Annotated in this window: 51 protein-coding genes and 1 pseudogene (1 of these 52 running past the window's edge); 29 read left to right on the top strand and 23 right to left on the bottom strand. The window is 47.8% G+C overall.

Features of this window, described 5'->3' with window-relative positions:
* The 7 genes from HK11_RS08115 to HK11_RS08085 form a co-directional block, all read right to left on the bottom strand.
* Nucleotides 1-2187 carry the 5' portion of an efflux RND transporter permease subunit gene (locus tag HK11_RS08115; RefSeq protein WP_086554856.1) on the bottom strand. It extends 891 nt beyond the left edge of the window, so 2187 of the gene's 3078 nt are visible here — the first part of the coding sequence; the start codon lies at nucleotides 2185-2187; its stop codon lies beyond the left edge, outside the window.
* Nucleotides 2188-2194: 7 nt separating this feature from the next.
* A complete protein-coding gene (locus tag HK11_RS08110) occupies nucleotides 2195-3352 on the bottom strand; it encodes an efflux RND transporter periplasmic adaptor subunit (RefSeq protein WP_086554855.1) in 1158 nt (385 codons plus the stop codon).
* 26 nt (nucleotides 3353-3378) lie between these two features.
* Nucleotides 3379-4515 carry a TolC family protein gene (locus HK11_RS08105; RefSeq protein WP_233133389.1) on the bottom strand — a complete coding sequence of 379 codons (1137 nt, stop codon included), beginning with the start codon at nucleotides 4513-4515 and terminating at the stop codon, nucleotides 3379-3381.
* Nucleotides 4516-4796: 281 nt separating this feature from the next.
* Complete coding sequence (locus tag HK11_RS08100) at nucleotides 4797-6119, bottom strand: MFS transporter (protein ID WP_086554853.1); 1323 nt, start codon at nucleotides 6117-6119, stop codon at nucleotides 4797-4799.
* Between the two features lie 35 nt (nucleotides 6120-6154).
* Nucleotides 6155-7072 carry an N-carbamoyl-D-amino-acid hydrolase gene (locus tag HK11_RS08095; protein WP_086554852.1) on the bottom strand — a complete coding sequence of 306 codons (918 nt, stop codon included), beginning with the start codon at nucleotides 7070-7072 and terminating at the stop codon, nucleotides 6155-6157.
* A 30-nt stretch (nucleotides 7073-7102) separates the two neighbouring features.
* Nucleotides 7103-8323 carry a Zn-dependent hydrolase gene (locus HK11_RS08090; RefSeq protein ID WP_086554851.1) on the bottom strand — a complete coding sequence of 407 codons (1221 nt, stop codon included), beginning with the start codon at nucleotides 8321-8323 and terminating at the stop codon, nucleotides 7103-7105.
* Complete coding sequence (locus HK11_RS08085) at nucleotides 8316-9518, bottom strand: diaminopropionate ammonia-lyase (RefSeq protein WP_086554850.1); 1203 nt, start codon at nucleotides 9516-9518, stop codon at nucleotides 8316-8318. Before HK11_RS08085 ends, HK11_RS08090 begins: the two co-directional genes overlap by 8 nt.
* Before the next feature lie 140 nt (nucleotides 9519-9658).
* Between HK11_RS08085 and HK11_RS08080 the strand changes: the two genes are divergently transcribed.
* Nucleotides 9659-10519, top strand: coding sequence for a MurR/RpiR family transcriptional regulator (locus tag HK11_RS08080; RefSeq protein WP_158092807.1), 861 nt, complete (start codon nucleotides 9659-9661; stop codon nucleotides 10517-10519).
* 78 nt (nucleotides 10520-10597) lie between these two features.
* A complete protein-coding gene (locus HK11_RS08075) occupies nucleotides 10598-13018 on the top strand; it encodes a TonB-dependent receptor (RefSeq protein ID WP_143216372.1) in 2421 nt (806 codons plus the stop codon).
* 181 nt (nucleotides 13019-13199) lie between these two features.
* Here HK11_RS08075 and HK11_RS08070 read toward each other — a convergent pair whose 3' ends face one another.
* Complete coding sequence (locus tag HK11_RS08070) at nucleotides 13200-14873, bottom strand: porin (protein ID WP_086554877.1); 1674 nt, start codon at nucleotides 14871-14873, stop codon at nucleotides 13200-13202.
* 625 nt (nucleotides 14874-15498) lie between these two features.
* On the opposite strand from HK11_RS08070, the gene HK11_RS08065 reads away from it, so the two are divergent.
* From HK11_RS08065 to HK11_RS08020, 10 genes are all read left to right on the top strand, one after another.
* Nucleotides 15499-17766, top strand: coding sequence for a Hint domain-containing protein (locus HK11_RS08065; RefSeq protein ID WP_143216371.1), 2268 nt, complete (start codon nucleotides 15499-15501; stop codon nucleotides 17764-17766).
* Nucleotides 17767-18250: 484 nt separating this feature from the next.
* On the top strand, nucleotides 18251-18748 hold the full coding sequence (locus HK11_RS08060) for an RNA polymerase sigma factor (RefSeq protein WP_158092806.1): 498 nt from the start codon (nucleotides 18251-18253) through the stop codon (nucleotides 18746-18748).
* Nucleotides 18749-18829: 81 nt separating this feature from the next.
* Nucleotides 18830-19783, top strand: a complete 954-nt coding sequence (locus tag HK11_RS08055) for a FecR family protein (protein WP_086554846.1) — start codon at nucleotides 18830-18832, stop codon at nucleotides 19781-19783.
* A 169-nt stretch (nucleotides 19784-19952) separates the two neighbouring features.
* Nucleotides 19953-22454 carry a TonB-dependent receptor gene (locus HK11_RS08050; protein ID WP_086554845.1) on the top strand — a complete coding sequence of 834 codons (2502 nt, stop codon included), beginning with the start codon at nucleotides 19953-19955 and terminating at the stop codon, nucleotides 22452-22454.
* Nucleotides 22454-22738: a hypothetical protein gene (locus tag HK11_RS08045; RefSeq protein WP_086554844.1), complete on the top strand. Its 285-nt coding sequence runs from the start codon at nucleotides 22454-22456 to the stop codon at nucleotides 22736-22738. Before HK11_RS08050 ends, HK11_RS08045 begins: the two co-directional genes overlap by 1 nt.
* Nucleotide 22739: 1 nt before the next feature.
* Nucleotides 22740-24284, top strand: a complete 1545-nt coding sequence (locus HK11_RS08040) for a PepSY domain-containing protein (RefSeq protein WP_086554875.1) — start codon at nucleotides 22740-22742, stop codon at nucleotides 24282-24284.
* The gene (locus HK11_RS08035; RefSeq protein WP_086554843.1) at nucleotides 24284-24652 is read left to right on the top strand and encodes a DUF3325 domain-containing protein; all 369 of its coding nucleotides are present in this window, start codon (nucleotides 24284-24286) and stop codon (nucleotides 24650-24652) included. Before HK11_RS08040 ends, HK11_RS08035 begins: the two co-directional genes overlap by 1 nt.
* A gap of 19 nt (nucleotides 24653-24671) precedes the next feature.
* Nucleotides 24672-25391, top strand: coding sequence for a tonB-system energizer ExbB (gene exbB, locus HK11_RS08030; RefSeq protein WP_086554842.1), 720 nt, complete (start codon nucleotides 24672-24674; stop codon nucleotides 25389-25391).
* A 5-nt stretch (nucleotides 25392-25396) separates the two neighbouring features.
* Nucleotides 25397-25852, top strand: a complete 456-nt coding sequence (exbD, locus tag HK11_RS08025) for a TonB system transport protein ExbD (RefSeq protein WP_086554841.1) — start codon at nucleotides 25397-25399, stop codon at nucleotides 25850-25852.
* On the top strand, nucleotides 25852-26730 hold the full coding sequence (locus HK11_RS08020; protein WP_086554840.1) for an energy transducer TonB: 879 nt from the start codon (nucleotides 25852-25854) through the stop codon (nucleotides 26728-26730). The genes exbD and HK11_RS08020 overlap by 1 nt, the downstream gene beginning before the upstream one ends.
* A 28-nt stretch (nucleotides 26731-26758) precedes the next feature.
* Here HK11_RS08020 and HK11_RS08015 read toward each other — a convergent pair whose 3' ends face one another.
* From HK11_RS08015 to HK11_RS07955, 13 genes are all read right to left on the bottom strand, one after another.
* The gene (locus HK11_RS08015) at nucleotides 26759-27949 is read right to left on the bottom strand and encodes a hypothetical protein (protein ID WP_086554839.1); all 1191 of its coding nucleotides are present in this window, start codon (nucleotides 27947-27949) and stop codon (nucleotides 26759-26761) included.
* 119 nt (nucleotides 27950-28068) lie between these two features.
* Nucleotides 28069-28944 (bottom strand): hypothetical protein, encoded by an 876-nt coding sequence (locus HK11_RS08010; RefSeq protein ID WP_086554838.1) that lies wholly within the window; start codon nucleotides 28942-28944, stop codon nucleotides 28069-28071.
* Between the two features lie 88 nt (nucleotides 28945-29032).
* Nucleotides 29033-30076 carry an EscU/YscU/HrcU family type III secretion system export apparatus switch protein gene (locus tag HK11_RS08005; RefSeq protein ID WP_086554837.1) on the bottom strand — a complete coding sequence of 348 codons (1044 nt, stop codon included), beginning with the start codon at nucleotides 30074-30076 and terminating at the stop codon, nucleotides 29033-29035.
* On the bottom strand, nucleotides 30073-30873 hold the full coding sequence (gene sctT / locus HK11_RS08000; RefSeq protein WP_086554836.1) for a type III secretion system export apparatus subunit SctT: 801 nt from the start codon (nucleotides 30871-30873) through the stop codon (nucleotides 30073-30075). The genes HK11_RS08005 and sctT overlap by 4 nt, the downstream gene beginning before the upstream one ends.
* A gap of 3 nt (nucleotides 30874-30876) precedes the next feature.
* Nucleotides 30877-31149 carry an EscS/YscS/HrcS family type III secretion system export apparatus protein gene (locus HK11_RS07995; RefSeq protein WP_086554835.1) on the bottom strand — a complete coding sequence of 91 codons (273 nt, stop codon included), beginning with the start codon at nucleotides 31147-31149 and terminating at the stop codon, nucleotides 30877-30879.
* Between the two features lie 24 nt (nucleotides 31150-31173).
* Complete coding sequence (sctR, locus tag HK11_RS07990; RefSeq protein ID WP_086554834.1) at nucleotides 31174-31824, bottom strand: type III secretion system export apparatus subunit SctR; 651 nt, start codon at nucleotides 31822-31824, stop codon at nucleotides 31174-31176.
* Nucleotides 31821-32876 carry a FliM/FliN family flagellar motor switch protein gene (locus HK11_RS07985; RefSeq protein WP_086554833.1) on the bottom strand — a complete coding sequence of 352 codons (1056 nt, stop codon included), beginning with the start codon at nucleotides 32874-32876 and terminating at the stop codon, nucleotides 31821-31823. The genes sctR and HK11_RS07985 overlap by 4 nt, the downstream gene beginning before the upstream one ends.
* Nucleotides 32873-33421: a hypothetical protein gene (locus tag HK11_RS07980; protein WP_086554832.1), complete on the bottom strand. Its 549-nt coding sequence runs from the start codon at nucleotides 33419-33421 to the stop codon at nucleotides 32873-32875. Before HK11_RS07980 ends, HK11_RS07985 begins: the two co-directional genes overlap by 4 nt.
* The gene (locus tag HK11_RS07975) at nucleotides 33397-35100 is read right to left on the bottom strand and encodes a FliI/YscN family ATPase (RefSeq protein WP_086554831.1); all 1704 of its coding nucleotides are present in this window, start codon (nucleotides 35098-35100) and stop codon (nucleotides 33397-33399) included. Before HK11_RS07975 ends, HK11_RS07980 begins: the two co-directional genes overlap by 25 nt.
* 6 nt (nucleotides 35101-35106) lie before the next feature.
* Nucleotides 35107-35688 (bottom strand): type III secretion system stator protein SctL, encoded by a 582-nt coding sequence (gene sctL / locus HK11_RS07970; protein ID WP_086554830.1) that lies wholly within the window; start codon nucleotides 35686-35688, stop codon nucleotides 35107-35109.
* Nucleotides 35681-36253: a hypothetical protein gene (locus HK11_RS07965; RefSeq protein WP_143216370.1), complete on the bottom strand. Its 573-nt coding sequence runs from the start codon at nucleotides 36251-36253 to the stop codon at nucleotides 35681-35683. Before HK11_RS07965 ends, sctL begins: the two co-directional genes overlap by 8 nt.
* A gap of 44 nt (nucleotides 36254-36297) precedes the next feature.
* Complete coding sequence (sctJ, locus tag HK11_RS07960) at nucleotides 36298-37050, bottom strand: type III secretion system inner membrane ring lipoprotein SctJ (protein ID WP_086554828.1); 753 nt, start codon at nucleotides 37048-37050, stop codon at nucleotides 36298-36300.
* A gap of 4 nt (nucleotides 37051-37054) precedes the next feature.
* Nucleotides 37055-37588: a hypothetical protein gene (locus tag HK11_RS07955; protein ID WP_086554827.1), complete on the bottom strand. Its 534-nt coding sequence runs from the start codon at nucleotides 37586-37588 to the stop codon at nucleotides 37055-37057.
* Nucleotides 37589-37734: 146 nt separating this feature from the next.
* Between HK11_RS07955 and HK11_RS07950 the strand changes: the two genes are divergently transcribed.
* The 10 genes from HK11_RS07950 (at nucleotide 37735) to HK11_RS07905 (ending at nucleotide 46409) form a co-directional block, all read left to right on the top strand.
* Nucleotides 37735-38355 (top strand): hypothetical protein, encoded by a 621-nt coding sequence (locus tag HK11_RS07950; protein ID WP_143216369.1) that lies wholly within the window; start codon nucleotides 37735-37737, stop codon nucleotides 38353-38355.
* 204 nt (nucleotides 38356-38559) lie between these two features.
* Nucleotides 38560-39354: a hypothetical protein gene (locus tag HK11_RS07945; RefSeq protein ID WP_086554825.1), complete on the top strand. Its 795-nt coding sequence runs from the start codon at nucleotides 38560-38562 to the stop codon at nucleotides 39352-39354.
* Between the two features lie 82 nt (nucleotides 39355-39436).
* On the top strand, nucleotides 39437-39625 hold the full coding sequence (locus HK11_RS07940) for a hypothetical protein (RefSeq protein ID WP_086554824.1): 189 nt from the start codon (nucleotides 39437-39439) through the stop codon (nucleotides 39623-39625).
* Between the two features lie 109 nt (nucleotides 39626-39734).
* On the top strand, nucleotides 39735-40658 hold the full coding sequence (locus HK11_RS07935) for an EscD/YscD/HrpQ family type III secretion system periplasmic domain-containing protein (RefSeq protein ID WP_158092804.1): 924 nt from the start codon (nucleotides 39735-39737) through the stop codon (nucleotides 40656-40658).
* Between the two features lie 38 nt (nucleotides 40659-40696).
* A complete protein-coding gene (locus tag HK11_RS07930) occupies nucleotides 40697-41077 on the top strand; it encodes a hypothetical protein (protein ID WP_086554822.1) in 381 nt (126 codons plus the stop codon).
* A gap of 4 nt (nucleotides 41078-41081) precedes the next feature.
* Nucleotides 41082-41402, top strand: a complete 321-nt coding sequence (locus HK11_RS07925) for a lipopolysaccharide assembly protein LapB (protein ID WP_143216367.1) — start codon at nucleotides 41082-41084, stop codon at nucleotides 41400-41402.
* Nucleotides 41402-43537 carry a type III secretion system export apparatus subunit SctV gene (gene sctV / locus HK11_RS07920; protein WP_086554820.1) on the top strand — a complete coding sequence of 712 codons (2136 nt, stop codon included), beginning with the start codon at nucleotides 41402-41404 and terminating at the stop codon, nucleotides 43535-43537. Before HK11_RS07925 ends, sctV begins: the two co-directional genes overlap by 1 nt.
* Nucleotides 43538-43568: 31 nt before the next feature.
* Nucleotides 43569-44249 (top strand): response regulator transcription factor, encoded by a 681-nt coding sequence (locus HK11_RS07915; RefSeq protein ID WP_158092803.1) that lies wholly within the window; start codon nucleotides 43569-43571, stop codon nucleotides 44247-44249.
* A 37-nt stretch (nucleotides 44250-44286) separates the two neighbouring features.
* Complete coding sequence (locus tag HK11_RS07910) at nucleotides 44287-45675, top strand: type II and III secretion system protein family protein (protein ID WP_158092802.1); 1389 nt, start codon at nucleotides 44287-44289, stop codon at nucleotides 45673-45675.
* Nucleotides 45672-46409: a CpaD family pilus assembly lipoprotein gene (locus HK11_RS07905; RefSeq protein WP_086554817.1), complete on the top strand. Its 738-nt coding sequence runs from the start codon at nucleotides 45672-45674 to the stop codon at nucleotides 46407-46409. The genes HK11_RS07910 and HK11_RS07905 overlap by 4 nt, the downstream gene beginning before the upstream one ends.
* Here the strand turns inward: HK11_RS07905 and HK11_RS07900 are convergent.
* On the bottom strand, nucleotides 46367-47227 hold the full coding sequence (locus HK11_RS07900) for a tetratricopeptide repeat protein (RefSeq protein ID WP_158092801.1): 861 nt from the start codon (nucleotides 47225-47227) through the stop codon (nucleotides 46367-46369). The two genes, HK11_RS07905 and HK11_RS07900, sit on opposite strands and share 43 nt — an antisense overlap.
* Nucleotides 47228-47428: 201 nt before the next feature.
* Between HK11_RS07900 and HK11_RS07895 the strand changes: the two genes are divergently transcribed.
* The 4 genes from HK11_RS07895 (at nucleotide 47429) to HK11_RS07880 (ending at nucleotide 51294) form a co-directional block, all read left to right on the top strand.
* Complete coding sequence (locus HK11_RS07895) at nucleotides 47429-48496, top strand: cupin-like domain-containing protein (RefSeq protein ID WP_086554815.1); 1068 nt, start codon at nucleotides 47429-47431, stop codon at nucleotides 48494-48496.
* 44 nt (nucleotides 48497-48540) lie between these two features.
* Nucleotides 48541-48876: a hypothetical protein gene (locus HK11_RS07890; protein ID WP_086554814.1), complete on the top strand. Its 336-nt coding sequence runs from the start codon at nucleotides 48541-48543 to the stop codon at nucleotides 48874-48876.
* 240 nt (nucleotides 48877-49116) lie between these two features.
* A complete protein-coding gene (locus tag HK11_RS07885; RefSeq protein WP_086554813.1) occupies nucleotides 49117-49737 on the top strand; it encodes a hypothetical protein in 621 nt (206 codons plus the stop codon).
* Nucleotides 49738-49944: 207 nt separating this feature from the next.
* Nucleotides 49945-51294 carry an inorganic phosphate transporter gene (locus tag HK11_RS07880; protein WP_086554812.1) on the top strand — a complete coding sequence of 450 codons (1350 nt, stop codon included), beginning with the start codon at nucleotides 49945-49947 and terminating at the stop codon, nucleotides 51292-51294.
* A 69-nt stretch (nucleotides 51295-51363) separates the two neighbouring features.
* Here the strand turns inward: HK11_RS07880 and ppk2 are convergent, their stop codons facing one another.
* Nucleotides 51364-52275 (bottom strand): polyphosphate kinase 2, encoded by a 912-nt coding sequence (gene ppk2, locus HK11_RS07875; protein WP_086554811.1) that lies wholly within the window; start codon nucleotides 52273-52275, stop codon nucleotides 51364-51366.
* 424 nt (nucleotides 52276-52699) lie between these two features.
* On the opposite strand from ppk2, the gene HK11_RS12340 reads away from it, so the two are divergent.
* The 3 genes and pseudogenes from HK11_RS12340 to HK11_RS07865 all read left to right on the top strand — a co-directional run.
* On the top strand, nucleotides 52700-52870 hold the full coding sequence (locus tag HK11_RS12340) for a hypothetical protein (RefSeq protein WP_158092800.1): 171 nt from the start codon (nucleotides 52700-52702) through the stop codon (nucleotides 52868-52870).
* A 434-nt stretch (nucleotides 52871-53304) separates the two neighbouring features.
* The gene (locus HK11_RS07870) at nucleotides 53305-57099 is read left to right on the top strand and encodes a Hint domain-containing protein (RefSeq protein ID WP_086554810.1); all 3795 of its coding nucleotides are present in this window, start codon (nucleotides 53305-53307) and stop codon (nucleotides 57097-57099) included.
* Between the two features lie 128 nt (nucleotides 57100-57227).
* A pseudogene (locus HK11_RS07865) lies at nucleotides 57228-57621 on the top strand (transposase); the annotation flags it as partial.
* Nucleotides 57622-57671: the final 50 nt, after the last annotated feature.

The following is a 57671-nucleotide window of genomic DNA, read 5'->3' as shown; positions in this document are numbered from 1 at the left end:
ATTAAGGCGGGCTGCCTGACGGCGATCAATGTCTATATGAATAAAAGGCACAGTGCCTTCTCCCTGTGCAGCAACGTCAGCTGCTCCGGGAATAGCTTTTAAAATGCTGACAGTCCTGTCGCCGAGATGAGCCAGTGTATCGAGGTTATCTCCGTATATTGAAACAGCAATCTGGGTACGCACACCTGAGAGGAGGTCATCCATACGCATCTGCACAGGCTGACTCCATGAAAGTTCCATGCCGGGCAGTTCATTGTTGAGTGCTTTATTCATCGCTGTGACCAGTCCCTCCTGCGTGTGTGCTGTTGTCCACTGTGAAGGAGGTTTCAGAAAAATAAAGCTATCTGTTTCATTGAGGCCCATGGGGTCAGTCGGGATAGCTGATGTGCCTGTAGAGCTCACGACACTGGTCACCTCGGGAAAACGGCGCAGAATACGTTCTTCGATACTGACTTCTTTCAGTACTTCAGGCAATGAAATACTCGGCAGACGTGTTGCTGAAACAGTGAGCATGCCCTCGTCGAGAGAGGGAATAAACTCGCCACCAAGGTGAAGGGCAACCCAGACTGAGCAGGAGAAAATGACTGCCGTAAGAGAAAAGAGTAGCCCGGAGCGATTTTCACACCAGCTGAGGAGAGGTAGGTAAATGCGACGCATCCGGCTGACCAGGAGTGTGTCACGATGTGCGCCTTCAGCTTTCATGGTCATCGCGGCAATAACGGGTATCCCAACGATGCAGTAAAATAATGATGCCAGGAGAGCGAGAATGACCGTCTGTGCCATAGGACGAAACATTTTACCCTCGATCCCCTGTAACGTCAGGATGGGCAGGTAAACAATAATGATAATTAAAATACCAAAACTGACAGGTCTCAGCACCTCTGCCGCAGAGGATAGCGCCATGGCAGATAATGGTGTTTTCTGACCGTTTTTCTGATCACGGGCGCGGTGTGTCATCAGATTTTCAACAACAACCAGAGAGCTGTCCACGATCATACCAAAATCAATGGCACCCAGACTTAAAAGGTTAGCAGAAATGCCAAACCAGCGCATGCCTGTCATGGCACAGACGAGCGCAAACGGAATAACGGAGGCAATAACCAGCGAAGCACGCCATTCACCCGTCACAGCAATCAGGACACCCACAACCAGAAGAGCACCGGTTATAAGATTTTCTTTCACGGTGCTGATGGTGTCAGAAGTCAGAGCAGAGCGCACATAATAAGGTTCGAGCGTCACACCATGAGGGAGAGACTGACGAATAGCAGGTAAGGCAGCATGAATAGCAGCAAGCGTTGCGTTTGAGCTTGCTCCCTTTTGCATCATCACCACACCGGTAACAATCTCTCCCTGGCCATCACGTGTCATAGCGCCAAGGCGTGTTCTTGGTCCCATAGAAACCTGCCCGATATCACGCAGAAAAATAGCTGAACCATCAGCATTTGTCCGGACCGGAACTGAAGCAAAATCATCAAGAGAGCTGATCAGGCCGCGTCCTGCAATAATCTGCTGTTCTGCTCCATGTTCAATCCAGCCTCCGCCAGAGGCAGCATTATTGCCATCCACTGCACGAAAAACATCTCCGGCGGACACGCCAAGTGCCAGCAGGCGGGCCTGGTTAAGTGTGACCTGAAAAGTCTGTTCTGCGCCACCGCTTATATTCACATCGACAACGCCCGGCACCAGTTTAAGCTGAGGGGCAACAGTCCATGTCATCAGGCGGTTCAGGTCCATAAGCGAATATCCTTCGCCCTTAATCTGCAACTGCATAATCTCGCCAAGGCCAGTTGTCAGCGGACCGATATTAATGCTGATGCCAGGAACGGAGATAAGCTCTTTTGCCTGCTGAATACGCTCTTCCACACGGGTGCGGTCGAGGTTGATGTCTGTATTATCTGCAAACTGTACATAGACGACTGATACGCCAGAGCGGGAAACCGAACGAAGATCTGTGATGTCAGGAATACCGGCCATGCTAGCCTCAACCGGAAAGGTAATAAGCTGTTCAATTTCTTCGGTGGCGAGACCTGGCGCAACAACTGTGACAAGAACCTGTTGAGGGGAGATATCCGGCACAGCCTCGACCGGCAGGTCACGCACCATGAGGCAGCCTGCGATAAAAATCAGCAGTAAAAAGGTAGCCACAAGCCAGCGTCGCCCGTAGAGAGCGGATAAAAAAGCCATCATGAAGCTATTACTCTCCGTCGCCTGTATCAGACATCAGCATGACTGCTTTAAGAGCAAACGCGCCGTGGGTGACTATTTTCTCTCCGTCAGAAAGGCCGGAGACAATGACTTTCTGACCGTTACCTGATGCGCCGACCTGAACCGCCCGCGGGCTGAAATGATCAGCACCGGCTGGTATAAAGACGACGCTGGCCCCGTTAATATCCTGCACAGCATTTTCGGGCACAATGACCCCGGTTGTTGTTTTTCTGAGCGGTAAATATGTGTTGAGAAACATGCCCGGGCGCAGATGTCCGTCAGGGTTTGGTATACGACTGATAACCCTGACAAGACCTGTGGCCGGGTCTGCTATGTCACCTGCTGAGGTTATTTTTGAAGGCAGGAAAGTTGTTCCTGTTTCTGATGGCAGCTCGGTTGTTTGTATGCCATTTTCAGACACTCTTGCGGCATCATGCGGGAGGATGTCTGAGACGATCCAGACTGAGGACATGTCGGCCAGAGTGACCAGCATTGTTGCAGGAGAAATATCATCAGCCGCCCCGACAGCAACGGACTGTACTTCTGCCGCAGCGGGTGAAATAATCTGCGAAATTTCCGGTTCTTTTGGTTTGTTCGTCTCTGTGACTGAATTATAGTCTTCTTCAAGCTGATGATTGAGAGCTTCTACATCAGCCTGTCTGGCTGTTACGTCGTCTTTTGCGGCTTTAAGCGTGGCAAAACGTCGTGTTGTTTCCCCCACAGTGACCGTAGCGCCTTCAAGCTTTTTACCTCTGTTATAGGCAGCAGCGGCATTCTGATACGCTGCCTGAGCTGTTGTCAGGGCAGCCTGTGCCTTGATGATTTCAAGATGGAGTAAATGCAGAGAATGGTCCTGATATGTTAGCAGAACCTCTCCTTTCTTTACATGCTGACCCGGAACAACCAGAACGTCGAGTACTTTGCCTGAGCCGGCAGGATGAATGCGCACAACACGACCTGCTTCTGCCGTGACGGTGCCCATGGCCTCAAGCATATTGTTCAGAGTGCCGGTTTGTACAGCAGAAATGACCAGGTCTGCGTTGCGCTGTGCCCCGGCACTCATGGTAATTACGGTATCAGAAGCCGCTGCATATGCTGAACAGAGGCCTGTATTCAGAGCAATAAGCAACAGAAGAAAGCGCTTCATCCGGTTTATGTGCCTGTGCTGAGCTTTCATTCAAATTCTCCGGCTGCAATTATGGCTCTGATGATTGCGGCATGCCAGGAAACTTCCGCCTGGTTGCGCATTTGTAGTGCGGAGTATGCGGCAGTCTTTGCCCGTAAGAGCTCAATGAGGGAAACTTCGCCAGCCTGCCAGGCACGGGTCATGTCATTAGCCCGTTTATTCATGTTCTCAGAAGCCAGTAATGTATTTTTAAATGTGTTTTCGGTTGACCTCAGATGTGAGAAAACCTGTGTCAGCTCCTGTCTGACGCGACGGTGTATCTGCTCTTCCTGATTAATTGCAGTGGCGACTTTATTCCTGGCTTCAGTTTCGATCGGTACATTTCTGACCGTGCTGGGTAAGGGGATGGAGAGAGTTACACCTACCCGGTTATCCCACGGGCTGCCGTATTGTTTTTCGTGAATAGCACCGATGCCGACTTCGGGGTTAGGCATAAACGAGGCACGTGCCAGGCGCATGCCGGCATTGGCGGTTCTTACATTTTGTTCAGCTGTTTTTACCCGGGGGTCCATTTTTTCCAGAAGGCTCAGGGGGAGTGCCCGCGCATGAGCGACTGATATTTCATCGTAAGAAAGAAGGTCTGGAACACCAGGGCGCCCGAGTATAATCTCCAGAGCTGATGTCGCATTTTCGACCTGCTCGGTGGCCAGAGAGCATTCGCTTTGGGCATTGGCAACTTCAGCTATGACGGCCTGCTGGTCTGAGCTGGTCATTTCGCCTGCCTGCACACCACGACTGACTGAGAGCTGAAGCTTTTCAAGAGAAGACTGTAATGTTCTGGCAATAGCGAGGTGTCGTTTTGCGCTGATTACAGCCGCAGTACTATCGAGCACTTTAATAGCGACAGCCATACGTGCGACTTTTAGCCGTTCTTTTACAGTTAAAGCTTCTGCATTTGCAGTTTTAACTGTAGCCGTACCCTGGCCTGGCAGCCATAAGGGCACAGATATGCCACCCTGATAGGTGGTATATCCTTCATTGCTGCCTATAGCATGATCGTCAAAATACTGACCTGATATGGTTGGTCCGCCAGAAAACCACGAACCTGCAGCATGAGCACGCGCTGTAGCAGAATGATAATTAGTATTTAATTCATTATGATCGGGATCACTTTGCCAGGCCATCTGAACAGCCTGGGGAAATGTTATCTCCTGTGCCCGGGCTACTGAAAATATGACAGGAAGCAGGAGAAGGGTGAGTATAACACGAGGTAACTGTCCTGTCCTTTTTTTCGCTGCTTTCCGATAACAACCAGGCATGAGTTTAAACCGTGATCAATTTTCGCTGAATTATGTAACCTTTCGGTGGTTATATCAGTGAAAGCTGACAGTTTCCTGAACGAGTGTCAGATATATCGATGAGGCTGTCTGTCAGGGCCGTGTGATCATACCGTATGTCGGGCTCTTCAGGTGTTTTTTGTATTCTCTATGTTGCCTGCATAAAGAAGCAGGGCCCCAAGGCACATCAGAACGCCTGTCTGCATAAGACCATAATAGATGCTCCCGGTCAGATGTTCTGTCAGTGAGATAAGATAAGGGCTGAGAAAACCACCCATAAGCCCCATCATATTGATGATGGCATAGCCTGTGGCAGCGCCTTTTCCTTTTAGGATATCGGAGGGAATAGCGAGAAAAACAGTATAGGCAGCATAAAGTGTAACCGTTGAAAGAGTAATCAGACTGATAGCAAAGATCGTGTTGGTACTGCCCGCAAACCCGAAGGCCAGAAAAGTAAGAGAGGAGAGGGTTAACGGGTATAAAACACAGGGTATTCTCCGCCTGCATTTATCTGCTCTGGCAGACCAGAACAACATAAACGGTACTGCAAAAATATAAGGGATAGCCGAAAGAAGGCCGATAGTGAGGTTAGCAGAAACACCTGTTTGCCTGATAATATGAGGCAGCCAGAAGCCGATTGTGTATATGCCTGAAATGACAGATAAAAAAGACAGGCCGAGGAACCAGACACGACGGTCAGTCAGAACATCCTTAAAGCCATTATGACTGATATAATGGTTACCTGATGCATGCCGGGTAAGGTATTGTTTTTCATTATTGGTGAGCCACTTTGCCTCCTGTGGGCTTTCTGGCAGTGTCATGTAAATAATTACAGCCAGGGCAATGGAAGGAAGACCTTCAAGGAAGAACATCCATCTCCAGCCATCAATGCCGCCGGCGTAGTCCATTTTGTCCAGAATAAAACCTGAGAGAGGGCCGGCAATAATACCTGCGAACGGCCCCATACTCTGCTCAAGGGAGACAACTCTGGCCATACGTTTTTCAGGGTACCATAAAGAAAAGTAAAACAGGCAGGCTGGTGCAAAGCCAGCTTCAAATACACCCAGGAGAAACCGTAAAACGGAAAACTCAAAAGCAGTATGTACAAAACACATACTGGCTGAGGTCAGCCCCCATAAAAACGTAATACGGGCAAAAGTTCTTCTCGCCCCTGTACGTTCCATTAACCATATGGCGGGGATTTCAAATAATACATACCCTGCAAAAAAAATGCCGGCGATAAATCCATAATCCTGCAAAGAGAGGTGAATTCGCTCTGAAATCTGGTGTTGTGCATAGCCAATATTCAGCCTGTCCAGGCTGTCCATCAGATATGTCAGAGCCATAAGCAGCAGCACGCGTAACCCCACCCGGCGATACAGCCCTGTAGCTTCATGTTCAGATAAAAGTGTCTGCGGTGTGGAACGCTCAAAAGAGGGTGAGGTATTCACGGTCCTGAAGCTCCATACAGGGTATTTTTAACAGTTCAGCTTGTCCGGGAAAGCAGAGGATACATTTCTGGTCTTCTGTGATGTTTGAAATTAAAAACATTTTCACGAATTTCTTTGACACGATCAATATCGCATAGTGCCAGAATGACTTCGTCATCAGTTGAGCTGGCCTGAGCTGCAATTTCTCCTGTAGGAGCAATAATACAGGTTTGCCCAAGAAGCTGACAGCCTTCTTCCAGGCCTGCTTTGGCAACTCCGATAACCCATAGACCATTTTGGTATGCACCAGCCTGCATACATAAATGGTTATGAAAAGACTGAAGGTGGTCATGTGAAGGCATAGGGGCATAATGCATAGGTGTATTATAGCCAATAAGAGCAATTTCTGCACCTCGCAGCGCCATTTCACGGTAGGTTTCGGGCCAGCGGCGGTCATTACAGATGGCCAGCGAGAACTCCGCATCAAAAAGTCTTGCCGTAGAAAAGGGCTCTGTACCTGGTTTGAAATAGAATTTCTCCAGATGCTGGAAAGGTCTCCAGCTTTCATACTGACTATGACCTGGAATATGAATTTTTCTGTAACGCAGAATGATGTTACTATTTTTATCAACCAGTACTGATGTGTTGAAGTGATGAACTCCACCAGCCTGTTCTGTTTTTTCGGCAAAACCAAAAGAGAAAGCTATGCCAAGTTCACGTGCACGGGTGAATAGAGGGGCCGTATCGGCTCCGGGCATTTCTTTTTCAAAAAAAGAATCTATTTCTGAAGTATCTTTGATATACCAGCGTGGGAAAAATGTAGTCAGAGCCAGTTCCGGATAGACAACCAGCTGAGCACCACATCGGGCAGCTTTCTCCATAAGTGCGATCATACGCTGTACTATTTTCCGGCGGCTGTCTGCGCGCTGGTTTGGCCCCATCTGGGCAGCAGCAATAACAATTTCTCTGCTCATAATTATTTATGGCTCCTTATCGCGACAATATTATAACGCATCGGAAAGAATGGCTTCAGCTAAAACCTGTGTGCCACGACACAGGTCGTCGGGGTATGTCAGCTCTGCTATGTTGTGGCTTAAGCCGTTTACACTTGGTACGAAGATCATGGCTGCAGGGGCGATGCAGGCTATCATTTGTGCATCATGCCCTGCACCTGAACACAGGCGCCTTGCTGTAAAGCCGTTATTGTGGGCAATTTTTTCAATCTGGCTAATGAGTTTTCCGTTAAACGAAACGGGCTCAAAGCGTGCCAGATTTTCCTTTTCAACTGAAATATTAAAAGCTTTTTCAGTATCGCTGATCAGCTCTATAAGTATTTTTTCAGCAGTTTTAAGGGCTTGTTCATCGGGGTTTCTGAGGTCAACAGTCAGAGTGGTGATGTGAGGAACAACATTGATAAGGTCAGGCAGTACCTGAAAAGACCCGCAGGTGATAAGTTGTTCGGGTATATCCTTTAAGGCAGTGTGCAGACGGGTAATAAGAGACATAGCCGCGAGGCCTGAATCGGCCCGGCTGTGCATGGGGGTGGTGCCCGCATGTGATGAACGACCACGGAAGGTGAGGCGGCTCCATGAAATACCCTGAACCCCGGTTACAACCCCGATATCAGTATTCTCATTTTCGAGAACAGGGCCCTGCTCAATATGGAGCTCATAGTAACTGATAATATGGTCAGGACCATGACCCGCGCCGGCATAGCCTGTCCGGTCAAGTTCATCACCCAGTGTTATACCGGATTTATCTGCTGTTGCCCGGGCGGTTTCTACAGACATTCCTCCCGCGAACACGAGGCTGCCCAGCATGTCTGGCTGAAAACGAGCCCCTTCTTCATTGGTAAAAGAGGCAACAGTTATGCTGTGTTCTGTTTCTATACAGGCATCGTTTAATGCGGCAATAACCTCAAGGCCGGCAAGCACGCCGTAAGTGCCATCATACAGCCCGCCCGTCAGAACTGTATCAATGTGTGACCCGGTCATAACTGTTGAGGATAAACGCCCGGCGCGCGTGCCGAAGATATTACCAACGTTATCAATGCTTACATTCAGACTAAGAGCTTTCATCCGACTTACCAGCTCGTCGCGGCCGAGCCTGTCGCTGTCTGTCAGAGCCAGACGTGCAACACCACCGCCCGGCAGTGCGCCAATCTGCCCGAATGAGTTGATGTCTGACAGAAATCTTCTATGGTTTATCTGTATTTTTTTATCCATGATCTGCACCGGAGATAATATGACGGTATAAATCAGGGTCGGTATCGCCTTCGGTGCCGATCAGTAAAACGCGTGAATCCGGAACCAGAGTCAGCGCCTGTCGCAGTTTTTCAGCCGCCTCGCTCTGTTCCGGCATAATGGCAAGAAGAGTGGCAAAGCCTGCAACGCCACTTTCACCGGCTGTTACCGGAGCATCACCGTTATAGCCGCGGGCAAGGCCGCGCATGGCTTCTTTTACGCTTTCATCTGTAATAGCAACAAAGGCAGATGAACCGGCGAGAAGTTCTGGTAGCGCAATGCCAGAGGGCTCACCACAGGCGAGACCAGCCATAATTGTGTCCAGCTCTCCGGTTACGCTTTCGTAGTGCCCGGCCCTTGCACTTTTAAGAATACAGGCTGCTTCTGAGGGTTCTGTGATAATGACATGCGGTGCCTCTGCCCCGTAATAGTCAGCCAGATAGCTGAGTATGGCTGCGGCAAAACCGCCTACACCGGCCTGCAAAAACACATGAGTGGGACGTATGCCGTTAAGCTGTTCAATGGTTTCTGCTGCTATGACGCCATAACCCTGCATAATCCAGCCGGGAATTTCGGTGTATCCCTCATATGAGGTATCAGAAACAACCGTCCAGCCGTTTTGTTCTGCCTGTTGTCCGGCATAACGTACGGCGTCATCATAATTACCTTTTGTACGAATAACTTCAGCGCCGAAGGCCGCAATAGCTTTGCCCCGGTTTTCAGAAACTGTTTCATGAATATAAATAACGCTGCGGCAGCCAAGTTTTTGTGCCCCCCAGGCAACAGATCGGCCATGGTTGCCATCTGTGGCACAGCAAACAACGATCTGCTCTGTAATATTTTTATATTTTCCTTCCAGAATGTCACTGACCGGGGGGAAAGTCCCTGTTTTGCTGGCAATAGCCTGCATGAGCACACGGCATACGGCATAAGCGCCCCCCAGAGCTTTAAAGCTGTTCAGGCCGAATCGTTCGGCTTCCTGTTTGTAATAAACTTCAGCTACGCCAATGTGTTTTGCTGCACCGCTGAGGTTAAGCAATGAGGTAAATTTATAGCCTGGCCACGCAGATATAATGTTCAGGCTCTCGGCCACAGCCTGAGTACCTGCCGGAAACAGGGGCGCAATATCTGTGTGGTCTGCCCTGCCGGGGGAAGAAATATAATAATCTGCAATCATGCTACAGCATTCCCAATGACCGTTAACTGGCTTTATCTGATACCAAAGGAGAAAGCCGCGTCAATAAAAATATGAAATATATTTTTCATATTGAAATCGAAACGGCATTTGTGTTTCATAAGGGAGTCGGAGTGAATCGCATGACAAAACAAACAGACCTGGAAAACCGCATTATCCGCGTTCAGCATGAACTGAGTGCCGGCGAACGTCGTCTGGCAGCAGTGATTGTTGAGCTGGAGGGTAATATATCTGGCTTTACCGGGGGGGAGTTGTCTGAGATGGCAGGTGTTTCCCCTTCAACCGCCGCACGCTTTTTCAGGCGGCTTGGTTATGTCAGTTATCAGGAGGCACGAACCGAAGCACGTGACAGTGCAGTAAAAGGATCACCGCTTGATGTTTACAGGGAAAAAAACAGAAAAGAGGGTTATAGCTCCGACTTTCTGGCATATATAGAGCAGGAAAAGAAAAATCTGACACTGACCTATACGGAAATATCCGAAGAGATGCTTAAAAAATCTTCTGATATTATAAAAAATGCCGGAAAAGTTTATATTATTGGTTTTAGAAACTCATACGCTATTGCGTTATATTTGCGTAATCAGCTTGCTATACTTCGTCAGAATATACGTCTTATTCCAGCGCCTGGGGAAGATGTGGCAACTGATCTGACTGATCAGCAACCAGATGATGTTCTTTTAGTTGTTGGTCTCCGTCGTCGAACGGTCACACTCAGTAAAATAATCAGCCATTTTCATAAAAATGGTGGGAAAATTGTCATGCTGACAGATCCCTCGGCTTCCTCATGGCAGGAAGAGCGTGTTGTTACGCTACGCTGCATTACTGAAAGCCCCGGTGTTTTTGACAGTTATGCCACACCGATGTGCGTCCTTAACTATTTGTTATCTTTGCTCCAGAAATCTTACAGCTCTCATGTCGAGAAAAGATTTTCGGAGGTTGAAAGCATACGAAATGAAATCTACGGAACTGGCAGCCTTCTGTAACTGAAGGAGCGTTTCGTGGCCCTCATAACATCGCACGGATAACCGCCTGGTCCGTTACTATGAAAGGTCACCCCGATCTTGTCGTTTCGAAATATTATGACGGCAATTGCTGTTTTTTCTCCATCGGTCAGCAGTGCGGCACTTTCTGCCTCGTTGTCTCATCATAGCAGTCACGCTCATCACTACCCCGGAGCAGGAAGGCCCGGTACGAGGTCAGGTTCTTCTGTGCGTATAGCATCAGCACCTGCCAGACCACGGACAATCAGGGCTTCGGGGCAGGAGGAGGTAAGTGTTCATGCTCATACCCGTACATTTGAGTTTAACAGGGAGCAGCATGAGCCCGGGTCGACTACGTTTTTGAGTGCACAGACGCTTCAGGAGCGTCATGTTACCAATGTTCTCGATTTGCAGCAGCTTGTTCCTAACCTGACAATTCAGTCAGAAGGGGGCTCAAGTGCGCCTTCTTTTTATTTGCGCGGTATCGGGATGCAGGATTATACGCAAAATAATATGCCATCTGTCATGACATATTTTGACGGTGTTGCGTATCCTGTTGCTTCTATGAGTTCTGGCATGATGTTTGATGTCAGCAGTGTTGCGGTTCAGGCAGGGCCGGTTGGCTTTACTCATGGTCTGGCTGATACGGGAGGGGAGGTCAGAATTGAGAGTAATGCACCGACAAAAACATTTCACTATGGTGTAAATGAGGATCTGGCGTCGTATTATCGTAGTAAAACAACGGCTTATATCTCAGGTCCTATAACATCTAATCTGCAGTACCGCATTGCCGGGCAGACATTACAGGGCGGGGCATTTCGTTTTAACCGTGATACAGGGCAAAAAATAGGCAACGCGAATGTCGGTGCTTTGCGCGGTCGTCTGGCATGGCAGCCTGATGCAAAAACAAATATTGATCTGATTGGTTCATGGAGCATGGACCGGTCTGATGCTACGGCTTCGACCCTGCTGGAGGATCTCAGTAACCCGGCTCATGCCGGGCGCGACAGTAATATTTATGCAACGTCATGGAGCCTGAATCCTAAATTTGCAAACCTGGTAGGCATTTCTCCAAAGAGTATCCCATCATTTAATAATGTAACATGGAATATTGCTCTTAAAGGAAACAGAGACCTCGGTTTTGCACATCTTAAAACTTTATCGTCTTTTAGCCAGCAACAGCGCCATGAATATGTAGACCGTGATGCCCTCGAATACAGGTCAGGTGATACGTATTTTGCAGGTAATACTAACGTATTTGCACAACAGGTTATTCTTGAAGGTAAGCCGCTGCTGAAAGGACGTTTTCACTGGCTGGCTGGCCTGTATTATAACCGTGTACGTTCATTTGGTGCTAACTGGTTTGATATGACAGATTATACCGGTTATTTCAGAGAAACATCGCATAATCAGCCACAGCAGAACTTTAGTCAGTTTGCAACGCTGGCTTATGACATTACAAAAAAACTTAATCTTCAGTTCTCACTGGAGCACCAGTCAGATGACCGTCAGCTTGTCGGGGATACTATTAATCAGTACTATTTTCAGAACACTGCTGCTCAGCTGAAACAGTGTGGCGGGTATGTTAACTGCACAACATCACGTTCTTATGCCAGGCATGGTTCTTTAACGAATCAGTTTTCAGGTAAGGTGAGCCTTTCGTATCAGTTTAACCGTAATATTCTGGTTTATGCGTCTGTGGCCCGTGGTGTTAAACCCGGTGGCTTTGCTACTAATACGACAGTTTCTGAGGTGCAGGTTGAACCTTTTAAGCCTGAATGGGTTATGACATACGAAGCCGGTGCAAAAACTGAATTTTTTGACCACAAACTTCGTATTAATGGCACATTGTTTTATAACCAGTATCATGACAAGCAGATGCTTGGCAGTATTGTTATTCCTGGTGTGCCAACTGCGGCAACGCAGGAGGGTATTCCAGGGATGTACAGCATGTATGTGAACGTCCCTCATTCAAAAACATGGGGGACAGAAATCAATATTGCAGCACATCCGATCCGGGGGTTATCGTTCTCTCAGAATATAGGGTATCTGCGTGGCACTTATACTGATTATCAGCAGGTAGACCAGCAGGCTGTTGCGGCACACTATGCTTCAACCGGACGTTATGCTTCTTATGTTACCAGCTTTAACGGGTCTGATATGGGAATGCCCAAACTGACTCTGAGCGGTTCTGCATCTTACGATACATTACCTTTATGGCGGCATTATAAGCTGAACTTTGAGGTAAATTACAGCTACCGTACTCAGCAAAACAGTCTGCAGCCTCGTGGTTCAGGCCTGTATGTTGTTCCTTCCTATTTCCTGCTTGGGGCAAGTGTTACGTTCAGGCCACTGAATAATCGCTGGTTTGTTACAGCCTATGCTTCGAACCTGACAGGAAGGCGCTACCTTACCGTTGTTTCCACAATTGCGACTACTTCTCTTACGGCTGTTTCGGGGGACCCGCGCTTTGTGGGGGGCAGATTTGGTTTTGATTTTTAATAGTTTGAACGTGAAAAAACTGAAGCTATCCGGATCAAAATCTTACCAGATAACTATAAAGTAACAGCTGGATAATTTTTGTTGTGGTTTATCACTTCCGTTCTGTTTCTGAAGCAGAGCGGAAGGGCAGGGAAGAGGTGCGCTGCGTAAGCCTTAACGCAACGCAATAGAATAAATTTTCTCAGAATAGCAGGATGACACCACCGGATGCGGAGTTGTCACTTTCTTTGTTCGGGCCATGCGCTGCTGACTCTGTATGGGTATATTCTGCCACAAGGTTCAGCCAGTCAGTCAGACTATAGAAGGCAGCGCCAACTTCAGACTGGTTGCGACGGACAAGAAGCGGGCTGTTTTCACCCGGTGCCTGATAGAGGTTACTTACGCCATAACTGCCTACGAGCTTAAATTTTTTGGTAAAGTTATACATCGCCTGTACATAATAGCCCTCTGAGGCACGCTTGCGGCCATTATCAGCGATGCCATCAAAGAACAGGGCCGTGGTGCCCAGTCCGCTGCCACGATAGTAGTAAGCGACACCCTGAAAACCTTTATACGTGATTTTGGTGCCAATTTCTCCGGCTTCAACCATAGCGCTGCGGTGACTGCCTGCCTCCAGGTCCGGGCTGGTGAGCGCCTGCTGGCGCTGAAGCAGGAAGCTGGCCCAGATTCTTGTCTGGACCCCGCCAATGGTGAAATCATATGTGCCTTTACCCTGCACCATCGGTGAGGAATGCTGAGTAGACGAGGCGGAGAGGGCGCGACCAGAGGCATCATCTCCGGCATAATTAAATTCATCCAGTGGCTGGAAGACACCGAGTGATCCCTGCAGACCATGATATTTTGGCGAGGTATAAGAAATTTGCGGGATCCAGTCTGCATAGACGTAGCCCACGCCAATGCGCCCCAGGGATGTGTTGCCCGGTGCGGAATTGCTGCCTGTGGAGCCAACGCTGAGCAGAGTGGCATCGTTCAGAATGGCGTCACTGCCGAAAAGGGCAAGATCGCGCCCGAACTTAAACGTTCCGATCTCTTTTGTTCCGACGGTCACGTAAACCTGACGCATATCGATGCCTGCAGTGCCCAGACCGACCGGGCTGCCGCCTGTATTGGCGTTGAATGCCCCGTTTTTAGCATTGTCCACACCCGGATACATACCGAGAACAGCAGACATATCAATGCCAGATTGTGTAGTGCTGAGTTTGAGGATAAAGCCTGCCGGGAGCAGGCCGTTGCGCACTGAAGAGGAATCAAAACCACTGGAGCCGGTTGATACCCCGCCAGCAACCGGTTTGCCCCCTGCCGGGCTGTTATATGTGTAAAATCCGTTTACAAATCCGGAAAAATTAATATCGATTGGACCAGCCTTGAAGGTCAGACCTTTTCCCGGAACATATTTATCAACACGGACAATACTGTTGCTGTTCAGAGCATCTTTCGTTGAGAGCATAGCCTCCTGCGCAGAGCGGGCGCTGGCTTCTGCTCTGCTGGCGGCCATTTCTGCCCGCTCAGATGCTTCATCGGGCGTGCCCGGGTCAAAGCGAATTCCAGCTTCGTAGCCTGAGTTTACAGTGCGTGCGGTATGCACGGAGTGCCGTTCGGCGGTTGTAGCACTGGCAATACGCACAGGCCGTTGCACAGCACGTCCAGGAGCAGCATGTGAAGCAGAGGCTGTACGGCTGAGATGTTTAGCCAGAAGCGTGTCATGTTCGTGCTTAGTCAGACTACCTTTAAGCTGAAGGATATCCAGCAGATCGCTGTAGTCATCGGCCAGAGCACAGGGCGCAGTTATAAATGGCGTACAGGCAACCGATGTTGCAATAACAGGTAAAAGAAGTGCCCGTTTTTTCAATGCCATAAAAGTCTGCTCCCTCACGTCGTTTATCATCTCTGAAAGGTTGCTGTTCTTTCCGTCAATCCCTGCACCCGATGATATTCTGGTGTGTTGCCGGGGCAGAATTTATCTGAGGGAAGTGGAGTGTGAGGACGTATTCGCGGGACTGCGAAGAAGTGCAGCTTTGAAACTTATAGAGAATATTGATATGGTTCTGCCTCATCGGGGTTTTATGATTTTTTAATAATTATTTTTATTTATCAGTTGGTTATGTAAGTTTTTTCCGAAACAAAAAATAATTGAAAACCGGAATAAAGTCAGTGAAAGATGTTTTTTTCACTTAGTTCTGGTGGGAAATAGCTATGCCTGCAGAAGAGCTATCTATCCAAAAAACGTCGAAAAACGCTGTTTGTATAATGAAAAATCTTTAGAGGATGTCGGGAAAAATCACGCATTTGTTATGGCTTCAGAATGAGAGGCGACAACATAATTACATTATTTTAATGAAAAATCAGGATATTTTTTGAATCACCTGTTTCGCTTATATGATCATAGCTCGTCAAATATTGAATAATATTAATAAAAAATAAATATATTTATTCAGCATCATATTGTTTTTTTTTAAAAAACATATAAGCGGATATATTTGATGGCAATACAATATTCTCCTCCGGCTGGCGCCAGCATTGTAAATGGCGGTAACTGGGTTGCTATAAAAGATGCTGATGGTTCTACATATTATGAATCAGCAAACGGAACGGGAAGTAATGCCACTCCGATAGCAGGAGCAAGTAAATATACCGGTCCTATTATTATATCTCGTGGCAATCTGACGATTGATAGCGGAGCAGTTGCTTCCGGAGTTTATGTTTCTGGAATCAAGAGTATCTATATATTATCCGGAGGAATTTTAGAAAATTCCACTAATGTTAATGGTTATACTTATATAAGTAATGGTGGTCTTTCTTCTGATAATATTCTTGTCTCTGATAATGGTGTCGTATCTTCCGGAGGAACTTCAGTTAATGATCTCATTATTTCAGGATTATCAGGTGATGGAGGGGGAGATACTTTCAGGGTAAATAGTGGAGGATCTGTCGATGGAGCTACAATTTCGGGGACAAATATGATCCTTCTTGTCAGTCAGGGAGGATATATTGCCGGAAATACACTTGTTGATTCGGGAGGAATACTAAGAGCACAGACGGGTTCAGTTATAAATTCTCCGGTCGATGTTCAGAGTGGAGGCACTCTGAGTGCGATTTCTCCTCTCACGACTATTGGTACAGGATCCGGAGCAAGTACATATGCAGCACCAGATAGTGCCAGTGTGGTAAAGGGTGGCAACTGGGTTGCTATAAAAGATGCTGATGGTTCTACATATTATGAATCAGCTACAGGGGGTGGAAGTAATGCTACTCCGCTGGCAGGAGCAATTAAATATACCGGTCCTATTATTATATCAGGCGGCAATTTAACTGTAGATAGCGGAGCAGTTGCTTCCGGAGCTTATCTTTCAGGTAGTGTTCCCAGGGTTTATATACAATCCGGTGGCATTTTTGAAAAATCCATCAACGTCAATGGTTATACCTTTGTTAGTAGTGGCGGGCTTTCTTCTGATAATATTCTTGTCTCTGACCGTGGTGTCGTATCCTCAGGGGGAACTTCCGTTCATGATTCTATTATCGCAGGAATATCAGGTGATGGAGGAGTTGATACTTTCACTGTAAGTGGCGGTGGCACACTTGTCAGCGCTTATGTTGGGTCTGGTAATACGTTAAATATTTTATCAGGTGGACAAGCTATTTCATCTACCATTGTTGCCGGTGCAAATTATTATGTCGTGGGTGGAGTATCTGACGGCAGTGATTCCTGTTTTCTGGCTGGTAGTTTAATTAAAACTCCGGATGGTCTTGCTGAGGTTGAAGATCTTCGTATTGGTGATGAAATTATTACTTATGTTGACGGTGTTGAAACAATACGTCATGTGACCTGGGCTGGTCGCTCACAGTGTAATATTCGTCGTCATCTTCTGCCCGATCAGGCAGGTTATCCTGTTCGTATTCTCAAAAATGCAATTTCTGATAACGTACCGTTTAAAGATATGCTCATTACAGCCGAGCACTGTCTGTTTTTTAATGGCAGATTTATTCCTGCCCGTATGCTGGTGAATAATCGTTCAGTTTTCTACGATATGTCGATTACATCTTATGACTATTATCATATCGAAACTGCGGATCATTCAGTTATTATGGCTGATGGGGTGCTGACTGAAAGCTACCTGGATACCGGAAACCGTTACTTTTTTAACCGGCAGGAGAGTGTGGTCTCTATCCGGGGTTCTCATAATCTGGCCTGGGAAACTGACGCTGCGGCTCCGTTAGCGGTTTCACGTGACGAAGTCGAGCCGATTTTTCGTTTGATTGAGGCACGTGCCATCAGAAATGCTTCTCCGTTGCAGACAAAGAAGGTCGGGTATCTGACATACGAACGTAATCTTCATCTGGTTACGGACGCGGGGCGCGCAATATATCAGGTTCGGGAGCATAATGGTTATGTCATGTTTATGATTCCTTCTGATATTAAAGAGGTCCGGATTGTCTCAAACGCCAGCCGTCCGTGTGATGTTGCTGGTCCTTTCATTGATGACCGCAGAACGCTTGGCGTTCTGATCGGCGAGATCATATTTATTGAGGGAGAGAAAACGACAACACTCACCTCTCACCTGAAAGAAACTACTCTGACAGGCTGGAGCAATGTTGAGGATGGCAATGTTCGCTGGACATCTGGCAATGCGTTGTTGCCTCTGCCACCACGCCCGGGGCTTGCTATCACGCTTATGGCTATACGGATTCACGCGGGCGGTCCTTATCTCCTGCCAGGTGACAGATCTGAGTGTTTGTCTCTTTCATGCTGATCAGGAGAAGGCATTAGTATCAGGGTATGTTATCCGTTAATTATCTATGATAATGCAGACGAGTTATACAGCTGTAGCGCGGCATAAGTAATATTTTTTATTTGCTTTAGTGTGTTGTTTCTGAGGTCAGGTTAAGGGATAGAGAAATTTATCCCTTATTTCATATGCAGAAAATTTGATCATTTTTAAACTCTGAGAAGCATAATAAAAATGGCCCGCCTGGTTTAAGCCCCCTATGCTGCAAGTAAACTGAGTTCCGATTTTCTTGCAGCCTTTCAGTTAGCCGTAATGATTATTTTGCTTACCTGACGACGCGCCGTGATAATATTAACAGGTCATGAGCCTAAAAGCCGGGCTGTGCCTGTAAGATAAATTAAAGGGTTTTTTCCGAGCTGAGAACATATTTTTAGCCTCATAATTGCGAATGATTATCATTTATGTTATTACCGCGCCCGTTATGACATAAGACGGGTATCTGCAAAAAGTGGACAGGTTACGTATTAGCAGGCTGTTTATAAGCCATCGGCACGAGCTGGCTGACTATGTGGGCAGACAGCTCAATGACCGGGACCTGGCCGCTGATTTTGTACAACAAACCTTTATTCGCTTTATAGAACACGGTGACTCTCTTCCCGCTGAATCCTGTCGGGCTTTTCTCTACAGCACATTACGCAACCTTATTATCGATCATGTACGTTCTGTGCGCCGCCGCCAGACAGTTTGCATGCCAGCCGAAGAGCTTGCTCACATTGCTGAAGACCAGCCGGCAGCTGATGATATTGCTGCGGCAAGAGAAAGAATTCGACAAATTGCTGCATTACTTGATGAGCTACCTCCGGTTACCAGAAAAATTTTTGTACTGAATCGGGTGGGTGGTTTAAAATATCGTGCTGTAGCAACACAGCTTAATGTTTCTGAAAGCACTGTGCAAAAACACCTCTCAGCCGCTCTCCGGCATCTGCTGTTACGTTTGCCACGTTAATTTGTATGATTTGTTTTACTCTTTTATCTGATCTGCAACGTCTTATCTGTAGTGGCTTCATGACGAACAAAAGGCCGGTTTATGACTGACGCTGCGGATAATCAGCAAATCAGAATTGATACTGAAGCGGCAGAGTGGGTTATTCGCCAGGGCGGAGATAAATTTACTTCTCAGGACCAACAGTCTTTCAAAGCCTGGATGGCAGCGTCTCCACTGCATCAGCAAGCGTTTCAGCGTGCCTCAGCTTTATGGTCAGGGTTTGATGCCGGCGGGCGGAAAAAACAGGTTAAAGCCCGCCGTGTAGCAGGGTATGTTGCAACAACAGGCCTTGCAGGGCTTGGTATATTCGCACTCAGCTTTCACCTGGGCTGGTTTGAGCCCTCCTCCTGGCTGGCTGATTATACCACCGGATCTGGTCAGATCCGCACTATTCACCTGACAGACGGCAGCATTGCAGAGCTGGATAGCCGTGCAGCCCTTAACATTCGTTATACCGACGGTGAGCGCCGCGTTGTTCTGGTCAAAGGCGAAGCTTATTTCACTGTAGCATCTGTAGCCGGGGAAGAACGAAGACCTTTTATTGTAGAAGCCGCCTCTGGCACATCAACGGCCCTGGGTACACAGTTTATGGTTGCGCGTGACGGGGATGATGTTGATACGACCGTTACTGAGCATAAAGTGCGGGTCACTGTAAACAAACAGAGTGGCCTGACACAGTCTCTGATCGTTGCGGAGGGGCAGGGGGTGCATTATGGCCCAGGCGGGCTGACCGACACATACAACGCAGAGCTATCAAAGCTGACAGCCTGGCGTCATGGTCAGGTCGTTTTTGATAATGAACCATTAGTCAATGTTATTAACCGGCTAAATCATTACAGCCATGGGCGCATTATGGTGTTTAAACCAGGCGTTATGCAGCGCCGTGTCAGCGGTGTTTTTGCCTGCGCTGATGTCGATAATGCATTAATCACAATTAGTCAGGAACTACACCTGAAAGTTGTCTCGGTCGGACGTCTGGTTACACTTCTTTATTAAAAGAAGTGTAACCAGGGCGTGAGCGCTATGATTTAACTATCTGTAAATAAAGAGTAAAAATAAAAATATAAAAAATCTTACTGTGTCTGTGCAGCTCAGACGTCTTACTCCATACAATAATGCAAATCATTTGCAACTGTGACGAAGCGTCTTATGGAGTAAGAAGAAAATGAGCTTTGAAAAGACGCGCATACCGACCGCGTGTGGCAAAAATTACAGAGCAGTTGTTTATACGCTCATGTCGGGCACAGTGCTGTCTTTTTCCTGGGCTCTTGGTTCAGCTTCTCAAACCTGTGCACAAAGCGCTCCTCTTCAGGGTGCTGCGGCACAACATGCCATAATAATTAATATCCCGGCAGGCCCGCTCAATGAGTCTCTGCTTGCTCTGAGCCGTAAGGCTAGTCTGCAAATTTTCTATGATATGCAAAAGGTTAAAAACTTAAAGGCCGAGGCCGTGTCGGGCACTATGACCCCTGACGAAGCCATGTCGCGTATTCTGGCAGGCAGCGGATATACATTTTCCCGTACAGGTAACCATATTTCTATTTTAAAGCAGTCATCAGGTATCATGCTGGGGCCTGTCCGCGTAGGCGGTATCTCTCGCGTCGCCGTCCCCTCAACAGCGATGATTGGTAACCTTCCTCCTGTCCTTCCTGGTGGAGAAATTGCCCGCGGTGGCCAGCTGGGTATGCTTGGTAATCGTGATGTTATGGACACCCCGTTTAACTCGACCAGCTATACAGCAGAATTTATTGAAAAACGACAAATCAGAAGCGTACGTGATGCACTGAAAGATGACCCTTCCGTTCGGGCTATTTTCTCAACCGGCACAGCCGGCGTTGAACGCATACAGATCCGTGGCTTTACGCTTGATGATGTCGATATGTCTTATGGTGGGCTGTATGGCCTGATGCCATTTAGTGGCATTACTTCTGAACTGGCTGAGCGTATCGAAGTTCTGCGCGGCCCTGCAGCTTTGCTTAACGGTATGTCACCGGGTGGTGCTGTGGGCGGTGTTGTCAACATTGTACCAAAACGGGCTCATGACAAACCAATGACCAGAATTGAGGCTGATTATACTTCTAATGCACAATTTGGTGGTCATGCCGACCTTGGCAGGCGTTTTGGCAAAAAAAAGCAGCTTGGTGTGCGTCTTAATGGCATGATCCGCTCCGGGCCGACTTCTGTTCCGTATAACTCACAAAAAACAGCTTTAGTTGCTACGGGCGTTGATCTGCGCCTGCACCGTGTTCGTCTCTCAGCTGATTTTGGGTATCAGCACCGCGAAATTGATGGTGTTCTGCCATATTACTCTTTGGGGAAAGGTGTCTCTGTTCCCGATGCCGGAAAGGTTAAAAGAAACTTTCACCTCCCCTGGAGTTATTTCTCAGGCAATGACTATTTCGGTGTTTTTCGTGGTGAAGTCGATATTTTTCGAAATATAACCGCCTATGGAAGTGTTGGCGTTCATGATTATGAATACAGAGGAGCCTATTCTCAGCAGATTGTTGTGAACGATGCTCAGGGCAATGGTAAAGGGGCCGTTCCGGTTGGTATTGTACAAAGTGGTCGTTACCTGACTGCTGACCTCGGTGTGCGCGGACAGGTAAAAAGTGGCCCTGTAACACAGGATCTCGCTTTTTCAGCAAATCGCCTCGATCTTACTATGGGGCGTATTTTTGGATCAAACAGCGATATTTCAGCATATGACGTTAATATTTATGGAGGAAAAAATAAATTCCTTCTGAACCGTGATGTCTCTGTTCCCAAAAGCTCTCCAAAAAGTGGCACATCTACTTTATCAAGTCTTGCTTTTGTCGACACACTCTCTGCGCTCAGTAAGCGTATTCAGGTGACAGCGGGTTTGCGGGTGCAGCGAGTTCAAAGTGCGAGCTTTAACACAACAACAGGTGTGGCAACCAGCCGTTATGACAGAACGGCCATCAGCCCTTCTGTTCTGGCAGTGTTTAAACCTATGAAAAATCTTTCCATTTACGGAAACTGGATTCAGGGTCTTCAGCAAGGCTCTGTTGTGGGAACAAATTATGCAAATGCCGGTGAAATTTTTGCACCCTATAAATCCACACAATATGAAGTTGGTGCAAAATATGACCTTAAAAGATTTATTGTCAGTGCCGATGTTTTTCAGATAACTCAGCCCAGCACTGTCTATGATCTTAAAACTAATATTATGTCTGTTAACGGCAAACAGCGTAACCGCGGCCTGGAGCTTAATATTGCAGGGGAGATCCTGCATGGCCTGAGAGCAACAGGTGGTGTGATGCTGCTCAACCCCATTCTTACCAAAACACAAGGTGGTACTTATGATGGTATGCGTGCATCAAATACTGCCACAGTTAATTTCAATATGGGATTTGACTACGATATTCCCTTTGTCAAAGGAGCGGCCGTTACATCTGACATTATGTATACGAGTTCAGAGTATATTGAAAATGCAACATCGAATCGCCGGCGCATACCCGGCTGGGTAAGGCTTGATTTAGGTGCTCGTTATGCCATGAAAAACCCGGCTGTGAGAGATGGAAAACTCACCTTTGCCCTCAATGTCGATAATGTCACAAATGCCAGATACTGGAACGCCAGTGGTGCCAACTACCTCTCACTCAGCATTCCCAGAACTTTCCGTTTTGCTGTTACGGCGGACTTCTGATGAAACATCCCGGCATAGTTATTGCTGGCAGAACGACCCTCGCTTTGTTCGGGGGCTATTTTGCAGCCTCATCAGTCTTTGTTTTTTCTGACCGGTTTTTGATAAGCCTTGGTCTGCCACGGGCTGAGGCCGTTTCATTTGGCATGATGTGTGTTTTCATTACATATCTTTTCTTTATATTATGGGTTTTTGCAGTCCGTAATCTGTGGTTGCCATTTTTTGTTTTTTTCGTGCTGATTAACACAGCTCACCGCCTGTCTTTATATCATGGGCATGGAGGCTGAGATGGAACCGGATTTTCGTCGCTCCATGCAATGGCTGCACACCTGGACCGGCGTGGTGCTCGGTAGCATTTTGTTTGCTGTATTCTGGATGGGAACACTTTCAGTTTTTGACCGCGAAATTGATCTCTGGATGAAACCAGAAACCCGCCTGCCTCTGACTTCACACCCTCTTTCTTTTGACAGTGTTCGCGCCTCGCTTAATGACGCTATTGCCAGTAAAGCAACTTTTTGGAACGCGGTCATGCCAGACGATCGCCAGCCCTATATCGAAACACACTACCGGGCAGGTAAAAAAATGGTCAGCCAGGTTATTAACCCCGATACAGGACAAATATTACCACAAACAGGTACGCTGGGGGCAACTGGTTTCTTTTTTCCTTTTCACTACACGCTCGAACTTCAGTTTATGCATCTGGGGGAGTGGCTTGTAGGGCTTGCTTCTGTGGCTATGCTGGTGCTCTGCATGACCGGGGTTATTATCCACCGTAAGATATTTGCAGAATTCTTTACGTTTCGCCCTCAGAAGAGACCAGGCCGCTTACTGCTCGACCTGCATAACCTGACAGGTGTTCTGGGGTTGCCATTTCATATTATTCTGACGTTCTCAGGGCTGCTTATTCTGGGCTCTACCTTTTTTCCGGCGGGGATTGAGGCTGTATATAAAAACCCGCGTGATTATTTTTACGATGCCAATGGTCTCTCCTTCTTTCCGGTAAAACCGGGTAAGCCCGGGGCTCCTGTTGTCTCGCTCGATATGGCTGCAGCTCAGGCCTCTGCCCTGTGGGGTAAAGCAGACCCACATATGGTGCTGGTCGTTAATCCGGGTCAGACAACAGGGCATATTGCTTTTTTTCACAGTACCGAAAAACAGGTTACATCTGACCGCGATGTTATTGCCTTTGATGCGACAACCGGTCAGCTTGTTTCTCATGCACCCCTTCCTGGCCCGGCGCTTAAAACTCAGCGTTTTTTAAGCGGGCTTCACCTCATACAGTTTCACCACTGGGGTTTACGATGGTTGTACTTTATATCTGGGTCAGGCAGTTGTGTTCTCATCGCAACCGGCTTTCTGTTCTGGATGGAGGCCCGTCAAAAAAAACAGAGTGCTTCTCCCGGCTTTCGCCTGGTTAAAGGCATAACGTTAGGGTCTGTTGCCGGAATTATAATTTCTACACTTGCTTTTTTTATAATAAACCGAATTCTTCCCGCTGATGCGCAATATCATGGTCTGACACGGTCAGCACTTGAAGTCAGAGGGTTTTATCTCGTCTGGCTTATAACCTTTCTTCAGGGGTGGTTATGGCCAAAACGTGCATGGATGCTTCAGGTCAGTGCAATTTCAGTTCTGGCCTTATGTGCGGTGTTGCTTAACTGGTTTACTACCAGCGACCATCTGCTGCATACGCTCTCGCACCGTTATCTCTGGCCAGTAGCAGGAATGGATAGCATGCTGCTGTTCACTTCATTTATGGCTTTTTTTGCTGCACGCAGATTATCCCGCCGGGTGCGAAATGAAATACACTCCAAACCATTGGTGGCAGTCTGATGATGTCATGTATTTTGTATATAATACTGGTATTTTTACTGTTTCTTGCCTGTGCATTGTCGGCACTGACACAGCTTTCACACCGCCGTACAACCGACGTGAAAGAGCTGGCACCACAGCGCACTGTGCACATCAGAATACTCTCGGTTTGCATTCTGGTTTTTACACTAACAGCATTTATATGCCGTGAGGGCGGCGGGTTCGGATTTTTGCTCTGGGCCGGGCTTCTTTCTGTTTCAGCCTGTTGTGTTGCTCTTGTTTTAGGATGGTGGCCGCGTCTGCTCGTGCCGCTGGCTCGCCTGATGTCACATTCTGCTTTTCTTCTTCCTCTCATGCCATTGTCTGGTCCTGGAAAATCTCCTGACTAACCAAAACCGGAGTTTTATTATGCCTGTTTCTTTTTCGCCGTGGGACATGTTTCTCAACGCTGGGCCTGTTGTCCGCAGCGTTATCATGTTGCTGACACTGGCCTCATTGCTGACATGGATCACCTTTCTGGCCAAATCAGCCGAGCTTTTTAATGTCAGACGAAAACTGCACCATGCGGAAAAAACTCTTGAAGGTGCGCATACACTTGATATGGGCGAAGACTATGTACGCAATACCGGGTTACCTTATACTCTGGTCATGGCGGCAAGAACCGAACGTGAACGCTCTCAGGATATTCCCTGTGACAGTGAGGGGCTGAAAGAACGAATTGTTCTTCACCTTGAACGTCTTGAAGCCGCAGAAGGCCGCCGCCTGATGCGCGGCACGGGTTTGCTGGCCACCATTGGCGCAACCTCACCTTTTATCGGTTTGTTTGGCACTGTGTGGGGTATTATGACGTCTTTCACTGGTATTGCAGCCAGTAAAGCAACCAGCCTTGCTGTTGTCGCTCCTGGTATTGCCGAGGCACTTCTGGCGACGGCACTCGGGCTTGTGGCAGCTATTCCTGCTGTTATTATTTACAATTATCTGGCGCGTCAGACAGCCTCATGCCGGGCACAGGTAGCGGACATTACAGCCCTGGTTATGCGTCTGGTATCGCGTGATCAGGGGCGGGAACAGGCTTTGCGCAATAAGGATAAAGTACTATCATTTGGCACACGTATAGCCGGAGAATAATCATAATGATCCGTATACGTCATACAGATGAGAACCCGCATGAAGTGAATGAGATCAACGTCACGCCTTTTATTGATGTGATGCTCGTTTTGCTGGTTATTTTTATGGTTACAGCCCCGCTGACAACGGTCGATATTCCTGTTGATCTGCCCTCTTCCTCTGAGGCACCAACACCCCGCCCTGAAGAGCCGGTATTTCTGACAATTCAGGCGGATCATTCTCTGGCTCTGGGCGAGAAAAGCATAACCTCTGAAACTCTTTCCAGTGAAATGTCAGCTGTTACAAAAGGAAATAAAGATCAGAGAGTTTTTTTGCGGGCTGACAAAGCGGTAGATTATGGCACCCTCATGAGTGTTATGGATAAACTGCGTGCTGCTGGTTATCTTAAAGTTGCCCTGGTTAACCTGCAGGGTCAGGAACAGGGGAGTGAGGCCAGCACCTCAACAGGTATTACGCCGTGATGATAAAAAAAGAAGGCCACAGCTGTCAGTCAGCTGCGATCCGAGCGGTAACACAGTCTGTGTTACCTTCTTTTGAAGATGTTCAGCGTAATCAGCGTTTGCGCACACAGCGCTACGATGCGCTGCGCTGGGGGACATCCTGCCTGATTGTTTTTACCCTGACAGGGTTAGCTGGCTGGTGGGCACTACATTTGCCCCCGATAAAGATCTCTTCTGTACCTGAGGCACCGCCACCAGCCATTGCGATTGACCTGGCGCCTGAGCCTGTATCTGTTACCGCACCCCCAACGGATGTTCCGCCCGGCCCGCAGCAGACACTCACCTCAGCTGAACCGGTTCCTGAAGAAAAACCTGATATTTCGGCACCGCCTTCTCCCGCAGTGTCTCCGCCAGTTTTGTTACCCAAGCCTGGTAAAGTAAAAAAGAATATTAAAAAACACGAGGTCGCACCAAAAATTAAACACCCTGCACCTGAAAAACCTGATCAGGCAGAGGTTACTACTGCTCCTCCGGCAACGCAGGCACCTGAAGCACAAGCCATGGCCGCCCCAACACCTGGTGTGTCATCCTCTCATGCAGCTCATGATCCTGTAAAATGGCAAAACGCTTTGCTGGCTCAGCTTGAAAAATTTAAACGCTACCCGTCTGAAGCCATGCTTGACCATCAGGAAGGCGTGCCGACCGTCACTTTTTCAATGGACCGTAAAGGACACATTCTGACAGTTGCTCTGGCCAGTAGTTCAGGCAATTCATTACTTGATCAGGAGGCCCTGGCTTTGCCAAAACGCGCGCAACCTCTTCCTGTTCCGCCCGACAGTATTGAAGGCGACATTGTAACACTAACGGTGCCTGTTGAGTTTTACATTCATGAAGACTGAGACTTTAGCCTGGTCTTTTTATAAGATCTTAGCTGTTACCCTGCGTCATACTGTATAGATTTGTTCCATAATCTACTTTATCAGCAACGGAAGAGGCTGTGTTAAGAGCATCAGAACCAGCATTTTTCAGCGTGTCTGTAATTGAGGCACTTTCTTTGGTTGCAGCGCTTGCAGCAGTTTCACCAATTTCTGCTGCCCCTTCAGCAGCATCAATTTCAGCACCTGCCCCGGGTACAACAATCAGTGCAGCGTCACTGAGGGTTCCCTCAACCATTTCGCCCATATCTTCAAACCCTTGTTTGATGTGCCCCTTAGCAAACTGGTCAACCATACCAACGCCATTAGTTACAGGGGAGACAATTGAAGACATAAAGCTTGCCATGCCGTTTTCTATTTTGTTCCATGCTTTTGATCCTCTGGTGCTACCCCGGTCGATGGTCCCTTCACCAAATTCTGCCTGAAACATAGCGGCATCCTGCCTGGAAACTTTTCCTTTGCCTAATACTCCTATCTGGCTACCAAGCATTGCGGCATCGGCATCAGAGAATGTGCTGCCGGTCTGAGCTGATTCTTCTCCCGCAATTTCAAGATCTTCAGCCATAGCATTTCCATTTTTTGCTTTGGCATCTTTAGAAAATTGCTGAGCAAGATAAGGGTCGGTTTCTTTGAGGTCAGACATAGCCTGTTGTGTACCCTGGCTCAGGGCGGTGCTTCCGGCATCAAGAACAGTGTCTTTTGCTACGCCGTCAGAGGTTTTTTCTTTAATACCTTTGATTAACTGAGCGAGAGGGGAAGACGCTTCGAGAAATTTCAGAATATCGTGTCCGGCACGTGTCTGGCCGCCTTTAATATAATTTCCGCCTAAAATTTCTTTAGCTTCTGCCCTGATATGCTTGTTAATTCGTCCCCCGCCATTTTTATTGGCAAGTGACTGCGCACCAGAGACAGCATCAATGGCCTGACTTTTGGTCAGATCACCTTCCTGATAGGCCTCAAGCTCATCTTTCGCCAGGTTATTCCCGTTTCCTGACTCTCCTGCTGTCATAATTTTTGCAAATAATGCAGGATCATTTTGTTCAACGGTGTCCATGCCTTTTTCAAGGTCAGTATTATAAGCCGTGTTTTTACCAGACTTACTGCTGCCACTTTTCTCCAGAGCACTTGTCGCTTCCTGGGTGCCAATGTCAGTTGAACTGGTTGCCACAGATCCAAGCAGCATGAGGGGTACTCCTGGTAAGAAAAATGCAGAGAATAATAGTATGCGTAACCTGAAACCCTGACGTTAACCTGACTGATGAGAGTAAGGTTTTGTCAGAGGTTCAGACGTGAGGTGAGTAGTCAGGCATCTCCAAAATCAGCTGTGTAAGTCTGACTTGTATCTTCAGCCATTGTCATGGGGTTTGAGCCGCTTGCATTACGGTCATCATCGGGGTGAATGTATGAATTCCCTGTTCCCAGTTTAGATTCCATGTATGCGCCGCCGCTTTGCATAGCCTGCGTTGAGCCATCATACCAGCCGGTAATAGTTGCGCGTCCCCCTGCGTCTTTTGTTATGTCAGCAGCAGGTGCATCACTGGCAATGCTTTCGCTGTCGCCAGCTGTTTTGCCTTTGCCGTCAGATACCTTAATTGCAGCGTTACGACCATCAATATAGCTGACATCAACACTGTTAACGCCTTTATTGCTGGCATAAAATTCAAGCCGGCTTGCTGTAGACTGATAGGTGCCAGAGGAGTCAGCTTCAGCAGCATACCCTCCCTGACCATTCTGATATTTTAGTGTGCCACTCTGACCCGGTTTCAGGTCAATTTCAGCAACAGGTGTTGTTGTTGAACCGCCGTTCAGAAATTCACCAATTTTTTCATCATGATCACTGGTATTGGTAATATGTAACGTATTTGCACCACTTCCTGCGCTGGTGCCCGAGGTGTCATCCTGTTCTGATGTATTGTTTGGTGTGGCAGTACCGGTGGTCTCAGATGGTTGTGTGGTGCTTGTTGTCGCTGTTGGGGTTTCTTCAGAAGACCCGGAGGTTGTGCCTGAGGACCCTTTCTCCAGCAGGCTCATAAGTTCCTGAAAAATTTCAGAAAGCTGTGAGCTGGTATTGCTCTCGCTGCTGGTTGGTGATGCTTCTGATGATGAGGACTGCGTATAGGCCTGTAGTTCCTGCAGCAGGTTTTGTAATGCAGGGTCTGTTTGTATCGAATTACTCATGCCGGCCTCATCATAATACTGTGTTACCTGTTGGGATGCAGCTTTTACTGGCGGTTATTTTAAGCTCTGAAGCTGACGTCAGCCTGATTTATGTCGGAAGATTTTGTAAAATACGGGCAACAGGCTGAAAATATGCTGGTGTAATTGTCATGCCAGGTTTGAAATTTTCGGCCAGATCGCGTGTCAGCTCCGCCTCCCATACGAGGGGGATACGACTGTCACGTGCAGCCCGCCGGTAGATTTCAGCCTGCTCCCCGTTCCCCCGGCATACAATTTTAGGCAGCGGTGTATCGGGCGGGTTATAGCGTAGACCAATAGCAGAAGAGTGGTTGCAAAGCATTACTGTGGCGCGACGCGGCCCCATATGTTCTGGCTTACGCCGGGCCAGAATCTGAGCGCGTCTTTGTTGTTTCCTGATGAGCGGGTTACCCTGAGTTTCCTTGTGTTCATTTTTGGTTTCTGTTTTGGTCATACGCATTTCCTGCATAAACAGGTAGCGTTGAATTATAAGGTCGGTGACACCCGCAATCAGATAGAAAATACAGGCGGCTGCGCATAATGGTGTCAGGAGCATAAATAATATTCCTGGTAATCCGGAGGCGCCGGCTTCGGGCACTCTCATCAGGCCATTTAGTGAGCTGAGTATGATCAGGGCAAGTGTGCCACCAAAAAAAATGGTTTTCAGCACAGACATTCCCAGATCAATAAAAGTTCTTTTTTTGAAAATATTCTTTAACCCGGAAACAGGGTTAATAGTTTCAGGTTTTGGTATGATCGGATCAAGGGAGAATATAAAACCACCATTTGTGATGAGCTTAATTAAAATACTGCTGATGACAGAAAGAGCCAGTGGAGCAAGCGCATCCTGCAGAAAGAGAGTATAGATAATTTTTGAAAAAACGGCTCTGGCTGAAGTAAAATCCATCAGCACAGAATGGCCGGCCGCATCAAACAGCATTATCATATGCGCAGCAATGGCGTGGTGTCTGATAGCCAGCCAGCAAATCATAATAATTGTCACGACACCAGCCTGCAGGTCGGGTGCTTTGGCGATATGCCCCTTGCGGCGCTCATTCGCCAGTTTTCGGGCCGAGGCAGGAAGGTTTTTTTCTTCGCTGCTGCTTCCGCTCATGGCTGCAACAGTGTGTTCAGAGTGCCCGTTACATGATGTAAGGCAACAAGGTCATGTTTCATATAAACCACCAGCCATGAGCAGTAACCAAAGATCATCAGTGTGAAAGCAAGGTTGCGCAAATTGGGTGCGAGGTCATACAGATGTAGCTTAGGAATGGCCCGCATAAGCAGGATAATAGAAAATTCACAAAGCAGCATGGCCAGCATCACCGGGGCGCCGGTTGTCAGGGTGATGAGCTCCAGCTGATCTAATAATGTCAGGAGCACTGTCGTAGCACCAGGCTGAGGGGACAGGTTCAGAACTGTGGGTGGCCAGAGGCTCTCTGATGAGAGGATGGCACCGGCCACCAGGTTTAGCCCGCCGGATACGACAAAAAGCGTAATAACAGCCATAGCAAGAAAACCTGCCGTGATAGAATCCTGATTTCCACTTGCGGGATCTTCCGACTGGCCTTGTGTGGCACTACGCTGTGTATCCAGCATCTCACCTGCGCATTGTACCCCCCATACAGGCAGACCGAGAATAAACCCGATTATAATACCGATCATCAGCTCTTTTGCACTGAGGAGCCCAAGCATGATCAGAGAGTGCGATGTATCTGTTAATTTTTCGTAGACTGATGGTGTAACAGGTAATCCAAGGGCAAAGGCAATGGCACCACGCACCGGTCCGCCTAACTGCGCGCGCGTAAACACTGGCAGAACAACAGCTACGCCTGCTGGCCGCGACATAGAGATAGCCAGAGCTGATAGCCATGGCATGATATTTTGCATCAGATCAGCAGGCGCTGACATAGGTTAGTACCGTGTCATGGTCGGAAAATCATTCAGAATACGTTCCGTAAATGACAGCAGAGGAGGGAACAGTGTGGAGGCCATAAGCAAAAGGGTGGCGCAGACCGCCACGACTTTAAAAGTAAGAGGCATGGTCTGATCCTGTAGCTGTGTCACAGCCTGCATGAGCCCGACAACCAGCCCGACAATGAGAGCAACTGCCAGAGGCGGCCCTGCAATTGAGGCGAACAGAAAAAGAGCAGATGACAGTTCCTGTGTGAGCGAGGCATCATCCATTTATGAGAGCTCCGTTCAGCATGTTCAGGTATAACTCAGCACCAGGCCATGCAGCAGGCGGGTCCAGCCGCTGGCGAGAACAAAGAGTAATAATTTTAAAGGAACGGAGATCGTATTGGGCTGGACCTGCGAAAGCCCCATAGCAATCAGAATAGTAGTAACGATCAGGTCAATGGTAATAAAGGGCAGATAAATCAGAAAGCCAATTTCAAAAGCGCGTTTAAGTTCACCTGTCAGATAAGCCGGGAGTAAAATTGGCAAAGAGTCATCTGACAGACTATCTCTCATATCCTCAGGCCATAACCGTTTGGTTGCACTTATAAAAAATTTTCGTTCAGGCGCCTGGGTAAAGTGTAGCAGATGGTGTGCTATGGGCTCCTGAATATGATCATAAGCTTCAGCATAGTCTGAAATCGTTTCATATTTCTGATCAGATTCAGCCAGTGATTTATAAATATCGTGCCCCAGAGGCGCAGATATAAAAAGGGTTAACATAAGAGCAATGGCATAAAGTACGATATTGGGCGGTGCCTGCTGAATACCCAGAGCTGTGCGCAGCAGAAAAAGAACAACAGAAATTTTTACAAAAGAGGTGATTGTCAGAACAGCAAGAATGAGAATGCCAAAACCAAGTGTCAGAACCAGTGCTGTAACAAGGTTTGATGAACTGATCATGACGTAATAATCCGGGTTATGCGAACAGCTGCTGACTGTCCGATCGTCACCAGTTCTCCTTCACCTATGCGTCGTCCGTTCGCAATAATAGAGACAGCCCGTTCGTTCAGAGGGCCAATGTCAATGATATGTCCTTCTCCCATTGTTCTGAGCTCAGCAAGTGAGACCGTTATACGCGTCAGTTCAAATGTTAAAGGGATCTGAAGCTGATCAAGAGTGCTTTCACTGATGAGGGAAGAAGGGTCTGTTTCAGGAGAGGGGGGTGTATCAGTCATATCAGTCCTGTTTGCTGTCAGGTTTTGTGTCACAGGTGAAAGGTTGCTGTGAAAAATAATTTTATTATTTACGTAATTAACCGAAGCACTTAGTGCTTCTGCGGCTGTGATGCTCAGGCTGATGCTGTCACCTGGCCCCAGCACCAGGCCAAAACCTGGCGCAAGCATGCTGAGCTGCGCGGGTGTCAGAGCAACGCTGCCAACAGTCAGAGCAAGAGTGACTGGCGGGTCAGGAAAATGCACCGCCAGGGGAGGGGCCAGAGAATGCAGTAAAGGCAGAAAGGCAGTTTCGAAACATAATACGCCTTCAAATAATATGTTCGTGTCAGATGCTGCCTGAAAACCCGTTCTGCAGTTTATATCTGTGTGTCGCAGAGCTTCTGCCGCTGTGGTAATATAAGACAGATGAACAACCTGACCACTCATCTCCTCAAAGCTGTTTAGTGCCTTCTCAAACAGAAGCTCAAGCAGCAGGAGTGCGACCTCTGGCTCTATGCCTGCATGAGGTGAGGGCTCAGCCATGTGTAGCAGTGCAGACATGCTTTCCTTAGAGAGAAGGAAAAATCCTTTATCCTCACCTGTAGAAAATACGAGTGCATACCAGTCATTTTCTGGTGTAAGCGGAGGGTTGAATCTGATGGTAAAAGTGGTCTTTCCTGCGGGGATAATAAACGGTTTTCGCCCGAAAAGACGGCTGACTGCGGCATTATAACCGAGTGTATGAGGGTGGTATGGTACTGCCGAAGGCAGGGGGTATGTCCGGGCCTCAGTAGTCATGACTTAAGCTTATTCATTATTAATTTTTTTGTGCGCTCTTTTGTCTGACTGACACTGTGACGAGCCATAACCAGGTCAGAAATTTCCTGTTCATCACGGTTGTATCGTGCTTTTTTTTCATTTTCCTGAATTTTCTTTACGAAATCCTGAGCCTGTTTTTCTTTTTGTTCAGCCATCATCAGGTCATGACGTATCTGCGTGGCCATCAGTGTCAGGTTTTCAACAGCCTTATGGTCTGCCGCAGCTTTCTCCTCCAGACGGATAGCCTGATCAGCCATACGCTGCAGTGTTTCGTGATCCTGACGGAAGTGCTGCCCTTTGAGGATATGCCCTTTATGTTGCTCTGATATGCGGTCTTGTGTTTCAGCCCATGCGTTCTGATGCGACTTCAGCGCGTTAAGAGCCTGTGTGTATGAGGTGACTGCGTGTGTCAGTTCTGAGCTGATTTTCTTAAATAATATACGAGCCTGGTCACTGCGCCGCGTACGTAGCAATGTCAGTTGCCGGGCTGTATAGATTGTCAGCTGTGCAGACGGTTGAGCCATGCCAGCACCTCAGTGAAAGACGTATAGTCATTATGGTCCTGCTGTAAAAAGCTGCGCAGTAAATCGATTTTAGCAATGGCTTCATCTGCCAGAGGATCACCGCCCGCTTTGTATTCACCAACCTGTAAAAGAAATTCGATTTCTTTATAACGCGCCCATAAGCTGCGTATTTTTGTAGCAGTTTTAATATGTTCTGCACTGGTTACGAGGTTCATAACGCGCGAACGGCTGGAAAGGACGTCGATGGCCGGGTAGTGGCCTGAAGCGGCCAGAGCACGTGAGAGAATGATGTGACCATCAAGAATGCCGCGGGTTTCTTCTGCTATGGGGTCATCTCCGCCATCTTCAACCAGCACCATATAAAAAGCGGTGATTGACCCCTTCACGCCCATACCTGTGCGCTCCATGAGCTGTGGCAGCGCGGCAAAAACGGAGGGAGGAAAACCACGGCGGGCAGGTGGCTCTCCCGCAGCAAGGCCAATTTCGCGTAATGCCCTGGCATAGCGTGTAAGGTTATCAACAAACAAAAGTACTTTCAGTCCCTGGTCACGAAAATACTCTGCGATTGTTGTGGCCGTTTTTGCACAGAGAACCCGCTCAGCCGCAGGTCTGTCAGAGGTGGAAACGATAAGAACCGTTTTTTTCAGACCATCCTCGCCAAGGTTATGTTCAATAAATTCACGCACTTCACGGCCACGCTCACCCACCAGGGCGACAACAGCAACATCAGCGCTGCTACCTTTAACAATGGCAGACATCAGGGTTGATTTGCCGGCCCCGGCTTCACCATAAACGCCAATACGCTGCCCTTCACCACAGGTCAGTAACCCGTCAAGAACACGCAATCCTACAGGTAAGGGCCGAGCAACAGACTGACGTTCCATAGCAGGAGGCGGGGGTGCCGAAACAGGGCGGGACGGACCGGGAGGAAGAGCACCCCGGCCATCAACAGGCTCACCCAATGCATCAAGCACGCGGCCGAGCAGATGTTCCCCAACCGGACAATGGCGCTGCCGGCCTGTTGTGACAACTTCGGTTTCAGCTGAGACGCCATAGATTTCGCCCATGGGGGTCAGGAGCACTTCCCGCCCATCCAGCCCGACAACCTCGGCATCAAGTGACCAGTCATCGTTGTGATTATGTAACCGGCATAAATCGCCGATAGCAACATTGGGCAAAACTGCACGAATAATAGTGCCTGTTGCTCCTGTTACCCGTCCGTGCAGCGGGCGGGTATTCAGGTCTGTTGTCAGAGTGCGCAGGTCCGGCAGCCGTTGTTTTATACGATTAATAATATGGCTGGCTGTACTGGCAGGAGAAGAGGTTGTCGCGGGAAGAGAAGTATCTTTCTGATATAAAAAAGATGCTGTGTTGCTTTTTTTGTTTTCCTGGCTGGTTTCTGCTTCTTCGTGGGGGAGAGGATGCTGAGAGGGGCTGGTATTATACGATTGTTCGGCCTGTGGCTGCGGCGAGGCAGATTGTTTCGTTTCGGCTGGTAGCTTTGCCTGACCTGACTGTTTTTCTAAACTGCCACTAATATTTTTTTTAAATCCGGCCTGTAAGTTTATAAAGTCAGCTTCGAGTGCAGTAGCAAGAGAGCGCACCGGCAGCTGTGCAGGCTCTGTTATATCCGGCTGCGCATTATACAGCTCAGCGGGGGAGAGGGGCAGGTCAGTCATAACGGTTTACCATTTTGTGGTAAGGTAATCGCGCAAAACAGCAAGCTGTGCTTTTATCCCCAGCTCTGCCACGCCCAGCTCACTTTCAAGAACGCATCGGCCTGCTGGTAAGTAAGGGTCTGTTTCCAGCTGAATCCCAGGAGGGGGGAGTTCTGCGAGAACAGGTCTTATAAGTTCCGCACAATCGGGTGCCACTCTGAGGGTTGCAAGTGTGCCTTGTCTGATTTTTGTGAGCGTATGACGAATGGCGTGGGGGAGTACAGCACTGATATCCAGCCTGCCAAAAATATCATCCACTACGTCTGCAATGACCGAGGGAAGATTTTGCTCCAGGTCCTGTAAAATTTTTGCCACGGCCTGATCAGCACCCAGCAGGCGCTGCGCCATATCTCCGGCAGCTTTGTCACATCCCTCCTGATAACCGCGCAGGCACTGTTCGTTATAGGCATTTTGCGCGGCAGAGAGTAATGCCCTGGCGTTGCTGATGGCAGCATTGTAAGCAGTAGTTGCATCACACCAGGCGTTCATCTGCTCGGGTAGCAGAATGGTCTGATCCGGCTGAAGGCGGGAAAAAACTTTATCAGACATGACCTGTTATCTCCTGCGCTACATACAGGATAACAGGGTCGAAATGCCCGGCTGCTGCCTGAGGCAGGTTTGTGGCAGGGAGTTTGAGCCTCGCGACGGGGCGATATTCAGCGCGTAGTGTCATATGCCAGCGTGCCAGGCAGGAGTGAGCAAAATCCGTAAGAGTGCGTATCAGAACCTGCGGCTCTGTCGGGCTGGTCGATGTGGGGGGTGAGGTAAGAGGCGAGGGAGAGTGCCCGGCAAGCTGCGCGCCAAGCCGTATGGCAGATAAGCGCAGCTCAGCCCCCAGAGCGCTGTCAATCAGTGTGACTGAGTGTTTATCAACGTGTTTTGCAAGTTCACGCCAGTAGGTTAATGCGCTCATACGATAACCTGCCTGCATAATGACATGACTTGTTTGCGACGCCAGTGCCTCGCAGGCTGTCTGTGCAGCGGGAGGCTGTTGAAACGTCTCAGAAGGAAAGAGGTCGCTCAGTTTGCCAGTCAGGCGGGTGCAGGCCTGAAGGCGCAGAATAGTTTCCCGGCGCAGCGCAGGCAGACGCAGCTGTAAATGAGAAGAGTGCATACTCTGTATCATCTGCACAGTGGGTGGCAGAGCCGCAGGCATTGTCATGGTGTCTGACGTGGTGAAACGGTGAGCTGGGAACCTGTGTCAGATGTTTGTTTTTTGCGACGCTGTAACCAGTAATGCACGCCATAACCGCATGGAAACAGCAAGGCAAAAAACCAGCCCAGAAGACCAGGCAGGCTCATTCGGTTTGATATCTGAACCTGAGGCAGGTGTGGCAACGCTTCTGGCAGCAAGATCACAGAAACCCGGTCATAGGCCAGGTCCTGCACTGCATTGGCGACCATGAGCTTAATTTTGGGCAGTAGCCCTGTCATTGAAGTGCCGGCATCATAGCGTATAACGACCGAGGCTGTCGCTGGTTTATCTATACCGGTAACAGGGTCATTCACGGCTGGTGCTATATGCACACGGGCATCAATAACGCCGTCTATATCGTTGAGTGTGTGTCCAAGTTCCTGGCTGATGCCATAATATAGTTTTGCGCGCTCAGCTGTCGGGGTGCTTATCATGCCTTGCTGCTGAAAGATTTTATCCATACTTTCGTAGTCGTTGCGTGGATAATGACTGGCCTGAAGAACAGAGACTGCATCTGCGACCTGACTGCCTGCCACTTCAATGGTTGAGCTGCCATCTTTTGCAATGACCCGGTCAGCAGAGATGCCGTTATGGAGCAGGATGGCAGTCATCTCCATGGCATCACGTTCTGAGAGATGGGTGTACAGCTGTGTCTGACAGCCTGTGAGTGAAAGTAAAATAAGCAGGGCCGGTAGTCTGACCTGAAAGCGGCGCATAATGTCAGCCCCCCTGCGTGAGCAGGCTCTTCAGGGTAGAGGTCATATTTTGTGAAGAGACAGTAATAATATGTGTTTCAAACTCAGCGTTTGAAAACGCCATCTGCCTGCTCAGTGCCTCATTATACATCGCAATTCCCTCCTGCTCGACCTTTTCGAAGATCTTTGAATGATCTCCGCCCGGTGCTTTTTCGGTGGCAGAGGTGAGAGATGAGAGAGGTGTTTCCGAAGCGTAAGGTGAGGATTTTGACGATGAAGAAAGGCTAAGCTGTGTACCATCAGGCAACATTTCAGGAGCCAGAGAATCAAGATGGGTAAAAGAGCTGTTTATTTTCCCCAGCCCGCTCAGAAAATGCTCGCGGAGTGTATCTGCCGGAGTAACAGAACCGGTAATGAATGATGTCTGCTCAGGTGTTATTTCAGTAAAAGCAAGCTGCTGGACGCCATGTGCGCCCCCTCCCTGAGATATATCATCTGAAACCTGATTCAGTGCTGGTGACGCAAGAGATGTTGCATCTAATCCTGCAAGTCCTGTCATACGTATTGCTCCGGAGACAGCATTTCTCTTCTGCACACAATGATTTTTTAACAACTAAACCTGACCTGAACCTGACCTGATATTATAGTGCTTGAAAGAGGGCTTAATGATTGTCGTGTACTTTTTTTGAGGTATATAGTGCAGCGATGAAGCAGAAATTTAAGTCGCGTATGATGAGGCTGATGACACTGCGTAAAGGGTGGAAAAATCCATCGTTTCTTTCTGGTTTTTTGGCTCTGATAGCAGTCATAACTGTTGAGACAACAGCCCGGGCAGAGGTGATGCCGTTACCAGATCAGGGGCGGTATACTGTGCTTCATCAGACATTATCTGAGGCGATTACTCAGTTTTGCGGAGATGTGGACTTAAGGGTTATTATCGACCCCTCAGTTGAAGGGAATGTCCGTTCAGGGTTTACAGCGGCAACGCCGATGGCATTTCTTGATGCCCTGACTGCCGAATACCACCTGGACTGGTATTACGATGGTAATACATTATACATCACGCCTGCTTCAGCAGCGTCCAGTCATACATTTTCACTGGATGGTGTGCCCTATGCACGGCTGAGACGGGCTATTGATGCCAAAAAAATGTTAGAACCACATTATTCTGTTCATGAAGATAGTAATGGTGATGCTGTTACGGCCTTCGGGCCACCGCGTATGCTTGAGCGTATTGATCAGACCATTCAGTTATTGAAAACCAGGGCGGCTCATCAGACAGTGACTATTTTTCGTGGTGGAGCAGTGCAGCAGGTGCCTCAGTAATAAATGACAGTTTGATGAAACCGCACCGTTTTTGTCAAAAATCAACTCATCTCAAAACTGCGTCAGGTTCTGGTCAGAATAGTCAATTACTTCCAGCTTATGGCCGATCCACGTAGCGTTTTTTAAAAACGTTGCCGGGTAAAGATCGGACCTGAGAGCAGGTTAGCCCTGTTCTCTGGTGTTTCAGTCTCTGGGTCGGAAAGTATGGTGACGACGATGGATGCGACAAGTGGCGTAAGTAGTTATTCAGACGGGAGCACGACGTCTGACCAGGACCTGAGTGCTGATACTGCTCAGCAAATGGCGCAGGCTCTTTCTCAGTTACTTGAATTAATGGAAAAGCAGGCCGAAACTCAGGATTCTGCTAATTCAACAGCTGTGGGTGATACCGGGCTTTCTGTTACAGGTAATCTTGATCAGGATATGACCACGCTTAAAAAGCTGGTCGATGGAACAGGCACAAACGGCAACACGCTGCAGGAATATGCACGGGCTGTTGCGTCTGAAGCCAGCAATCAGAGCGACGGTATTGATTCTTCCGTTGCGACAAATATTGCTAACAGCCTCTCTGATGGCACTTACGAGCAGGGCGGCAGCAGCAATGCCATCGCTGCGGCCATTCAGGGAAAAAGCGTTGATGCAATAACAAACAACGTAAATTCTATTGCGAGTGGTCTTGAGTCCGGTCAGTCAGGGACGGATGAAGTCAATAACTTTAATGCACTGGCAACCGAAGCCTCAAACGCAGGCAATACACAGCTCGCACAAACGGCTAAAAACCTTGCGAGTGAAGCTGAATCAGGTTCGTTTAACAGCTCTTCCGCTGTCAAGGACCTTGAAGCCGCAATAGGTGAAAGTTCAGACACCAGCACTTCAGCTGCCTCTTCAGCATCTTCCGATAGCAGCACGCAGGAAATGGAAGGGGTTGCAGAGGAAATGGCGGCTATGATTTCCCAGCTTATGTCAGAAATGAAATCAGGTGGTTCATCTTCTTCGTAAGAAAATCTCTGATGTTCAAAGAGGTATCAGTAACACACTGATATTTTTCACTTAGTTTTTTTATTGTCCAATGGAGTTTAGAATGAGCGGTTCAATTTCTTCTAATACAGATTCTACAATGAGCCAGGTTATGCAGGAATCTGAAGCTATGGAAGATCAAAACCTGCAGGAGCAGGAAAAAATGTCTGAAATTTCTAACGCTCAGACGTTTGCTAACGACTTTGCTCAGACAATGGAAAGCAATGCCAAGTCTTCCTTCACGAAAGACTGATCTGCACTAAGCAGAAAATGGTCTGCAAGGGGGAATATTTCTGCCTGGCAGACCATTTTTGCATCTGATGAGGGGTTGCCGTAAAGTTATGAACGCAGAAAATTCTTTTATGTTACAGGTGCATAATGGCTTGCATGCTGAAGCAAAAATGATTTCTGCCAGTGGTGCCCCGGTGGTGATTGGCTCCGGCCCTGAAGCCGGTATGGCCTTGCTTGATGAGGGCATTGTTGCCCGGCATGTGTCTGTAGAGCGTATCGGACCTGATATTTTTTCAGTCACAGCTCTCAGTTCAGATGTCTTTGTTGATGATGCACCGCTGGCGGTGCATGAAAAAAGAGAGATCAGAGCACCTGCGGGTCTGAGGGTTGCAGGTGTAACAATTGCGCTGTGCTCCAGGCAGAATGTTGGTGATGTTTCTACTTTGTCTGCGCAGTTTTCTGAGGTTTCAGAAAAAAACAGATCGACAAAAAAGCTCAATCCGGTTGTGTTAATTGCCGGTGGGGTTGCCGTGGTTCTGGGAATTCTTTTGTGTCAGGCAGCATTACACCCTGACGCGATGGGTAAAGAGAAGCCGTTTGTGCCACCAGCCAGCCAGAGCGCTGATAATGTCGGGACCGGATCTTTGATCAGAGAGGCCACGTTAAGCGATGCGGCCCTGGGGCAAAAGGTTGTAAGTGCCATTGCCCGCGAGCGCCTGTCAGCTCTTAAAGTCAGTGCTGAGTCAGGTGTTGTGACTGTTGAGGGCACTCTGCCGGCGCAGGATATGGCAAAATTTCATATAATAGAAAAATGGTTCGATTCTGCTTTTGGCACGCAGTATGTCTGGATTTCTAAGGTTACTGTCGGGTCAGACAGTCCGCCACCCGACCTGCCTGTGCAGGCGGTATGGACCGGGAAGAACCCCAATATCGTTGTGCATGCCCAGCGTTATAAAGCCGGATCAGAAATTGTAACAGGATTGTCTCTTTTAGAAATCAGATCTCATCGCATAGTTATGAGTAAAGGTTCGCAAATCATTAACGTTCGTTACTGATCTGCGAGTCTGAGGTGCGATAGCGATATGAGGTCTATGTGTTTCAAAGGATTGATGGCGGAGGCTCTGTCAGGCTCGATCGTGCTTTGCAGGATGTATCTGTGCAAAGTGATGATCCTTTACTGAAAACAGAGGTTGCGTCAGTTCAGGAAGCGCTTTTTGCTGAGGATGAAATAACCGACAGCATAGACCCGCCGAGTGTTATTAACGCTGTTTTTACGCATATTATGCCGCATATTTGTAACCCCGCTGTGCTGATGCCTGCGCAGAGGCGGCTTCTTTTGCGGCGTCTGGAAGCACGGATATCTTCGCATGCTAATACGGCACCGGTTGTGCCTGGCGGTCTTGATACATTACGTCATGAAATCGCCAGTCTCGACAGGTTACTTCATGCTTCCAGCAATATAATTGGCGGATAATGTGATGGAGCGCGATCAGCGCGATCTTCTGGTCTCTCTGGCTTATCTGTATATTTGCTGTGGTCGTAACTGGCGGGCTTTGCCAATGCTGCTGCTGGTAATTTCTCAGCAGCCTGATGATTGCGAAAGCCTGCGTATGCTGGCGCATGTTTATACAATGATCAGACGGGGCGAGCTGGCTCTCGCCGTTCTGGACCGTCTTGAAGAGATCAGGCCCGTTTCTGATAATGCTCATACTCTGTTGCGGGCACGTGCGTTGCATCAGCTTGGGCGCCTGGAGGAGGCCCGTGCGGCTTTTGCCTGTTATACGCGGGCTCTGCGCTGATGAAGGCTCTGACACCTTTTTTCCGTGTTATGAGCCAGCGTCAGGATCTGGCTCTTGTTCTGGTTCTTATGCTGACTATCGGCATGCTGATCATGCCATTGCCAGCGGCTCTGGCCGATATACTTATTGGCTGCAATTTGAGCTTATCTGTTCTGCTGCTGATGGTTGCAGTATATCTGCGCTCCCCCCTCGATCTGACGGCCTTGCCTGGTATTATTCTGATCTCTACAGTTTTTCGCCTGGCTCTTGAGGTCACGGTGACCCGCCTTATTCTCACGACTGCTGATGCCGGTACGATTGTCGAAACTTTTGGCGAGTTTGTTATCGGGGGGAATATTGTTGTTGGTCTGGTCATTTTTGCAATTGTAACGACTGTTCAGTTTATCGTTGTTACAAAAGGTACTGAACGTGTAGCCGAGGTTGGTGCACGTTTTACGCTTGATGCCATGCCAGGTAAACAGATGAGCATTGACAGCGATCTGCGCTCTGGTGACATCGATGCTATTGAGGCAAGGCGAAGGCGAGCCGAATTATCGAGTGAAAGCGCGTTACATGGCGCAATGGATGGTGCGCTAAAATTTGTAAAAGGCGATGCTATTGCAGGGTTAATTATTATTATTGTGAACCTTGTGGGGGGTATTAGCATTGGTATTGCACAGCGTGGCCTGTCTGCCAGTGAAGCCATGCACACATATACGCTGCTGACTGTTGGTGACGCGCTTATTTCTCAGATTCCGGCCTTGCTGTTGTCAATTACTGCGGCAATTGTTGTTACCCGTGTCGGGGGGCATGGTCTTGACCTCGGGCGTGATATGGCAGGCCAGCTGACATCGCATAAAGGCGCGCTGCGCGTGGCATCATGTATATTGCTGGCAATGGGGCTCATCCCTGGTTTTCCTAAATCTGTATTTTTTGTTCTGGCATTACTCTTCTTTTGCGGCAGTCGTCCTGACTGGAAAGCTATTTTTGATAAGCTGACACGACGAAAATCTGTAGATGAATCTGAGCTTGCTGATGGAATTTTTCCTGAAATATCCGTTCCTGAAGGGCAATTAAAGCCCGGTGAGCAGTTTACGTCATTGCTGGCTATTACCCTGACCCCGGGGATGGCCGCTGTGTGTGATCGCTCTCGTCTTGAGCGCTTTCTGGCCCGTGCTGGTTCTGACATTGAAAAAGAGTTTGGTTTCAGTTGTCCTGCTCCATGCGTGCGCACTGCTGGTCATACGGATGATTTACGGTTTTCAATTGATCTCGAAGATGTCCCGATTGAAGAGCATGAAATGTATCGCAATGCATTCGTGCTGTATGATGATCCTGTGCATCTTGATCTCGCCGGAATTGAAGGGGTGGAGGGAAAGCCTCTTTTAACGTCCGGGCCTTCAGTATGGGTTGCTATGGCGGAAGAAGGACGTCTCAGAGCAGCAGGTATCGGGTTTTATGATTATGTCGGGGTTATAGTTTTTCGCTTCCGTGCGGCCATGCGCCGGCATGCTGGCCGTTTCGTCGGCTTACAGGAAACCAGACATATTATTCAGCGCGTGGAAAAAGAGTATGGAGACCTGACGCGTGAGGTTCTGAAAATTGTGCCGGTGCAGCGTCTTGCAGAAATATTGCGCCGCCTTGTGGAAGAAGATGTTTCATTACGCAATATGCGCCTGATACTTGAAACACTTGTGATGTGGGGCGAGAAAGAGAGCAAAGCGCCGTTACTGACAGAGCATGTACGCCAGGCTTTATCGCGTCAGATATGTCATCGTTATGCCTCTGCACAAAAGGCTATTGCTGCTGTTGTTATGACGCATGAAGCAGATGAAATCATTCGTAAATCTGTTCGTGAGGCACCTTCAGGAGCATTTCTTGCGCTGGAGGCAGATGCCTCACAAAACCTGCTTGATGCAGTGCGTGACTGCCTTAATGCAGCCCAGGGTAACATGGGTGAAGACACTGAAATTACAAAACCAGTTGTGGTGTGTTCAGTGGATACACGTCGGTTTGTCAGAGGGTTTCTGATGCGTAACGGCTTCGATAACGCCGTACTTTCTTATCAGGATCTGGCTGAAGAATTTCCGGTTCATCCTGTTGGTTCTGTCGGGATGGGCTTTTTTGGAAATGACAAGGCTATTGCAGGAAAATAGCCCGGGTAAAAGGACGAGGCAGGAGAAGATCATGAGACTGATGATCATGTCACCCGATCAGAGCTTTGCAAACAGTCTGGCAAAGCACTTACATCATGCTGGTTTTGGTACAGATATTTTTATTATGTTTGAAGATGCCAGCTATGCCCTGACACAGGGGCATTATGATGCCGTTATTTTTGACCCCCGCGTGTATGATGGTGATTATAAGACGTGGTGGCGAGACAGGAAAACTATCAGGGGTGCTGCTGAGGACACTTTTCTTCTGCTGATTACAGACACACCTGAAGAGCGAATTATTGCCCTTGAGTCAGGAGCGGATGACAGCGTAACGCGCGAAGTTACACCACGTGAGGTTATTGCCCGTATTCGTGCCGTTTTACGTCGCTCTCGTGTGCAGACCAATGATTATCATAAATTTAGTGATGTCACGCTTTGTCCGTTCACGCGTGAAGTGTCAGTGGGTGGCCTGGCTTTGCAGCTTCAGAAACGCGAAACGTTTATTCTTGAAGCTCTTATGCGTCGTCGGGGGCGTGTGGTGCCACGTGCCGGGCTTGAACACGATGTATATGGTGCACTGGCAGAATATTGCCCAAATTCTTTAGAAGTACGTGTCAGCCGTATCCGCAGGCAGCTGGCTAAAGCTGGCTCGCATGTGAAAATTGAGGTCGTGCGAGGCGTTGGTTACCGGCTGGCTGCAGAGTGTGGTTAGCAATAAAATGTTTTTAAAAAAAATCTGGCATATTCGCATGGCAATCAGGCCTGTCAGGCTTTTATGCACTGCTTCAGCGACTATGCTGGCACTTAGTTCTTCTCTCAGTGCCCGGCAGGTTCAGGGCATTCATAATATGACGCTGACAGTCGGCGGCGGGCAGCTCATCTCTCTGCCCGGACAGGTGGCAAATGTTATGATTGCTGATCCGGCAATTATGGACGTACAGTATACCGATAATAACAACCTCTTTATTTTTGGTAAAAAGCCCGGTCATACCACCTTTATTGTGCTTGATCAGAGTGGCCGGAAAATGATTTCGGGTGACGTAACAGTCACTTTTAATATGGATGCTATGCATCAGGCTATTCAGGCTGAAGGCGGGCAGAATATCCAGGTAGAAAATTCACCTCAGGGTGTTGTTCTGTCCGGTCGGGTGCCAGATGCACGGGCAGCAGCGCATCTGACCGCACTTGCGCGTCAGTATGCGGGCCCGGGAGAGCAGATTATAAACCGGCTGACCATAAGCCAGGCTGTGCAGGTTAACCTGCAGGTCAGAGTAGCCGAAGTACAGCGTAAGGTATCGCAGGACCTTGGGTTTAACTGGACAACCGTTTTTAACGGTGTGGGGTCTTTTGCTATCGGAGCGGCTACCGGTGGTCTGAGCGAATTGCCCAGTGCCATTAAAACTGTATCAAGTGCAACAAATACACTATCAGGCAGTTATACTAACGGGAGCTCATCAGTAACTGGCACCCTCGACGCTATGGCGACGGAAGGTCTGGCAACAATGCTGGCGGAGCCTAATCTGACAACAATGTCGGGCGAAACCGCAAAATTTTTGTCCGGCGGGCAGTTCCCTGTTCCGGTGCCTCAGGGGCTTGGTTCGGTTGGCATTACATATAAAAATTATGGAGTAAGTGTAAACTTTACACCGACGGTTCTGTCTGACGGTACTATAAGCATGCACGTAGCACCTGAAGTCAGCACGGTGTCGATGGAAGCTGTTGATGGGGCGTATTCCCTCTCCGGCGGAAGCGGGAATATCGTGCCGGCAATTCGTACAAACAGGGCCGATACCACTATACAGCTTGCCTCCGGTCAGAGTTTTGCCATTGGTGGTCTGATTTCTAATGATGCGAGTAATACAATTTCGAAAGTGCCCGGGCTGGGTGATATTCCTGTGTTGGGAGCGTTGTTCCGTTCTACGTCTTTTCAACGCAATGAAAGTGAGCTGCTGATTGTTGTAACAGCTTATATTGTGCATCCATCTGATCATGTACCTGTGTTGCCGACTGATTATATCAGGCCAGCATCAGCTTTTGAGGCGCTTTTGCTACATCGTACTGCCAGTGCCACGCATGGTGATATTGATGCCCTGCGCGCACCGCATCTGCAGGGTGCAGGAGGGTTTCTGTATCAATGAAAAAATACATCTTACTGACTCTGCTTCCGTTTTTTGTCGCTGGTTGTGATATGCACTGGGCACGTCAGGGTAACAAACCGCCGCCATTACTCGTGGGAGAGAATGACATCAGCATATCGCTGTCAGAGGAGGGGGCTTATCAGGCCGTGGCGCAGGCACTGGCAAAAATAAATGACCCGCAAAAACTGCATGTGACACTTAGCAGCGTTAATAAACAGCAGGCTGAAACAATAAGGCATATGTTAACCCATGCAGGTGTTAATGCTGCCCGGATTTATTATGTGGATTCACCGGCAGATATGCTGGTGATGAGACGTTACCTCGTCGCGCGGCCTGACTGCGGCCTGGCTGTTCATAAAAGCTGGACAGGAGATGTCTCGAACAGCTTGTCTGCTACCGGATCATGTGTGCAGGCCAGTGCACTGGCTGAAGAAATTGATAATCCGGGAGATCTGGTTCAGCCGGCGCATCTGCAACCTGCTAACGGGGCAAGATTTGGCCGGGTTGTTGAATTGTGGGAGCAGGGGGCGGATAAAAATAACCAGCAGCAGCCTGTATCGCAGACAGGTTCAGGTTCAGTTTCTGGTGCTTCTGGTTCAGCCGGCGGGAGTGATAGCAGTCTGACACCTGCAAGCCAGACGATGCCGGCTGAGACCACGACAACAACACCGCTTGCGGCCAGAACAGCAGGTCAGTCTGATAACACAGATGATGATGCAGACTCTGTTCCCTGAGATGCGTGGAGAAACGAATAAAAACGCATATTTTGTCTTGTCTCTTCGCTATTAAGGGCAGCACCCTGTGCGGCCTGGCGCGCATCAGTGAGGTTACCTTCAAGCGCATAAACAATAGCGAGGTTTCCATCAATGGTGGCGAGTGAGCTGGCGGGGGCTCCTGTTTCTACAGCTTCCGTGCGCAAGGCCAGAAGTGCTTTACGGGCTGTTTCGTTCTGTCCGTCCAGCGCTTCAGAGAGAGCGAGATTATTACGTGCTGCAATATTATGCGGGTCAATTTTTAAAGCCGTCAGGTAGGCCTGCTGTGCTCCTGGTGAATCTCCTGACAGTTCATAGGCGACGCCGAGTGCAACACGAAGAGGTGCCGAGTCAGGGTGTTGTTCTATCAGAGGGTGTAGAGCTGCAATGGCTTCCTGAGAGCGGCGCGCTGTATTGAGCAGGCGGGCAAGGAAAAGTGTAAGCTGTATTTTGTTATGATCAGATGAATAGTTTTCAGCTTTATGAATAGCATTGATTGCTTCTTCTGCATGACCATTATGCATAAGAGCATTGGCATAAGCTATGACATAGTCAGCATTATCAGGGCGTAGTTGCATCGCGTGGCCGTAAAATACGGCAGCCGCAGCCCAGTCACCACGGGTTTCAGCACTGGTGCCTATTCTCATCATAGCGTCTGGGTTATGAGCAGCCTTTTGTTGTCGGGCTGCATCTGAAAGGTTGTGTGAATTATTTGTGACGCACCCGGCAAGGAGCGTTGCCGCAAAAATTGCAATGACCACTCTGGATAAAGCTGTGAGTGGCAAAGAGGACCGCGGCATGTAGAAACCTTTATTATGACACATAACAGAGCGCTGAGAAAATCAGGCGGATTTTATAATACCAATATTAAAAGTATTTTCTTAATATAGATTTTTTAAGATTATGTTACACGTCAGGTCCGGGTCAGCTTTCTGTGACATAGCCAAGCCGTTGCGGTGAAACCGTGACAGCGATTTATGGTGTGTTAACAGGTTAGTGGAATGAATCTGACGTCTGCCGAAAAACATTTATCGCGACCAGAGCAGAGAGTACAAACACAGGTTCTTTCCCGCTCTGTTCAGGTCTGGATCGCCGAAAGCCTGGCAAAGGGCTATACGGCCGGGCAGATAAGAACAATTCTTATCAATGGTAATACACCTGGTGAGCTTGCTGATCGTGAGATAGCACAGGCAGAAAACAGTCCGTACACATATGCAGCGCGGCGTTGTATGGTAGTGGCCAGAAAGCGTGAATCATTGCTGAAAACGCTTGACTTTTATCATCGTATGAACAGCGATTATTTTCGCCTTAAAAAAGAAACTCTGCCTGCCTATAAAACATTTATTCAGAATTTTTTGTCGATAAACCGTGCCGGTTTGTTTAGCGGTGGCTTTGACCACTGGGCAGCCCGCCACTGGACACCTCAGTCGTTACTTGAGCTTGTCGGGGCTGGCACAAAAATACAGGTGCAGGCAGGCCGAACAGGTGAAAGTGCATATGAAGAGAAAGGTGAGAAGCTTAAGCGTTTCATTCCTTTTGAAGAGCTTATTTCTGCTATGCTTCATGGCAGGGGGAATGACCTTTATCTGACGGCTAATAACTTTTTTCTCGATCAGTCGCCATTCGCAGCATTGCGAGAGCAGATTGGTAATATAGGGGATTCATACCTTAATAGTGAATATTTAGCGAAATCTATGTTTTTATGGATGGGGCCTGAAGGCATCGTAACGGGGATGCATCAGGACCTGAATCATATTCTGTTTTGTCAGATTTACGGTCGTAAAAGATTTCGTCTCTACCCGGCAACTCAGGTCCCTTATATGTGTAATGACAGGTGGATTTTCAGCCCGGTAGATCCGACGCAGAACATCCCTGAGCAACATGCAGAGTTCAGAAATGCTGCGGCAATCGATATTACTGTTGAGCCGGGCGACATGCTTTATATTCCGGCAGGCTGGTGGCATCACGTAACAGGTGAGACAGCAAGTATCAGCATAAGTCTTACAAATTTACGCGGGATGCCTAATCATTTTATTGATTATCCACCTGACTACTCCAGTATCATCTGAATTTAATAATAAATTCAGTGGTTTTTAAATAAAGGTGATGAAAAATGGTAGCTCTTGATACATCTTCAGCGCAGGGCAGTGCGTTATCACAGCCTTCTTCAGGTAACACTGAAAATCTCTCAGATTCTAAACTGGAAGCTGTGTTTACAGAGCTTTTAAATGAGCTGACTGGTTCTGACGGCGCTAAAAATAATCCACATATAAAAACGATTACTGTGATGCAGAATTCTAAACCATCAGAAAATTCTGAAACATCTGCATTACATACCACGTCAGATATAAGAGTTATTACAGTCGTGAATCACCGGCCAGAGAATACTGTTTCTACATCTGATACTTTGCCAGAAACCAGATTAATTACTGTTGTTAATCATTTATAATTTTAAAAACATCATGTTATTTACCGGCGTGTTGTATTTTAGGTTAGGTTTTTAACAAAGGTATATGTCGGGTTTTTATTTCTGATATGTTCATAGTTTTAGAAAATTCGACATTTTGAAATCAGGATAAGGACAGCTTTGCCTTTTAAAAAAGATGAGCAAAGCCAGGGATTATTCTGGATGCCTTATGGTTCTGAAGTATTGATGTGTACGGTAATGGCAGTAGAGGGGTATAAATAAATGGGACATATTTTTTCTAGGGAAACAGGTGTTTCCGAGATAGCCAGCGAAAATAGAGATGCTGATGATGAAATTACGGATGCTTCTGTAAATAATACAAATAGTGAAGAATTTTCTAATCATTTTACACCATCTAACGGAAATTCAGCGTCGAATGAAAATGCGGAACAATCTGGTGTGGTGGAGGAGCCGTCTCAGGAAGAAAATTTAGCGTCGAATGAAAATACGGAACAATCTGCTTCTGGTTCAGTGAAAAATCAGCAAGAGCTTGCAGGGCGTGATGAAGGTCTGGTATCGGATGCTACAACCGAATCTTCTGCTGTAAAACCTGGTAATTTTAAAGGGTTTAAAACAAAAAATGAAGATACAATAATAAATATTTTAAAAAAACAGCCAGGAGAAAGCATTAAAGACTATGGTGACCGCCTTGACAAATCTCTTAAGCCGCTGACACTTGCGCTGGGGGTTTTGAGTTCGGGTGTAGGTTTAACAAGTATGGTTATGAGCGTTGAAAATCATGAAGAATCAGAAAAGAAAGATGATACATCTTCTTCTTCAGAAAATTCAGGTTCTGATACACTTCCTTATATCAGTAAAGCTCCGGACCTGAACCAGGTGTAGAATATAACTGATTAAAAACGATATAAATTTTTAATAAATTTAACGGGCAGATTAAAATTTTAATCTGCCCGCATTGTATAATTATCATGTAAAAATTTTTCATAAGAATTTTATGAATATATTAAGAAATTATAAATCATGATCTGTTAATAATATGATTAATGACGGATATAGACAGGAAATCATTTTTCTGAATCCGGAGTGCTCATGTTGCAATTAGCTCCATCATCAACGGCATCTGTTGTTGCCCTGATAATTTGTTTTGTCCTTGTTTGTGTCTTTGAATTTGCTAATGGATTTCATGATACAGCTAACGCAGTTGCGACTGTTATTTACACACGATCTCTAAAACCGCGTACTGCTGTTATTTGGTCTGGGTTAATGAATCTGGTCGGTGTGCTGCTGGGTGGCATTTCTGTTGCTTACGCCCTTGTAGAACTGCTTCCGCCCGATGTGCTGACCCCGCCTAATGGTAATCCGGCAGTACCAATGCTTGCAGCATTGTTTGGTACTGCGCTGGCATGGAACCTGCTGACCTGGTGGCTGGGTATTCCCAATTCTTCATCTCATTGCACAATCGGTGCTTTGATCGGTGTAGCTATTGGTGATTCGTTTTTGCATGCCCGTGATCTGGGACATTCGGTTGACTGGAGCCAGATCTGGAAAGTACTGCGTGCCCTGGCTGTTTCGCCTGTTTTAGGGTTTATTCTCGCAGGAATTCTGTATCTCCTCATCCGTGCCTCTGTAAAACTTCCAGCATTATTCACTCCGCCTGATCAGGATGATAAACCGCATCCGGTTGTGCGTTGTCTTTTAATTTTAACTTGTACTTCAGTTAGTTTTTCACATGGCAGCAATGATGGTCAGAAAAGTATCGGTTTAATTATGCTGACAATTATAGGTTTGTTGCCGGCATCATTTGCTATGAATCCTGGCCATCCTATCAATCGTTCTGAGCTGGCTGGCATTGCTATTGAGGCTCGCCCGCTTATTGCTCAGTATGATCGCTTTAATTTTCGTCAGGATGCGCTTGAATCAGTTGAACGTCTGAGTAATCCATCCGTTCCTGTTACAGCATCAGTAGTGAGAGGAGATGTGTATCAGATCCTTTCAGGCGTTCAGGATGTCAGCGCAAACCCCGCGGCGTCAGGTGCTGAACGGATACAGGCTAAAAAATTAGCCAGTCGTTTACGCCCCAGTGTAGAGTATGCACCGATGTGGGTACGTATTCTTAGCGCACTGTGCCTGGGTATAGGTACAATGGTGGGCTATCGTCGTATTGTTAAAACCCTGGGGGAGGGGATTGGAAAGCAACATCTGACACCCGCACAGGGAGCGGCTTCTGAGCTGGTTGGCGCAGGGTTAATTGCCACAGCTGGTTATACAGGACTTCCCGTTTCCACTACACATATCATTACTTCTGGCGTTGCGGGAACAATGGTTGCAGCAGGAAGTGGTATTAATGCGCGAACCCTGAGTAAAATTGCACTCGCCTGGCTTACGACGTTACCTGTTACGATAGTTGTGTCTGCCTGTTTGTTTTATATCATGGCCTGAAACGTAAAAAAGCGAGCCATATCATATGGCTCGCCTGGCTAAACTATTTTTCTTTTTTATATAAATATTTTAATACAGCTCTGGTACAAGCATAGTTTCGGGAATAGGCTTGCGTTCATAATCAGGATGAAAAATGCGTTCTGGTAATACAATATCAGGGTGTTGCGCTGCCTCATATGGTACCTGTGCCAGTAAGTGAGAGATGCAGTTCAGGCGTGCCCGTTTTTTGTCAACAGCCTGTACAACCCACCATGGTGCTTCTGGTATGTTCGATCGTTTCAGCATAATCTCTTTAGCAAGGGTATAGTCCTCCCAGCGGCGGCGGCTTTCAAGATCCATGGGAGAAAGTTTCCACTGTTTAAGGGGGTCTTCAATGCGGGCGCGGAAACGGCTTTCCTGTTCATAATCAGTGATAGAAAACCAGTATTTTATAATTTGTATGCCGCTGCGCACCAGCATTCGTTCAAATTCAGGTACGGCACGAAAAAATTCTTCGTATTCATCATCGCTACAAAAATTCATAACACGCTCAACACCAGCGCGATTGTACCAGCTCCTGTCAAATAATACGATTTCTCCTGCTGCGGGAAGATGTGACACATAACGCTGAAAATACCATTGTGTTCGCTCACGATCATTAGGGGCTGGTAAGGCTGCAACACGACAAACACGGGGATTTAAACGTTGTGTTATACGTTTTATTACCCCTCCTTTGCCGGCCGCATCCCGTCCTTCAAAAATGACAACGACCTTGTGTCCTGTGTTCTTGACCCAGTCCTGTAGTTTAACCAGCTCCCCCTGCAGGCGTACCAGTTCGTGAAAGTAGGTACGTCTGAAGGCACGTGAAGCTTCATCCAGCTGGCCACCAGCTATGTCTTCTTCCAGTGATAATTCAAATTCTTCATCGAGGTCATCAATGATCTCCCGGCGAATTTGTTCTCTCATATTGTCATTCAGGAAGGTTTTGTCGCTACTGTGCATAGTTGTGTCCTTATTGGTCTGGTTAACTTGTAGCCACAGGAGTTACGATAAACTTACAGCTTCAACGAATGAAAGTTCAATGACGATATTTATATGCCGGAATATTATATACTCAGAGAGCACATCAAACTCACAGTCTATCATTTCTGCAATTCATATCGCAGCAGACTTCTTCTTCTATCTCAAGGAATGATTACTGAGCCTAAAATAACAACAATTGGAAGAAATATTTTTAGTCGATTTTAATGCCAAATTTCTGATCCCATAACTGGACATCGGACATTATGATCCCTTCCTCAAAGCTGCCTTTCTTCTTTTATATTGGGGGTGGTTTCCACGTTTCTGGTGCGTTTTTGCACGTCACTTCTTGTTTCGGTTCAGGCTTCAGCTGCCGGGGGCAGGAATATCCTGACGGGAAGCAGATGTGCGAGTTTCTGAACCAGCTCTCTGTGCTCAGGCGTTGCTGGTCTGGTTTTTAGTAACGCTTCCTGCACCGCCTGAGCTGTTTCTGTATTCTGTCAGTTCAACTGTCCATTACGTCAGGCTGTGCGTGCGGCTAAAGGAGGCAGGCTTCGTTCTGGCGCCTGACGGGTGAAAATGGCCTCTTTTTTTCCGATGATCCCCATGACAAAAGCACGTGACCTATACTCATCGTTCTGTGTGTTCTGCACACTGCTGGTGCAGATGCTGTCTTCTGGTTAATGAAATATCTTCTGTCACCGGTTAAACAGTCCGGGAATTCAGAAAGCTTCCTGTGAGTGAGAAGTCTCTGTGGTATGACTCTGAGATGCTCGTCATTTCATTCATTTCCAGTCATGAAAAATGGAAGCTCACCTTTTTACGGTATGTAAAAAAGAGAATGTCATGATTACAAGTTTATGCTCTCAAATTATGAATAAAAATTAATTTACATTGAGTATCACGAAGATTTTTATTTAATTTATCATTTTGTTAAAAAAATAATGACACATTTTATTTATTGTTGTGTAGTGTTTTTCTAAATTATCTTTTAATTGCCGGAGAAGTATAATGAGTGTCGTTTCAGGTGGTACTTTGTATGTTATTGATACTGTTAGCGGCACCACGGCTCCAGGTAACTTTGGTGGTGGAACTTATTCGTCAGCAGTTGTTTTTTCCGGTGGTTCTTATAATGGAGTGACAATTGTTTCTGACGGAGCGGTTACTGTTTCTTCTGGTGGATATATATCAGGTACGACGATAAGCAGATCGGGTACACTGACAATTTTGGCCAGCGGCTATAGTTCAGATACAACATTGCTTGCTGGTGGTACACTGAATATTGGTGATACATTTAATGCAAAGCATCAGACTACTAAGCTTGCGAGTTCAGGCGCGTTAATCAATGTCATGTCCGGAGGCACTCTTTCAGCGGGTGATGTTACCTCTGGCGGTACGATTAATGTTAGCAAGGGAGCAAAGGCCATTGGGACAATTGTGTCAGGTGGCGGGTTGCTCGAATTTACTGAAGGTGGAACCGGGACATATACCAGCTTACTCGCTGGTGGTACTATTAATATTGGCAATCAAACAACTTATGATTTTCAATATCAGACATCATTAACAGTCTCTTCCGGTGCAGAAATTAATGTATCGTCAGGTGGTACTATTGTTTCAGGCCACGTGGCCTCTGGCGGTACGATTAACGTTAGCAGTGGAGCAGTGGCCTCTGGTACGATTGTTTCCGGTGGCGGGCTTTTTAATATCAGTGGTGTAGCTTCCGGATCAACCGCTCTGAGTGGCGGTGAGATTGTTTTGTCTTCTGGTGGAAGTACAAATATAGTTAATATAAGTAGTGGTGGTATATTTAATATTTTATCAGGTGCAACTACAAATAATACAATCCTTTCTGCTGGCGGCACTCTTAATGTATGGAATAGTTTTGCTGCTGCACATCATGACTATCATACGGCCAGTTCAGGTGCCGTTATTAATGTGATGTCCGGTGGTGCTTTTTTATCTGGTGATGTGGCTTCAGGCGGTACAATTAACGTTACCAGTGGCAGTGTAGCTTCGGGCACGATCGTCTCTGGCGGTGGTACTATGGCTGTATCCGGCACTGCCTCTGCTACGACAATTAGCAGTGGTGGTGCTGTTACGGTTTCGTCTGGTGGGTATCTGACCACTGCGACTGTTCTAAGTACTGGTGTTGTTACTCTTCTTTCAGGCTCTGTTGCTTCTGGCATGAATATTTATGCCGGAGGAACAGTTAATCTCGGCACTTATTATAATGCAGGGCATGTTTACGCTATGCAGGTGCATCTGGGGGCCATTAATGTGCTTTCAGGTGGTGTGCTTTCTGCGGGTGATGTTGCTTCTAACGGCCGGATCAACGTTAGTAGCGGCGGTTCAGTCGCTGATACGGTCGTCTCAGGTGGTGGTACACTTAATGTTTCTGATGGTGGAGCTGTTAATTCAGCTAGAATGATAAGTGGTGGGACCCTGAGTGCGGCAAATGGTGCATTGCTCTCAGGTCAGATTACAGTTAGCGCTGGCGGTACAGAGCTGAGCGGGTTACTGGCTGGTGGTGCCGCAATGGCGGTGCAGGGGACAGCTTCTGCGACAACTATTCTTAGTGGTGCGACAGCTACAGTAACAAGTGGTGGAACAATAGCTGGGGCAACCATTGGTAGTGGTGGCGTTATTACAGCTTCTTCTGGTGGTTCTGTTACTTCAACATTTATTGGTAGTGGTGGTACGTTAAATTATTTTTCTGGTGGTTTTGGGAATTTAAATGACCTTAATGCCGGCGGAACTTTTAATTTAGCTCGAAATTTTATTGCTAATCATAACCGTTATTTAACTGCTTCATCAGGCGCGGTTATTAATGTTCTCTCCGGAGGAGCTTTATCCGGTGGGGATGCGCTTTCCGGTGGTACTATTAATTTAAGTAGTGGCGGCGTTGCTTCCGGCACGATTGTCTCAGGTGGCGGTACGCTGGCCGTTCTTGGGGTGACGTCGGCTACATCTATCCTTAGTGGTGGAGCTGTTACAGCCCTTTCGGGGGGTACAGTCGCATCATCCAATATTAGCAGCGGTGGTGAGCTGACTGTTTCAGCCGGTGCAGTAACAACTTATACGACATTGCTTGCTGGTGGCACGCTTAACGTTGGTAATAATTTTGCTGCGAATCATTCGGCTTCCAAACTTGCTGTGTCTGGTGGTGCTATCAACGTTCTTTCAGGTGGTGTTCTGTCCGGGGGGGATGCAGGTAATTCGGGGACGATTACAGTCAGTGGTAATGGTTCAGCTGTCAGCACGTTTATTTCAAGTGGCGGTGTACTGGATATTACGTCCGGTGGTATTGCAATGACAACTGCGGTCAGCGGTGGCGGGTCTGTGTATGTTGCCTCAGGTGGTACGGTAGGTGATACAACAATCAGCAGTGGCGCCATACTCACAGCTGATGCAGGCAGTGTTATTTCGGGCAATATCATAACAACCAGCGGTGCCACTGTTACCATTCCTTCCACAGCGGGCGGAACAGTTACGCTTAACGGTGATGATAACAATAGTCTGATTATTACGGGTCAGGGTAACCCGAATACAGTGATCATGGGTTTCTCAGAAAAGTCGGGTACCGGGATCACGGATGGTGTTACTTTTGAGAGTGTGAAAACTGATGATGTTGTAACCGTTCAATATCCTGATGAAAATCATGTGATGTTCACACTGAAAGATGGTTCAACAGTCACTGTTAATATCGTGGGTGTGAAGAGTGTCGGGTATAAACTGGCTTCAACGACAGATGATGACCTGATTTATGAAATATGCTTTCTGGCAGGTGCATTAATAGAAACGCCTGATGGCACTGTTGCTGTGCAAAACCTGAGAGAAGGTGATGATATTCTCACCTGGCAGAATGGTGTGGCCAGCAGTAATAAAATTTCGTGGGCGGGCAGGGCACATCGTTTCATCAGTCGTGGTAAATCGCATGACGAGGCCGGGTATCCGGTGCGTATAGTAAAAGATGCTGTTGCCCCTGGTGTTCCTTTTGAAGACCTGCTGGTGACTTCTGAACATTGTCTGTTTTTTGAAAACAGATTTATCCCGGCTCGTATGCTCGTTAATGGCCGGTCGATCTTCTATGATACATCGTTTGCTTCTTACGAGTATTTCCATATTGAAACAGAAGACCACTCTGTCATCATGGCAAACGGTATGCTGACAGAAAGCTACCTTGATACGGGTAACCGTCATGTTTTCCGTCAGGATACAAATGTTATCACTCTGAGCCCGAGAGCGAAGCTGTGGGAAGAGGACGCTGCTGCCGTACTGGATGTGAGCCGTGAATTTGCTGAGCCTTTGTTTCATCGTCTTAATGAACGGGCAGGTGAAATGGGACTTGATTTTAACGGTCATATGCCCGCTTTAACGACTGATGCCGACCTGCATCTTATTGCTGGTAATAACATGCTTATCCGCCCTGCACGTCAGGTAGGGAATAAGGTTATTTTTATGCTGCCGGCATGTGTCGGGGAAGTTATCATTGCCTCACGCTCCGGTCGCCCCGCTGATGCTGTTGGTCCTTATATTGATGACAGGCGTAATCTGGGTGTTCTGGTTGGTCAGATTACTCTGATGGAGGCCTCAGGAACCAGTGTTATTGATATGCATCTGCGTGAAGATTCTGCCGGGGGGTGGTCAGGACTGGAGCACCCTGCATGCCGGTGGACGACAGGCCGCGCTCATCTGTCATTGTGCAGAAGTAACCCTGATACAGTAGGGCTGCTCTCTGTTGAGGTTATAAGTGCGGGGCCATATCTTCTTGAAGGAGATGTAACAAAAGGCTCTCTTACTGCCTGACATGGCAGACAACATAGTGCTGAAAAGGTAAGTTGTCAGAAGAGAAACCAGAGGGTTCGAGGAACCCTCTGGTTTTGAGGGCCTCTGTGTGATTTCATTCCTTCCATGGTGATTTGGGGGATTGGTTCATGAAACAGCTGGGATTTTTTGATGTTGAGGAGCGGCTTGCCCGGCTGAGCGGGCCTGGCGATCAGCTCGAAGCCTTTTCCCGGACTGTAGATTTCGAAGCCTTTCGTGCTAATCTGGATAAAACATAGGCCTGTGCGGATGGAAGCAAAGGCGGACGACCGCCATTTGATCCGGTGCTGATGTTCAAAATCCTGGTGATCCAGACCCTGAACAATCTCTCCGACGAACAGACGGAATACCTGATCAACGACCGTCTCTCCTTCATGCGATTTTTTAGGTCTGGGACTGTCGGACCGTGTGCCTGATGCCAAAACTGTCTGGCTGTTTCGTGAGCGTCTGACACAGGCGGGAGCAATTTATGTTTTGTTCAACCGCTTTGATGCGACCTGGAGGGTTCGAAAAACCCTCTGGTTTTGAGGTCTGCTCTGTGATTCCATTTCTCG

This window comes from Acetobacter sp. DmW_043, from assembly GCF_002153485.1.
Classification (GTDB): Bacteria; Pseudomonadota; Alphaproteobacteria; order Acetobacterales; family Acetobacteraceae; genus Acetobacter; species Acetobacter thailandicus.
Note: the sequence above shows the minus strand (reverse complement) of the source record. Positions and strands in the feature narration are given on the sequence as shown.

What these genes read in the sequence shown, in the direction of transcription:
- HK11_RS08110 (WP_086554855.1), bottom strand. Translation starts at nt 3,352, where the DNA reads ATGAAGCGCTTTCTTCTGTTGCTTATTGCTCTGAATACAGGCCTCTGT.
- HK11_RS08105 (WP_233133389.1), bottom strand. Translation starts at nt 4,515, where the DNA reads ATGGCCTGGCAAAGTGATCCCGATCATAATGAATTAAATACTAATTAT.
- HK11_RS08095 (WP_086554852.1), bottom strand. Translation starts at nt 7,072, where the DNA reads ATGAGCAGAGAAATTGTTATTGCTGCTGCCCAGATGGGGCCAAACCAG.
- HK11_RS08090 (WP_086554851.1), bottom strand. Translation starts at nt 8,323, where the DNA reads ATGGATAAAAAAATACAGATAAACCATAGAAGATTTCTGTCAGACATC.
- HK11_RS08085 (WP_086554850.1), bottom strand. Translation starts at nt 9,518, where the DNA reads ATGATTGCAGATTATTATATTTCTTCCCCCGGCAGGGCAGACCACACA.
- HK11_RS08080 (WP_158092807.1), top strand. Translation starts at nt 9,659, where the DNA reads ATGACAAAACAAACAGACCTGGAAAACCGCATTATCCGCGTTCAGCAT.
- HK11_RS08070 (WP_086554877.1), bottom strand. Translation starts at nt 14,873, where the DNA reads ATGGCATTGAAAAAACGGGCACTTCTTTTACCTGTTATTGCAACATCG.
- HK11_RS08065 (WP_143216371.1), top strand. Translation starts at nt 15,499, where the DNA reads ATGGCAATACAATATTCTCCTCCGGCTGGCGCCAGCATTGTAAATGGC.
- HK11_RS08055 (WP_086554846.1), top strand. Translation starts at nt 18,830, where the DNA reads ATGACTGACGCTGCGGATAATCAGCAAATCAGAATTGATACTGAAGCG.
- HK11_RS08050 (WP_086554845.1), top strand. Translation starts at nt 19,953, where the DNA reads ATGAGCTTTGAAAAGACGCGCATACCGACCGCGTGTGGCAAAAATTAC.
- HK11_RS08045 (WP_086554844.1), top strand. Translation starts at nt 22,454, where the DNA reads ATGAAACATCCCGGCATAGTTATTGCTGGCAGAACGACCCTCGCTTTG.
- HK11_RS08040 (WP_086554875.1), top strand. Translation starts at nt 22,740, where the DNA reads ATGGAACCGGATTTTCGTCGCTCCATGCAATGGCTGCACACCTGGACC.
- HK11_RS08035 (WP_086554843.1), top strand. Translation starts at nt 24,284, where the DNA reads ATGATGTCATGTATTTTGTATATAATACTGGTATTTTTACTGTTTCTT.
- exbB (WP_086554842.1), top strand. Translation starts at nt 24,672, where the DNA reads ATGCCTGTTTCTTTTTCGCCGTGGGACATGTTTCTCAACGCTGGGCCT.
- exbD (WP_086554841.1), top strand. Translation starts at nt 25,397, where the DNA reads ATGATCCGTATACGTCATACAGATGAGAACCCGCATGAAGTGAATGAG.
- HK11_RS08020 (WP_086554840.1), top strand. Translation starts at nt 25,852, where the DNA reads ATGATAAAAAAAGAAGGCCACAGCTGTCAGTCAGCTGCGATCCGAGCG.
- HK11_RS08015 (WP_086554839.1), bottom strand. Translation starts at nt 27,949, where the DNA reads ATGCTGCTTGGATCTGTGGCAACCAGTTCAACTGACATTGGCACCCAG.
- HK11_RS08010 (WP_086554838.1), bottom strand. Translation starts at nt 28,944, where the DNA reads ATGAGTAATTCGATACAAACAGACCCTGCATTACAAAACCTGCTGCAG.
- HK11_RS08005 (WP_086554837.1), bottom strand. Translation starts at nt 30,076, where the DNA reads ATGAGCGGAAGCAGCAGCGAAGAAAAAAACCTTCCTGCCTCGGCCCGA.
- sctT (WP_086554836.1), bottom strand. Translation starts at nt 30,873, where the DNA reads ATGTCAGCGCCTGCTGATCTGATGCAAAATATCATGCCATGGCTATCA.
- HK11_RS07995 (WP_086554835.1), bottom strand. Translation starts at nt 31,149, where the DNA reads ATGGATGATGCCTCGCTCACACAGGAACTGTCATCTGCTCTTTTTCTG.
- sctR (WP_086554834.1), bottom strand. Translation starts at nt 31,824, where the DNA reads ATGATCAGTTCATCAAACCTTGTTACAGCACTGGTTCTGACACTTGGT.
- HK11_RS07985 (WP_086554833.1), bottom strand. Translation starts at nt 32,876, where the DNA reads ATGACTACTGAGGCCCGGACATACCCCCTGCCTTCGGCAGTACCATAC.
- HK11_RS07980 (WP_086554832.1), bottom strand. Translation starts at nt 33,421, where the DNA reads ATGGCTCAACCGTCTGCACAGCTGACAATCTATACAGCCCGGCAACTG.
- HK11_RS07975 (WP_086554831.1), bottom strand. Translation starts at nt 35,100, where the DNA reads ATGACTGACCTGCCCCTCTCCCCCGCTGAGCTGTATAATGCGCAGCCG.
- sctL (WP_086554830.1), bottom strand. Translation starts at nt 35,688, where the DNA reads ATGTCTGATAAAGTTTTTTCCCGCCTTCAGCCGGATCAGACCATTCTG.
- HK11_RS07965 (WP_143216370.1), bottom strand. Translation starts at nt 36,253, where the DNA reads ATGCACTCTTCTCATTTACAGCTGCGTCTGCCTGCGCTGCGCCGGGAA.
- sctJ (WP_086554828.1), bottom strand. Translation starts at nt 37,050, where the DNA reads ATGCGCCGCTTTCAGGTCAGACTACCGGCCCTGCTTATTTTACTTTCA.
- HK11_RS07955 (WP_086554827.1), bottom strand. Translation starts at nt 37,588, where the DNA reads ATGACAGGACTTGCAGGATTAGATGCAACATCTCTTGCGTCACCAGCA.
- HK11_RS07950 (WP_143216369.1), top strand. Translation starts at nt 37,735, where the DNA reads ATGAAGCAGAAATTTAAGTCGCGTATGATGAGGCTGATGACACTGCGT.
- HK11_RS07945 (WP_086554825.1), top strand. Translation starts at nt 38,560, where the DNA reads ATGGTGACGACGATGGATGCGACAAGTGGCGTAAGTAGTTATTCAGAC.
- HK11_RS07940 (WP_086554824.1), top strand. Translation starts at nt 39,437, where the DNA reads ATGAGCGGTTCAATTTCTTCTAATACAGATTCTACAATGAGCCAGGTT.
- HK11_RS07935 (WP_158092804.1), top strand. Translation starts at nt 39,735, where the DNA reads ATGTTACAGGTGCATAATGGCTTGCATGCTGAAGCAAAAATGATTTCT.
- HK11_RS07925 (WP_143216367.1), top strand. Translation starts at nt 41,082, where the DNA reads ATGGAGCGCGATCAGCGCGATCTTCTGGTCTCTCTGGCTTATCTGTAT.
- sctV (WP_086554820.1), top strand. Translation starts at nt 41,402, where the DNA reads ATGAAGGCTCTGACACCTTTTTTCCGTGTTATGAGCCAGCGTCAGGAT.
- HK11_RS07915 (WP_158092803.1), top strand. Translation starts at nt 43,569, where the DNA reads ATGAGACTGATGATCATGTCACCCGATCAGAGCTTTGCAAACAGTCTG.
- HK11_RS07910 (WP_158092802.1), top strand. Translation starts at nt 44,287, where the DNA reads ATGGCAATCAGGCCTGTCAGGCTTTTATGCACTGCTTCAGCGACTATG.
- HK11_RS07905 (WP_086554817.1), top strand. Translation starts at nt 45,672, where the DNA reads ATGAAAAAATACATCTTACTGACTCTGCTTCCGTTTTTTGTCGCTGGT.
- HK11_RS07900 (WP_158092801.1), bottom strand. Translation starts at nt 47,227, where the DNA reads ATGCCGCGGTCCTCTTTGCCACTCACAGCTTTATCCAGAGTGGTCATT.
- HK11_RS07895 (WP_086554815.1), top strand. Translation starts at nt 47,429, where the DNA reads ATGAATCTGACGTCTGCCGAAAAACATTTATCGCGACCAGAGCAGAGA.
- HK11_RS07890 (WP_086554814.1), top strand. Translation starts at nt 48,541, where the DNA reads ATGGTAGCTCTTGATACATCTTCAGCGCAGGGCAGTGCGTTATCACAG.
- HK11_RS07885 (WP_086554813.1), top strand. Translation starts at nt 49,117, where the DNA reads ATGGGACATATTTTTTCTAGGGAAACAGGTGTTTCCGAGATAGCCAGC.
- HK11_RS07880 (WP_086554812.1), top strand. Translation starts at nt 49,945, where the DNA reads ATGTTGCAATTAGCTCCATCATCAACGGCATCTGTTGTTGCCCTGATA.
- ppk2 (WP_086554811.1), bottom strand. Translation starts at nt 52,275, where the DNA reads ATGCACAGTAGCGACAAAACCTTCCTGAATGACAATATGAGAGAACAA.
- HK11_RS07870 (WP_086554810.1), top strand. Translation starts at nt 53,305, where the DNA reads ATGAGTGTCGTTTCAGGTGGTACTTTGTATGTTATTGATACTGTTAGC.